This window comes from Arthrobacter sp. NPDC056886 (genome assembly GCF_042788715.1).
Taxonomy (GTDB): domain Bacteria; phylum Actinomycetota; class Actinomycetes; order Actinomycetales; family Micrococcaceae; genus Arthrobacter.
The window spans coordinates 1-57,671 of sequence record NZ_JBHUBT010000013.1 but is presented as its reverse complement, the minus strand read 5'-3'; the positions used below and the strand labels follow the sequence as shown (position 1 = coordinate 57,671).

At 67.8% G+C, this 57,671-nt stretch carries 44 protein-coding genes (1 of these 44 running past the window's edge); 24 read left to right on the top strand and 20 right to left on the bottom strand.

All coding sequences use genetic code 11. From position 1 onward, the window contains the following. Positions 1-174, top strand: partial view of a GNAT family N-acetyltransferase gene (locus ACFRJ8_RS20170; RefSeq protein ID WP_377988154.1) — the 3' portion only. Its footprint begins 342 nt before the window's first position; the window shows 174 of its 516 coding nt (coding positions 343-516); the start codon falls outside the window, past its left edge; its stop codon occupies positions 172-174. A gap of 53 nt (positions 175-227) precedes the next feature. Here the strand turns inward: ACFRJ8_RS20170 and ACFRJ8_RS20165 are convergent, their stop codons facing one another. The 3 genes from ACFRJ8_RS20165 to glnA form a co-directional block, all read right to left on the bottom strand. Beyond that, positions 228-1,775 carry a hypothetical protein gene (locus tag ACFRJ8_RS20165; protein ID WP_377988153.1) on the bottom strand — a complete coding sequence of 516 codons (1,548 nt, stop codon included), beginning with the start codon at positions 1,773-1,775 and terminating at the stop codon, positions 228-230. Positions 1,776-2,026: 251 nt separating this feature from the next. Beyond that, positions 2,027-2,155: a hypothetical protein gene (locus tag ACFRJ8_RS20160; RefSeq protein WP_377988152.1), complete on the bottom strand. Its 129-nt coding sequence runs from the start codon at positions 2,153-2,155 to the stop codon at positions 2,027-2,029. 268 nt (positions 2,156-2,423) lie between these two features. Next, complete coding sequence (gene glnA / locus ACFRJ8_RS20155) at positions 2,424-3,848, bottom strand: type I glutamate--ammonia ligase (protein ID WP_277526917.1); 1,425 nt, start codon at positions 3,846-3,848, stop codon at positions 2,424-2,426. Positions 3,849-4,132: 284 nt separating this feature from the next. Here glnA and ACFRJ8_RS20150 point away from each other — a divergent pair, with 284 nt between their 5' ends. Beyond that, positions 4,133-4,570, top strand: a complete 438-nt coding sequence (locus ACFRJ8_RS20150; RefSeq protein WP_377988151.1) for an RDD family protein — start codon at positions 4,133-4,135, stop codon at positions 4,568-4,570. A 154-nt stretch (positions 4,571-4,724) separates the two neighbouring features. Here ACFRJ8_RS20150 and ACFRJ8_RS20145 read toward each other — a convergent pair whose 3' ends face one another. From ACFRJ8_RS20145 to lipB, 4 genes are all read right to left on the bottom strand, one after another. After that, the gene (locus tag ACFRJ8_RS20145) at positions 4,725-5,135 is read right to left on the bottom strand and encodes a DUF3817 domain-containing protein (protein ID WP_377988150.1); all 411 of its coding nucleotides are present in this window, start codon (positions 5,133-5,135) and stop codon (positions 4,725-4,727) included. Between the two features lie 158 nt (positions 5,136-5,293). Further along, complete coding sequence (locus ACFRJ8_RS20140) at positions 5,294-6,055, bottom strand: DUF4191 domain-containing protein (RefSeq protein ID WP_377988149.1); 762 nt, start codon at positions 6,053-6,055, stop codon at positions 5,294-5,296. 90 nt (positions 6,056-6,145) lie between these two features. Then, entirely contained in the window at positions 6,146-7,153 is a 1,008-nt protein-coding gene (gene lipA, locus ACFRJ8_RS20135; protein WP_018772382.1) for a lipoyl synthase, read from the bottom strand. Next, a complete protein-coding gene (gene lipB, locus ACFRJ8_RS20130) occupies positions 7,150-7,818 on the bottom strand; it encodes a lipoyl(octanoyl) transferase LipB (protein WP_377988148.1) in 669 nt (222 codons plus the stop codon). Before lipB ends, lipA begins: the two co-directional genes overlap by 4 nt. Before the next feature lie 107 nt (positions 7,819-7,925). On the opposite strand from lipB, the gene ACFRJ8_RS20125 reads away from it, so the two are divergent. Further along, positions 7,926-10,124 (top strand): protein kinase, encoded by a 2,199-nt coding sequence (locus tag ACFRJ8_RS20125; RefSeq protein WP_377988147.1) that lies wholly within the window; start codon positions 7,926-7,928, stop codon positions 10,122-10,124. Here the strand turns inward: ACFRJ8_RS20125 and ACFRJ8_RS20120 are convergent. Next, positions 10,121-11,014 (bottom strand): TIGR01777 family oxidoreductase, encoded by an 894-nt coding sequence (locus ACFRJ8_RS20120; RefSeq protein WP_377988146.1) that lies wholly within the window; start codon positions 11,012-11,014, stop codon positions 10,121-10,123. The genes ACFRJ8_RS20125 and ACFRJ8_RS20120 overlap by 4 nt on opposite strands. A 73-nt stretch (positions 11,015-11,087) precedes the next feature. Between ACFRJ8_RS20120 and ACFRJ8_RS20115 the strand changes: the two genes are divergently transcribed. Next, the gene (locus ACFRJ8_RS20115) at positions 11,088-14,687 is read left to right on the top strand and encodes a S41 family peptidase (protein WP_377988145.1); all 3,600 of its coding nucleotides are present in this window, start codon (positions 11,088-11,090) and stop codon (positions 14,685-14,687) included. A 135-nt stretch (positions 14,688-14,822) separates the two neighbouring features. Here ACFRJ8_RS20115 and ACFRJ8_RS20110 read toward each other — a convergent pair whose 3' ends face one another. Then, on the bottom strand, positions 14,823-15,251 hold the full coding sequence (locus ACFRJ8_RS20110) for an OsmC family protein (protein ID WP_377988144.1): 429 nt from the start codon (positions 15,249-15,251) through the stop codon (positions 14,823-14,825). 150 nt (positions 15,252-15,401) lie between these two features. Between ACFRJ8_RS20110 and ACFRJ8_RS20105 the strand changes: the two genes are divergently transcribed. Beyond that, positions 15,402-15,785 (top strand): VOC family protein, encoded by a 384-nt coding sequence (locus ACFRJ8_RS20105; RefSeq protein WP_377988143.1) that lies wholly within the window; start codon positions 15,402-15,404, stop codon positions 15,783-15,785. A 108-nt stretch (positions 15,786-15,893) separates the two neighbouring features. On the opposite strand, the gene ACFRJ8_RS20100 is transcribed toward ACFRJ8_RS20105, so the two are convergent. The 4 genes from ACFRJ8_RS20100 to ACFRJ8_RS20085 form a co-directional block, all read right to left on the bottom strand. Beyond that, complete coding sequence (locus tag ACFRJ8_RS20100; protein ID WP_229995712.1) at positions 15,894-16,244, bottom strand: hypothetical protein; 351 nt, start codon at positions 16,242-16,244, stop codon at positions 15,894-15,896. A gap of 147 nt (positions 16,245-16,391) precedes the next feature. Beyond that, positions 16,392-18,161: a 2-oxoglutarate dehydrogenase, E2 component, dihydrolipoamide succinyltransferase gene (gene sucB, locus ACFRJ8_RS20095; RefSeq protein WP_377988142.1), complete on the bottom strand. Its 1,770-nt coding sequence runs from the start codon at positions 18,159-18,161 to the stop codon at positions 16,392-16,394. A gap of 125 nt (positions 18,162-18,286) precedes the next feature. Beyond that, a complete protein-coding gene (lpdA, locus tag ACFRJ8_RS20090; RefSeq protein WP_377988141.1) occupies positions 18,287-19,672 on the bottom strand; it encodes a dihydrolipoyl dehydrogenase in 1,386 nt (461 codons plus the stop codon). Between the two features lie 268 nt (positions 19,673-19,940). After that, complete coding sequence (locus ACFRJ8_RS20085; protein WP_377988140.1) at positions 19,941-21,467, bottom strand: leucyl aminopeptidase; 1,527 nt, start codon at positions 21,465-21,467, stop codon at positions 19,941-19,943. A 378-nt stretch (positions 21,468-21,845) separates the two neighbouring features. Here ACFRJ8_RS20085 and ACFRJ8_RS20080 point away from each other — a divergent pair, with 378 nt between their 5' ends. From ACFRJ8_RS20080 to ACFRJ8_RS20065, 4 genes are all read left to right on the top strand, one after another. Beyond that, entirely contained in the window at positions 21,846-22,784 is a 939-nt protein-coding gene (locus ACFRJ8_RS20080) for a proteasome assembly chaperone family protein (protein ID WP_377988139.1), read from the top strand. A 34-nt stretch (positions 22,785-22,818) separates the two neighbouring features. Further along, entirely contained in the window at positions 22,819-24,150 is a 1,332-nt protein-coding gene (locus tag ACFRJ8_RS20075) for a nitrate/nitrite transporter (RefSeq protein ID WP_377988138.1), read from the top strand. Between the two features lie 125 nt (positions 24,151-24,275). After that, on the top strand, positions 24,276-26,012 hold the full coding sequence (locus ACFRJ8_RS20070; protein ID WP_377988137.1) for a DUF4192 family protein: 1,737 nt from the start codon (positions 24,276-24,278) through the stop codon (positions 26,010-26,012). Between the two features lie 283 nt (positions 26,013-26,295). Beyond that, positions 26,296-27,633, top strand: a complete 1,338-nt coding sequence (locus tag ACFRJ8_RS20065; protein WP_377988136.1) for an RNA polymerase sigma factor — start codon at positions 26,296-26,298, stop codon at positions 27,631-27,633. Between the two features lie 270 nt (positions 27,634-27,903). Here ACFRJ8_RS20065 and ACFRJ8_RS20060 read toward each other — a convergent pair whose 3' ends face one another. Then, the gene (locus ACFRJ8_RS20060; protein WP_026266251.1) at positions 27,904-28,125 is read right to left on the bottom strand and encodes a hypothetical protein; all 222 of its coding nucleotides are present in this window, start codon (positions 28,123-28,125) and stop codon (positions 27,904-27,906) included. A 250-nt stretch (positions 28,126-28,375) separates the two neighbouring features. On the opposite strand from ACFRJ8_RS20060, the gene ACFRJ8_RS20055 reads away from it, so the two are divergent. Next, on the top strand, positions 28,376-30,484 hold the full coding sequence (locus ACFRJ8_RS20055; protein ID WP_277526934.1) for a type IIA DNA topoisomerase subunit B: 2,109 nt from the start codon (positions 28,376-28,378) through the stop codon (positions 30,482-30,484). 21 nt (positions 30,485-30,505) lie between these two features. On the opposite strand, the gene ACFRJ8_RS20050 is transcribed toward ACFRJ8_RS20055, so the two are convergent. After that, on the bottom strand, positions 30,506-31,495 hold the full coding sequence (locus ACFRJ8_RS20050; RefSeq protein ID WP_377988135.1) for a M56 family metallopeptidase: 990 nt from the start codon (positions 31,493-31,495) through the stop codon (positions 30,506-30,508). 6 nt (positions 31,496-31,501) lie between these two features. Continuing rightward, positions 31,502-31,888, bottom strand: a complete 387-nt coding sequence (locus tag ACFRJ8_RS20045; RefSeq protein WP_377988134.1) for a BlaI/MecI/CopY family transcriptional regulator — start codon at positions 31,886-31,888, stop codon at positions 31,502-31,504. A 321-nt stretch (positions 31,889-32,209) separates the two neighbouring features. On the opposite strand from ACFRJ8_RS20045, the gene ACFRJ8_RS20040 reads away from it, so the two are divergent. The 4 genes from ACFRJ8_RS20040 (at position 32,210) to ACFRJ8_RS20025 (ending at position 39,717) form a co-directional block, all read left to right on the top strand. Beyond that, on the top strand, positions 32,210-33,805 hold the full coding sequence (locus tag ACFRJ8_RS20040) for a cytochrome ubiquinol oxidase subunit I (RefSeq protein WP_377988133.1): 1,596 nt from the start codon (positions 32,210-32,212) through the stop codon (positions 33,803-33,805). 63 nt (positions 33,806-33,868) lie between these two features. After that, positions 33,869-34,918 (top strand): cytochrome d ubiquinol oxidase subunit II, encoded by a 1,050-nt coding sequence (cydB, locus tag ACFRJ8_RS20035; protein ID WP_377988132.1) that lies wholly within the window; start codon positions 33,869-33,871, stop codon positions 34,916-34,918. 8 nt (positions 34,919-34,926) lie between these two features. Then, positions 34,927-38,643 carry a thiol reductant ABC exporter subunit CydD gene (gene cydD / locus ACFRJ8_RS20030; protein WP_377988131.1) on the top strand — a complete coding sequence of 1,239 codons (3,717 nt, stop codon included), beginning with the start codon at positions 34,927-34,929 and terminating at the stop codon, positions 38,641-38,643. Between the two features lie 21 nt (positions 38,644-38,664). Further along, entirely contained in the window at positions 38,665-39,717 is a 1,053-nt protein-coding gene (locus ACFRJ8_RS20025) for a GNAT family N-acetyltransferase (RefSeq protein ID WP_377988130.1), read from the top strand. A gap of 192 nt (positions 39,718-39,909) precedes the next feature. Here the strand turns inward: ACFRJ8_RS20025 and ACFRJ8_RS20020 are convergent, their stop codons facing one another. Next, positions 39,910-40,428: a DinB family protein gene (locus ACFRJ8_RS20020; protein WP_377988129.1), complete on the bottom strand. Its 519-nt coding sequence runs from the start codon at positions 40,426-40,428 to the stop codon at positions 39,910-39,912. A gap of 276 nt (positions 40,429-40,704) precedes the next feature. On the opposite strand from ACFRJ8_RS20020, the gene ACFRJ8_RS20015 reads away from it, so the two are divergent. Then, entirely contained in the window at positions 40,705-42,915 is a 2,211-nt protein-coding gene (locus ACFRJ8_RS20015) for a DUF222 domain-containing protein (protein WP_377988128.1), read from the top strand. 504 nt (positions 42,916-43,419) lie between these two features. Then, on the top strand, positions 43,420-43,803 hold the full coding sequence (locus ACFRJ8_RS20010; protein ID WP_377988127.1) for a VOC family protein: 384 nt from the start codon (positions 43,420-43,422) through the stop codon (positions 43,801-43,803). A gap of 239 nt (positions 43,804-44,042) precedes the next feature. Here ACFRJ8_RS20010 and ACFRJ8_RS20005 read toward each other — a convergent pair whose 3' ends face one another. Further along, positions 44,043-46,571: a DNA topoisomerase (ATP-hydrolyzing) subunit A gene (locus tag ACFRJ8_RS20005; protein WP_377988126.1), complete on the bottom strand. Its 2,529-nt coding sequence runs from the start codon at positions 46,569-46,571 to the stop codon at positions 44,043-44,045. Positions 46,572-46,638: 67 nt separating this feature from the next. Between ACFRJ8_RS20005 and ACFRJ8_RS20000 the strand changes: the two genes are divergently transcribed. From ACFRJ8_RS20000 to ACFRJ8_RS19990, 3 genes are all read left to right on the top strand, one after another. Beyond that, positions 46,639-49,350, top strand: a complete 2,712-nt coding sequence (locus ACFRJ8_RS20000) for a GNAT family N-acetyltransferase (RefSeq protein WP_377988125.1) — start codon at positions 46,639-46,641, stop codon at positions 49,348-49,350. A gap of 119 nt (positions 49,351-49,469) precedes the next feature. Beyond that, entirely contained in the window at positions 49,470-50,213 is a 744-nt protein-coding gene (locus ACFRJ8_RS19995; RefSeq protein WP_277524512.1) for a DUF5998 family protein, read from the top strand. 1 nt (position 50,214) lies between these two features. Next, on the top strand, positions 50,215-51,510 hold the full coding sequence (locus ACFRJ8_RS19990) for an alkaline phosphatase family protein (RefSeq protein WP_377988124.1): 1,296 nt from the start codon (positions 50,215-50,217) through the stop codon (positions 51,508-51,510). Positions 51,511-51,924: 414 nt separating this feature from the next. On the opposite strand, the gene sepH is transcribed toward ACFRJ8_RS19990, so the two are convergent. Continuing rightward, positions 51,925-53,361 carry a septation protein SepH gene (sepH, locus tag ACFRJ8_RS19985; protein ID WP_377988123.1) on the bottom strand — a complete coding sequence of 479 codons (1,437 nt, stop codon included), beginning with the start codon at positions 53,359-53,361 and terminating at the stop codon, positions 51,925-51,927. A gap of 333 nt (positions 53,362-53,694) precedes the next feature. Between sepH and ACFRJ8_RS19980 the strand changes: the two genes are divergently transcribed. Beyond that, the gene (locus ACFRJ8_RS19980) at positions 53,695-53,994 is read left to right on the top strand and encodes a DUF4193 domain-containing protein (protein WP_377988122.1); all 300 of its coding nucleotides are present in this window, start codon (positions 53,695-53,697) and stop codon (positions 53,992-53,994) included. 84 nt (positions 53,995-54,078) lie between these two features. On the opposite strand, the gene ACFRJ8_RS19975 is transcribed toward ACFRJ8_RS19980, so the two are convergent. Then, the gene (locus tag ACFRJ8_RS19975; protein ID WP_377988121.1) at positions 54,079-54,564 is read right to left on the bottom strand and encodes a DUF3093 domain-containing protein; all 486 of its coding nucleotides are present in this window, start codon (positions 54,562-54,564) and stop codon (positions 54,079-54,081) included. Positions 54,565-54,729: 165 nt separating this feature from the next. Here ACFRJ8_RS19975 and dut point away from each other — a divergent pair, with 165 nt between their 5' ends. The 4 genes from dut (at position 54,730) to ACFRJ8_RS19955 (ending at position 57,542) form a co-directional block, all read left to right on the top strand. Beyond that, positions 54,730-55,248 (top strand): dUTP diphosphatase, encoded by a 519-nt coding sequence (gene dut, locus ACFRJ8_RS19970; protein WP_377988120.1) that lies wholly within the window; start codon positions 54,730-54,732, stop codon positions 55,246-55,248. A 233-nt stretch (positions 55,249-55,481) separates the two neighbouring features. Then, entirely contained in the window at positions 55,482-56,210 is a 729-nt protein-coding gene (locus ACFRJ8_RS19965; protein ID WP_377988119.1) for a DUF3710 domain-containing protein, read from the top strand. Then, on the top strand, positions 56,203-56,673 hold the full coding sequence (locus tag ACFRJ8_RS19960; protein WP_377988118.1) for a hypothetical protein: 471 nt from the start codon (positions 56,203-56,205) through the stop codon (positions 56,671-56,673). Before ACFRJ8_RS19965 ends, ACFRJ8_RS19960 begins: the two co-directional genes overlap by 8 nt. Then, entirely contained in the window at positions 56,670-57,542 is an 873-nt protein-coding gene (locus tag ACFRJ8_RS19955; RefSeq protein WP_377988117.1) for a DUF3159 domain-containing protein, read from the top strand. The genes ACFRJ8_RS19960 and ACFRJ8_RS19955 overlap by 4 nt, the downstream gene beginning before the upstream one ends. Positions 57,543-57,671: the final 129 nt, after the last annotated feature.

Below are 57,671 nucleotides of genomic sequence, written 5' to 3'. Positions count from 1 at the left end.
GAGGCCGCCAAACTGACGGCGGGCCTCCGCCGCGGCCAGGCCGGCGTCGTTCTCTCCGTCAACGAACTGAACCCCGGCGGGCTGGCCGCCTACCGCAAGGCCGGATTTGAGGACCGCGGCCGCTACGAAGGCGGCGACGCCGGCCCGCAGCGCATCATGTACCGGGCCTTCTGATCCAGGCATTTTGATCCGGGGCGTCCTGGGACCGTGCTGGTATCTCGCCCGCCCTAAGGGGCCTTGCGGGCGACAATCCGGCTCACCGAGGCACGCAGCGGCCGGATGACCCAGACCAGGCCGGCGGCGATGAGAACGCCGGCGATCCACAGGGCTAGTGGCAGCGGGTTTGCGGGGCTTGTGCTGGCCGCCTGTGCTGTGGTGGCGGCGGGCCCGGATGTGGATGAAGGAGCCGGGCTGGCGGTGGCAGCCGGTGCCGTGTCGGCAGGCGCGGCGTCCGCGGGGGCAGCTACTGCGGCCGCGCCGGCAGCGTCAGCGACCGGCGACTCGGCCCGCGAGGCAGCCTGGGGCTGGACGAAACCACCACCGGCCCGTGCAGGAACGAGGTTGGACGAAGAAACATTGCGGGTTGTTGGCTGGACTAGCTCGGCCTGACGGATGGGAGCCTGCGGGGCCGGGGTAGGAGCCTGGGCCGGGGCCGGGGCGGGTGCCTGCTTCACGGGAGCCGGGGCCTGCTCGATGGGGGCCGGTGCGGGAGCTGGCTTCACGGGTGCGGGGGCCGGTGCGGGAGCGGGCTGACCGCCGTCGTCAACCGTGTCGCCCTCGACGATGTCGTTGTATAGCGTCGATTGGGTATTCGGCGAGTGTCCGGGAGCCGTTGCAGTGACCTGCGCCCGGATCTGATGGCCCTGATCCGCGGCCACGACAGTGTAGGTCGCCCGGCTTGCCCCGGTGATCTTTTGGCCGTCCCGCTCCCACTGGTAGCTGAGGGTAATCGGCTCACCGTCTGCATACCAGCCGCCGCTGCCCTCCACATTGAGGGTGTCGCCGACCTTTGACCCGCCGGCCAACCACATTTCATCTGTGGGGTGGATGTACCCGGGGGTGACGGCAGGGGCTGTGTTGGACTTGGACACGCTGCCTTGACCCGGCTGGCCGCCGGTCACCTTGAGGGTGACCACTTTGCCCAGGTCGGCAGTCCTGATCTTGTAGGTATCGGTGGTGGCGCCCTCGATGTCCAAGCCATCGGCTTGCCACTGTAACGCCACAGCGTCGGGTGACCACGCGCCCAATTCGTTGAGCTCCAGGGTGAATCCGACCCTCGACCAGCCCGACACGTCTGGAGCTTCGCCGGTGATGATGATGGCCGGGCTGGCCGTATACACCACCGTGTTGGTGGCACTGACTATGGGGGACGGCAGGGTGGTCGCCACCGCGTCCGTCAGCCCGGCGGCGGAGCCGGTCACGCGCAGGGCCAGCGCCCGGCCGTCATCGGCCGCGGTGATTTCGTAGGTTTCGTCCCTGGCACCGGGAATGCTGACTCCGTCGCGAAGCCATTCGTACTTGAGCGTTTGAGCCCGCACCCATTCGCCGGGATACGACGTGACGGTCTGTCCCACCTTGAGGATTCCGGTGAACGTGGGGCGTTCCAATACCCGGACCATGGTGCGGCCCGCGGCACCTTCGCCGAAGTCCCGGCACTTCTGCCCGCTGGCAGAATCCCAGCAGGCATAAGTGGCCTGGGCCGGAGCTGCGAAGCCGATGGCCGACAAAATTATGGCAGCACCGGCGGCCGAAGCCGTGCGCGCAAGAGTTCCCATGAACATTTCCCCCAAAGAATGCCCTCGCCGTGTGCGGGAAGGGACCATGGCAAATGCTACAAGAGAAACACGTCGGCTCTTGTCATCCGCCGCCCATGCGGAGAAATCGGTGCCACAGGGCGCCGTCGCGATTACGGCTCCGGACAACAGAGAGTTGCCCCGGCTGCCTTATGTGAAGGTCCTGTTCAGCATCGCTGAGCCGTACATGGACTACCCGACTACCAGCCGGAATGGCGCCGGTAGGAACTGGACTAAAAGCGCCGGTGGGACCCGCCAAAGGACCGGTGACGCATCCCTACTTCCTCGGATCGTTTGTCCTCGGCCCGGTCGCGGTAGTAAAGGAAGGTCAGGAAGGCCGCCATCAGGATGATCGCAGCCACGCCTAATCCTGCGATCAACAGAACAACATCCCCGGAAACCTCGGGCGTGTCTAGGGACGCCATTGGGTTCATAGTTTTATGCAACTCCGAACCCTGTCCAGGCACAAGCGGTTTCTGATTGGGGCTTCCAAAGAACCGACTGATCCGCAAATAAGTGCCGGGCAAACGAAAACGGCCCTCCTGCCCGAATCGGGTGGGAGGGCCGTTTTTGTATCTGCGTTCTTGCGGACTGTCTGCGGACTATGCCAGATTCAGCCGTGTGATCTTACTAGACGCCGTAGTAGAGCTCGAACTCGTACGGGTTCGGGCGCAGTGAGAGCGGACGGATCTCGTTCTCGTACTTGTACTCGATCCAGGTGTCGATCAGGTCCTGGGTGAAGACGCCGCCGGCCTGCAGGAACTCGTTGTCCTCGGCCAGTGCATCCAGGGCCTCCTCGAGGGTGCCCGGAGCCTTGGGGATGTCCTTGGCTTCTTCGGCGGGGAGCTCGTAGAGGTCCTTGTCGATCGGAGCCGGGGGTTCGATCCGGTTGCGGATGCCGTCGATGCCAGCCATCAGCTGGGCGGCGAAAGCCAGGTACGGGTTGGAGGAGGGGTCCGGCGCGCGGAACTCGATGCGCTTGGCCTTCGGGTTGGAGCCCGTGATCGGGATACGGATACCGGCGGAGCGGTTGCCCTGCGAGTAGACCATGTTGACCGGAGCTTCGAAGCCCTTGACCAGGCGGCGGTAGGAGTTCACCGTCGGGTTGGTGAAGGCCAGGACTGCGGAGGAGTGCTTCAGCAGGCCGCCGATGTACCAGCGGGCGGTGTCGGACAGGCCGGCGTAGCCCTTCTCGTCGTAGAACAGCGGCTCGCCACCGGTCCACAGCGACTGGTGGCAGTGCATGCCCGAGCCGTTGTCACCGAAGACCGGCTTCGGCATGAAGGTCACGGACTTGCCCCAGGCGTCGGCGGTGTTCTTGATGACGTACTTGAACTTCTGCAGGTCATCAGCCGCGTGGGTCAGGGTGGTGAACTTGTAGTTGATCTCAGCCTGGCCGGCGGAGCCGACTTCGTGGTGGCTGCGCTCGACCTCAAGGCCGGCCTCGTCCAGGGCAACACACATGGCGTCGCGCAGGTCGGCCTGCTTGTCGGTGGGGGAGACAGGGAAGTAACCGCCCTTGATGGGGGTCTTGTAGCCGAGGTTTCCGCCCTCTTCCTCACGGCCGGTGTTCCAGTGCGCTTCCTCGGAGTCGATCTTGTAGAAGCTGCCCTGGGGCGAGGACTGGTACTGGACGTTGTCGAAGACGAAGAACTCGGCCTCGGGGGCGAAGAACGCGGTGTCGGCGATGCCGGTGGAAGCCAAGTAGGCCTCTGCCTTCTCGGCCACGCCGCGGGGATCGCGGTGGTACGGGTCACCGGTACGCGGGTTCACGATCGAGAAGTTCAGCGCAAGGGTCTTCTCCATGCGGAACGTGTCGATGAACGCCGTCGTGACGTCCGGGATGAGCTGCATGTCAGACTCGGCGATGCCCTGGAAGCCGCGGATCGAAGATCCGTCGAACAGCTGGCCGTTGACGAAGAAGTCGGCGTCAACGCTCTTGGCGGGCACGTTGAAGTGCTGCTGAACGCCAGGGAGATCGGTGAAGCGGATATCGACGAATTTGATGTCTTCGTCCTTGATGAACTTGAGGACTTCGTCCGCAGTCTTGAACATCTATGCTCCTTACGCATATGAAAAATCTGGCCGTCAGGCACATTGGTCCAGCGCAGTCCAACAAGCGGGGAAGCAAAAAAGTTCCCCCGCTTCGCAGTCGCTAGCAACTGTTACCACCCTAAGGACATGGGATTTCCCCGCAGTGTCCGCATTGTTTCAGGGAGGTTACAGAATGCCCTGACACGTAAACGCTAGCCGCCGGTCCACACTGTGGCCTATACGGTCCACAGTGTGACACCCTACCGCCCACACTGTGGACATGCCAGAGCCGATAAGATTGGAGGGTGGTTGATCGCAAAGACATCGGTTCATGGCTCACCGGTCCGGATACATCCGGCATCTCCAGGTACCCGGGGGAGCGGCTGGGACTGCCCGACGCCGGGCCGGGATCGATCGCCCGCGCCGGCCGGCGCATCCTGGCCATCTGCATTGACTGGGGCATCGCGCTGTTGATCAGTAATTTCGCCTTCGCCGGCGATTCCTGGGCCACCCTCGCCGTGTTCGCCATCGAGCAGATCCTGCTCATCGGCACCCTCGGCTATAGCATCGGCCACCGGATCGTCGGAATCCACGTGGTCCGGCTGGGCGGAGGCCCGGCGGGCCCGCTCGCGGCCCTGGTGCGCACCCTGCTGCTGTGCCTGGTCATCCCTGCCGTCATCTTCGACCCGGACCAGCGCGGCCTCCACGACAAGGCCATGAATACCGTGCTCGTCCGGATGTAGCTTTCGCTGAGGGCCCGACGTCGATCCCCCAGTCGGAGGAGGGCCACGGCCGACCGTACTGGCCAGGCCTGGTCAGCGCCAGTCTGACCCCAGCCTGCTCCCCGTCAGACCCCGACTGACTCTGCCTGACCCCGTCAGACCCCGGTAGATACCGTCAGACCCCGGTAGATACCGTGTCGTCGTCGCGGTCCGAAGCTCCTGTCACTTCGCTCTGTTGGCTTCCCGGTTCGCTTCCCTGCGGGGCAGCGCCGGCGGCATTGAGGTGACCGCGGCGTCCGGCCCAGCGTTCAAACCAGACGGTCGCGAAGGGGAAGACGGCGGACAGGCCTGAGAGCAATGCAACCCGGAACGGCCAGCGAAGCTTCGCCCACAAGCTCAACGCCGCGATCGCATAGCCGATGAAGAACGCCCCGTGGATCGGACCGGCAATCTCTACGCCGAGTTCCGTCGTCTTGGTCACCCATTTGAGCACCATGCCGAACAGCAACGCAGCCCAGCTGAACGCTTCGGCGATTGCCAGTCCCCGGAAGACACGGATCATCATGGCGGTCGGTGGGAATGTCATGCGGTTCTCCTGGTTCCTGGCATCCATCGGTAGATGTCCGGTGGTAATGGAAACGCCCCGGCTGGCGGCCTGGAGTGGCCGTGAACCGGGGCGTTTCTGAGTTACTGGTTGCTGCGTTCCCTGGTTGCTGCGCTACCGGGTGGCGCTGCGGGCGGGGCCTAGCGTCCTCGGGCCGCCTTGCGGTCCGGACGGGCCTTGTAGGGATCGATGCCCTTCGGGATGGGCAGGCGGCCGCCGAGCGAGGAAATGCGCTTGGACACGGCACTGACCTCGGTCTTGGTCAGTTCGCCTTTGAGCTTGTTCATCTTCCTGGCGATCTGGCTGAGCGGCACCTGGCCCTCGCCGCGGCCGCTCTCGATCACGTGGATGGTGACGTTGGGGAGGATGCGGGCGAGACGCTTGCGCTCGGCGTCGACCAGCGGCTTGACCCGGTTGCTGGGGCCTTCGCTGACGAGCACGACGCCGGGACGGCCGATGGCGCGGAAGACGGCGTCCTGCGTGCGCGGGTTCACGGCGACGGGCTGGTCCTCGGTGATCCAGCCGCGCTTGAGCGTGCCCAGTGCGGCACCTGAAGCGCCTGGCTGGTCCTCGATCTGCGCGAACGCTGCACGCTCGGCGCGGCGGGACAGGATCAGCGTGGCCGCTAGGGCACCGAGTGCGATGCCGATGATGAGACCGGTGATCCAGTTTTCGAGCAGGAACCCGACCAGGAGGCTGACTGCGACAACACCCAAGAAGGCCAGCAACATCAGCCACGGAACCATGGGATCGTGGCGGCGCGTCATCTGGAAGACTTCGCCGATCTGCTTCAGCCGGCTCGGCTTCTTGGCCTTTGCTGCCTTGGGCTTGCGGGAGAAAAGTCCGCGCTTCGGAGCATCGGAAGCCGGGCTGGAGTTGCTGGGATCAGGGGAATTCGCCATAGTGCCTTAATTCTACGTGATGGACAGCCAAGGGCCGGCACCAGATGACTCCGGTGCCGGCCCTTGGCTGGAAGGGTGTTAGAACGGGATTCAGGAATGCGCTGCGAGCAGCGAGCTGGCTTCCTGGCGGGTGCTGCCCGAGCTTTCGATGTGCGCGAGCTCGGCCGGGATTTCCCAGCCCTTCTTGCGCATCGCAGTTGCCCAGAGCCGGCCGGCGCGGTACGAGGAACGCACCAGGGGCCCGCTCATGACGCCGAGGAAGCCGATCTCGTCCGCTTCGTTCTGCAGGTCCACGAATTCCTGCGGCTTGACCCAGCGGTCCACCGGCAGGTGGCGCTCGGACGGGCGGAGGTACTGGGTAATAGTGATCAGGTCGCAGCCGGCCTCGTGCAGGTCCCGCAGAGCCTCGGAGATTTCCTCGCGGGTCTCGCCCATGCCCAGGATCAGGTTGGACTTGGTCACCATGCCGAGCTTGCGGCCCTGGGTGATGACATCCAGGGAGCGGTCGTAGCGGAACGCCGGGCGGATCCGCTTGAAGATCCGGGGCACGGTTTCCACGTTGTGGGCGAAGACCTCGGGCTTGGAGTCGCAGATCGCCTCGATGTGCTCGGGCTTGCCGGAGAAATCGGGGATCAGCAGTTCGACGCCGGTGCCCGGGTTCAGCTCGTGGATCTTGCGGACCGTCTCGGCGTACAGCCAGACGCCCTCGTCAGCGAGGTCGTCGCGGGCCACACCGGTCACGGTGGCGTAGCGCAGCTGCATGGCCTGGACCGAGCGGGCCACCTTGGTGGGCTCGAACATGTCCACGGGCGAGGGCTTGCCGGTGTCGATCTGGCAGAAATCGCAGCGCCGGGTGCATTCGGAGCCGCCGATCAGGAAGGTCGCTTCCTTGTCTTCCCAGCATTCGAAGATGTTCGGGCAGCCGGCCTCTTCACACACCGTGTGGAGGCCTTCCTTCTTGACGAGGTTTTTGAGCTGGACGAACTCGGGGCCCATCTGGACCTTGGCCTTGATCCATTCCGGCTTACGTTCCACCGGTGTGGCCGCGTTTCGCTGCTCAATGCGCAGCATCTTCCGGCCTTCTGGTGCCAGTGTCACAGTAGAGCTCCTTCTGGGGTTGCAACTAGGGCTTGTTCATTGTTGCGCAGTTCTTCGGTGATCCGCGACACGAGGTCCGCCGGGGTGACGTCCCTGCCAAGTTCTTGGGCGATAGTGGTGACGCCTGCGTCACTGATGCCGCAGGCAATGATCTGGCCGTAGGGAGCGAGATCGTTGTTGCAGTTGATCGCGAAGCCGTGCATGGTGACGCCCTCGTTGACGCGGATGCCGATGGCTGCGATTTTGCGGTCCGGGCCCTTCGCATCCTGCTCGATCCAGACGCCCGCGCGTCCCTTGATCCGGACGGCGTCGATGCCGTAGTCGGCCAGGACGGCAATGATGACGGCCTCGAGGCGCTCCACGTAGTCGCGGATGCCTGCTTTGTTCTTGAGCTTGATGATGGGGTAGCCCACCAGCTGGCCGGGGCCGTGCCACGTGAGCTTGCCGCCGCGGTCCACGGCCACAACGGGAGTTCCGTCAAAGGGCCGTTCGTGGTCTTCGGTGCGCTTGCCGGCGGTATAGACCGCGGAGTGTTCGAGCAGCAGTACGGTGCTGGGCGCGGTGCCCGCGAGGACTTTTTCATGCAATTCGCGCTGGATGTCCCAGCCGCGCGTGTAATCGATGAAGTCCGGGGCGAGACCCAGCTGTTTGAACTCAAGAGTCATGGCATCAAGCTTAGACCCAGCCGCACCTGGCGCCCGTTTGTGTGCTTAAGCTCTCATGCCTGTGGATAACTTCTGCACGATTCCGCGCGATCGGCTATTTCTTGGGTATGGAAGATCTCCCTGCCGTGGGCGGCGCGGCCCCCGAGGTTCCCGGTTACGACGTCGGACGCCTGCTGGGGCGCGGGGGCACCGCCGCCGTGTGGCTGGTGACCGACAGGTCAACTGGCCGGGAATTCGCTCTCAAGTGCTTCGACAACCGGGGAGAGGCAGGGGAAAACGACGGCGGAACCGCGGACCGGGAAGCTGAAGAAGCCATGCGCCGGGAAGTTCGGATCCTCTCGGCGCTGGACCACGACCACCTGCTCCGGGCCCACACCGTGCAGCGCCTCCGCGGGCCGGGGGCCGGCCCGGACGACAAGGACGCCCTGGGCGTGGTGCTGGACTATGCGCCAGGGGGATCGGTGGCGGACCTGGTCACGGGCCGTGGCCGGCTTGGTGCAGGGGAGACCGTGACGGTTCTGACGCCCATTGCCCAGGCACTTCAGTACCTGCATTCGCATGGCTTCACTCACGGCGATGTCTCGCCGGGCAATGTGTTGTTCACGGCGCACGGGAAACCGTTGCTGGCCGATGTGGGCGTAGCCCGGATGGTGGGCGACGCCGGGGCAGCCCACGCCCCCGGGACCGAGGGCTTTTCCGATCCGGCGCCGGTGGATGCCGTCAGGGCGGGCCTCCAGCCGGAGCGCGACGTTTATTCATTGGCGGCCCTGGGCTGGTATTGCCTGACGGGCCGGGCCCCGGTCTCAGGTGCCGGGCGGCCGCCGCTGCCGCTCCTGGTACCGGAGGTCCCGGCGGCGCTGGCCGCCGCGCTGGAGTCCGGACTCGACGAAGACCGGCGGCAACGGCCCTCGGCCGCCGAAATGGCCGCCGCGATCTACCGCAGCACGGCGGCGGAGCCGGTGGACCTATCTGTCACGGCCCACCCAAGCGTGGCACCGCACTTGCTGACCCGCCGCACGGTGCCCCGCAGCGCCCGGGAGCGGCGGGCCGAGCGGCTCCGCGCCTGGTTGCGCCGACCCTTCGCGGGCCGCGCGCCCCTGCCGGGACGTGCAGCCTATACGGCACCCGCCGCCGTCCCTGGCCCGTTCAACGGTGCGGCCTCGGACACCGGCGCAGACTCCTTCATGGACTCAGGTTCTTCCGTCCGTAACGGCGCTTTCGCCGGCGAGGGACGTTTGCCGGATACAGCCCCTCCGTCGGGGGCCGCCGTGCCCGGGACGGTCCTCGCGGCGCCGGCAGGGGCGCATGCAAGGACTTCCCCCGTCTCGACGGCGAGGCACGCCGCCTCCGGGCCCACTGCGAGGCACGCCGCTGCCGGGCACAGCGCTGGGTCCGCGGCCGGGCACAGCCCTGGGCCCACCGCCGGGCGCAGCACGGGATCCGTCGCCGAGCGCAGCACCGAACACAACACGGCGCCACACGTCGGAGACGAAGCCCGTCGAGAGACTGTGCTTGTCATCCGCCCGCGGGCCCGGCCACGCATCCGGCAGGGTGACGTGTTCGACGCCGGGCGCCGTCGGGGCCGCCGGAAGCTGTGGGCCGGCGCGGCAGTGGCGGTGATGCTGGCGGCCGGTCTCTGCGCTGCCTGGCTGCGTCCGGGAGGGGGCATCGCGGAACTGTTTGCCGCATCGACGCCGCCCGCATCGGCGCTCCCCGCATCGACGGCGCCCTCATCGACGCTCCCCGCGGCAGCCCCGGGCGCCGCCGACGCCGGCACGGATGGCTCCTCCCGCGGCGGGGGGCCTAGCTATGTGGGGCCTGGCGATCGGGGGACGGGCAGCGGGACAGCCGGCACGGCTGGCCCGCCCGCTGCCAGCATCCCAGGCCAACTCCGCGAGCTCCTGGAGTCGGAAGACCCCGGCCAGGCGGTCCGGGGACTTGCCGCGCTCCGCTCGCTGGCCTTCAGCTCCGGGAATCTGCGTCTGCTGCAGGAAGTGAATGTCCCGGCATCGGCCGCGGCGGACGCGGATGCCAGGATCGGCGCCCGGCTGGCGGCGGCTGGACATGTCCTGTCCGGGTTCGAGACCACGCTGGCGCGGGTGCAGACGGTGGCGGACGGCGCCCCGGACCGGACGGTGGTGGCCGTCAGTGCCGTGTCCTCGCCGTATCAGGAACGCGATGGTGCCGGTCAGGTGGTGGCTGAGGCCCCAGCCGGGAAGGAGATCAGGCTGCGGCTTGTCCTGGCGAGCATTGACGGGCGGTGGCGGATTGCGCAGGTCCTCGGCGAGGATCCTGCGTCAGGTTAGCCGCGTCCGGCCACCCACGCCGCCGCGTCGCGGAGCGACGGGTGGTGCCAGGCGAAGCTGTTGTCCGCCAGCACTGCCGGCTCCAGCCGCTGGCTGGCGAGCAGCAGTTCTTCGGCCAGCTGGCCCATCACCAGCCGCAGCACCGGGGCGGGTACCCGCAACACCGCCGGCCGGTGCAGCGCCCCGGCCAGCTGCGCGATCAGGGAGTTCACGTCCGCGGTTTCAGGAGCGCAGACGTTGACCGGCCCGGACACGGGCGCCGAGAGAAGGAATGAAAAGGCGCCAGCCACATCCGGCAAGGTGATCCAGGGCCAGTACTGGCGGCCGTTGCCGAGCGGGCCGCCGACGCCCAGGCGCAAGAGCGGCAGCAACCGGCCAAGCGCGCCGCCGGTGCGGCTCAGGACGACGCCCGTGCGGGGCGTGACCACGCGGACCCCGGCCGGTGCCTCCTGCGCCGCGGCCTCCCAGTCGACGCAGATCCGGGCCAGGGTGCCGTTGCCGGCCGGCGCGTTCTCCCGAAGCACCACCGCGCCGGCGTTGCCGTAGTAGCCGGAGGCCGACTGGCTCAGGAACACCGCAGGCGGCGTCTCCTGCCGGGTCATCGCCGACGTGAGGGTCCGTGTCGCCCCCAGCCGGGAGCTGCGGAGTTCGTTGACACGCGCCCGGGTCCAGGGCCGGTCGCCGATTCCGGCGCCGGAGAGGTTGACCACCGCGTCCGCGCCCTTCAGGGCGGCGTCGTCGATCCGGCCGGCGGCCGGGTCCCACTGGAACTCAGCCGCGGAGACGGGGGCCCGCCTGACCAGGGCCACGACGTCGTGCCCCTCGCTGCGCAGTGCGCTCGAAAGGGCAGTTCCGATCAGCCCGGAGGCCCCGGCAATAAGGATTCGCATGATCCATCTCACCATGCCCGGCACGGCCGCGAAACTCCCGGGCCGACAGGGCCGTTGTGGCTATGATCGAACGATGACCCCCTCGAGTTACTTCCGTTTCCCGCATGTCCACGGCGATCTGGTCACCTTCGTGGCCGAGGACGATGTGTGGATTGCACCCGTGGGCGGAGGCCGTGCCTGGCGCGTATCCTCCCTGCAGTTGCCGGCCCGCAACCCCCGCTTCACGCCCGACGGTAAGCGCCTGGTCTGGACCGTGGTCCAGGGGACGGCCCCGGAGGTCGTCACAGCAAACGTCGACGGCGGCGGCTACCGCCAGCTGAGCTACTTCGGCCACAGCTCCACCCGGGTCAAGGGCTTCACGCCCGACGGCGACGTCCTGGTCACCAGCGCGTTCCGCCAGTCAGACAGCCGGCACACCCATGCCTACAGCCTCCCCGTGACCGGCGGCTGGGCGCAGGAACTCCCGTTCGGCCCGGTCGAGTCGGTGGCCTTCGGCCCCGTCGTCGGGGATGAACGCCCCGTGGTGCTCGCCAGCGTCCTCTCGCGTGAGCCCGCATGGTGGAAGCGGTACCGCGGCGGCGCCGCCGGCAAGCTGTGGATCGACGCCGACGGAAACGGTGAATTCGACCGGCTCGCCCCCACGCTGGACGGAAACCTCACGGACCCCCTCTGGGTCAACGGACGGATCGCGTTCCTGTCCGACCACGAAGGCTACGGCAACCTCTACTCCGTGCTGCCGAACGGCAGCGACCTGCGACGCCACACGGACCACGAGGACTTCTACGTCCGCCACGCCGCCACCGACGGGGACCGCATCGTCTTCGAATCGGCCGGGGAGCTCTGGCTGCTGCCCAGCCTCGACGCTGAGGCCGTCAAACTCGACATTTCGCTGGGGTCCGCCTCGCAGGCCCGCCGCGCCGCGCCGCTGAAGCCCTCCCGGCACCTCGGGGACGTCGTCCCGGACCGCACGGGCGCGTCCAGCGCCGTCGAATCCCACGGAACCGTCCACTGGCTGCGGCACAAGGACGGCCCGTCCCGCGTCCTCGAAGCCACCCCTGGCGTCCGGGCACGGCTGGCCCGGCCTTTCGGTGAGGGCCGGATCGCCTATGTCGCCGACCACGACGGCGTGGAGGCCCTGTACCTGAAAACCATCGCGGCGCCCCTGGCCGGCGCGTCCGTGGCAGCCGCGCAGGGGCAGCCCGCTGTGAAGGCAGCTGGGGAGTCCGCTCCCCAGTCCGGCCCGCAGTCCACAGCTGCGTCCGAAGACGCCGGCATGCCGCTGCCGAAGCCGGTGTCCGCAGCCGCGCTGACCGGCTCCGGACCAACCCCCGCCGCGGCGAGCAGTACCGTGTCCAGCCCGGTCACAGCAGTCCCGGCCCTGGCCGCTGCTGACGCCTCCGTCTCCGGCCCCGAGGACCGGCCGGCCGATGCGGGGGCCGCCACGGCGGCGGCGCCTGCATCCAGCGAGGTCACCCGGATCGACTTCCCCAAGCCGAGCCGCGCCAGCGCCATCGAAGCCAGCCCCGACGGGCACTGGCTCGCAGTCGGCACGTCCTTCGGTGACATCTACCTTGCCGACACCCGCACGGGCACGATTTCCCAGCTGAGCAGCATCGGCGAGGGCAGCATTGATGGATTCACGTGGTCCCCGGACTCCGCGTGGCTCGGCTGGTCCGAGCCGGTCACGTCCTTCGGGTCCCGCAGCCGGCTCCGGATCACCAGGATCGACGGCGGCAAGGACGCGGCGATCATCGATGTCACCGACGGCCGGTTCCGCGACCAATCCCCGTCGTTCACCCCGGATGGCAAATTCCTCGCCTTCCTCTCCAACCGCAGCTTCGATCCGGTCTACGATGGCCACTCCTTCGATCTGTCCTTCCCGAGCCCGATCAAGCCCTACCTCGTCGCACTCGCCGCAGACACCCCGTCGCCGTTCGGCCCGAGCGTCGATCTCGACGCCGACGCCGGTGCCGCAGACGCAGTATCAAGCGCGGCCGTAGGCGCCGCGGGCGGGACGCAGTCCGCCGCCAAGCCCGTGACGTCAGTTCGGGTCGACGCCGACGGACTGGCCCACCGCGTCATCTCCGTTCCCGTGCCGCAAGGCAACTACTCCTCACTGGCCGCCGCTGCCGGGGCCCTGCTCTGGCTTGACAGCGAACTCGCCGGCACCACCGGCGAAGGCCGGGCCAGCCTCGAGGACAAGGGCGCCGCGCCGAGCCTGGTCCGCTACGACCTGGCCAAGCGCCGCACGTCCACGATTGTTGAGGCGCTGGACAGCTATCGGCTCTCCGGCAACGGAGAAAAGATCGTGTTCATCCAGGACAAGCAGATCCGCGTTGCGCCCGCCGGCGCCAAGGCCGACGAGGACTCCGGCCAGCTGGTCAAGGTGGACCTTGGCCGCATCCGGGTGCAGCTGGACCCGCTCAGCGTGTGGGGCCAGGCCTTCGATGAGGCATGGCGGCTGCAGCGCGACTTCTTCTGGACCGAGGACATGGCCGGCCAGGACTGGGAATCCATCCACGCCCGCTACCGTCCGGTGGTGGAACGCCTCGGCTCCCACGATGACCTTGTCGACCTGCTGTGGGAGCTGCACGGCGAGCTGGGCACCTCCCACGCCTACGTCCGCCCGGTGGCCGTCACGGAGAACGGCAGCAGCCCCCAGGGTCGCCTCGGCGCGGATCTGGAGTTCACGGGCGAGGGCTGGGAAATCACCCGCATCCTGGCGGGGGAGTCCTCCGATCCGCTGGCCACCTCGCCGCTGACCCGGCCCGGCGCCGACGCCAAGCCAGGCGACGTCCTGCTGGCGATCGACGGCGTCGAACTGACCCAAACGCGGACTCCGGCTGTGCAGCTCGTCGGTGCGGCCGGCCGCGCGGTGGAACTCACCTTGCGCAACGGCGCCGGCCACGGCGCGGCTGCAGGAGCACAGCGCCGCGTGGCGGTGATCCCGGTCAAGGACGAGGAGCGCCTGCGCTACCAGGAATGGGTCGCCGGCAACCGGCGGACCGTCCGTGAAGCCTCGAACGGGACGTTCGGCTACCTGCATATCCCGGACATGATGGCCAACGGCTGGGCCCAGCTGCACCGCGACCTCGACACCGAAACCGCCCTGGACGGACTAATTGTGGATGTCCGGCGTAACCGCGGCGGCCACACATCCCAGCTCGTGGCCGAGCTCATCGGGCGCAAAGTCACCGGCTGGAGCATGCCGCGCGGGGAAAAGCCGCGGACGTACCCGCACCACGCTCCCCGCGGACCGGTCATCATCCTCACGGACGAGTTCGCCGGCTCCGACGGTGACATCATCACGCAGGTCTCCAAGCTGCGGGGGATCGGGCCCGTCATCGGCACCCGCACCTGGGGCGGCGTCGTCGGAATCGACAACCGCTTCGCGCTGGCCGACGGCACCGGCGTCACCCAGCCGCGCTACGCCACCTGGTTCGCCGGTGGCGTCGGCTGGGGCGTGGAGAACTTCGGCGTTACCCCGGATATCGAGGTGACCTTCCCGCCGCACGCCTACGCCGCCGGCACCGACCCGCAGCTGGAGTACGGAATCGGGGCGTTGAAGGAAATGATCCAGGAACTGCCCACAGACCGTCCGCCGCTGCGCGAGGGCTACCGCAGGGTCCGGCCCGCAGCACTGCCTGCACGCCAGCAGGCCGGCCAGGCCTAGGGTTCCGCCCGACCGCGAGGACGCTGATCGAAGGACCAAAACGAAGGCCCCCGCCCTTCCTGGAGATTCCAGGAGGGCGGGGGCCTTTGCTGTACTGCGTGCCCTTAACTGCGGGGTCTTGAACCGCAGGCGGAGCTAGGAGGCCAGAGTGGCGTCCAGGGTGATCTCGATGCCGGTCAGGGCGGCGGAGACGGGGCACCCGGTCTTGGCTTCCTCGGCCACTCGCTTGAAGTCGTCTGCGGAAATGCCGGGGACCCGCGCGGTGACGGTGAGGTGGCTGCCGGTGATCCCGGTGCCGGGCTGGAACGTCACGTCCGCCTTGGTGTTGATCTCCTCGGCCGTGAAGCCGGCCTGGGCCAGGCCGTTGCTGAATGCCATCGAGAAGCAGGCAGAGTGCGCTGCCGCGATGAGCTCCTCGGGGCTGGTCTTGCCTTCGGCGGCCTCGGCGCGCGCCTTCCAGGTGACGTCGAAATTGCCCAGCCCGGAGCTGTCCAGGGTGGTGTTGCCGGCGCCTGTCATCAGGTCGCCATTCCATACTGTGTGTGCGGTGCGTGTTGTTGCCATGTCCACTCCTCGACGTCGTTATGAATCAGGGACCCGGCGATATGCCGGAGCCTGCCGTGATCAATCCTAGGGATTCTGCGCAGCCTCCGCACGGGGGTTCCGCTGTCAGAGGATTGTGACCCCTGGCAGGTTCGTTCGTACAGTGTCGTCATGGAAATTACCGAAGATGCGCAGGCGCCTGCGGCGCCGTCGGCGCGCATCGCCACGATTATGGTCAACGCCGTCGACGCCGACCGCCTGGCGCAGTTCTGGGCGGCACTGCTGGGCACGGCGGTCTCGTCCCGCTTCGAACAGTTCGTATGGCTCCGGCCCGCCGGCCCCGGAGCCCCGCAGTTGGCCTTCCAGCAGGTCGCGGAGCCCACGGAGGGCCGGCGGCGCCTGCACCTGGACATCCACGGGTCCGACCCTGCGGCCCTGCGCGCCCACGCCGAGTCGCTCGGTGCCCGGTTCGTGGAGGGCCATGACATTGGCGACTTCCATTGGGATGTCATGCAGGATCCCGAGGGCAACGAATTCTGCATCGCCGGCGACTGACAGGCCGACAGCGCCCTCTTAACGACAGCGCTCTCTTAACGACAGTGGCGCCGTACCCCGGCCGGGGTACGGCGCCGCCGCTCGTCAGAAGGTGCTGTTCGTCAGAAACTACTGCCAGAGGGTCGCGATCGCCACGTTGAGCAGTGCCAGGCCGCCGACGCTGTTCGCGAGGCCCTTGCTGATCGGCTCGCCCTTCTTGTACTTGCGGCGGCCAATGAAGGCCAGGACGCCGACGATCAGGGCGATGACGAGCTTGATGCCGAGCTTGACGTAGTTGGCATTCATGTCCAGGGCGGGGATCAGTCCCATCATGATGATGCCCGTGATCAGCTGCAGCATCGCGCCGTCGAACTGGCGGGGGTGGACGGTGGGCTTCTTCATCTGGCCGATCCAGATGCCGACGATCATGGCGGCGCCGATGATGTGCAGGAAGACCATGACGTTATAGACGATGTTCATGGCATCAGTGTAGCGAGAGACTTCTACGCGCCGTAGTAGGACCCGCCGGGCCAGGGACGGAACGGCAAACGGCGACGGCGGCACGGGCCCTCCGGTGGTTTCCCACCGGCGCCCGCACCGCCGTCGCCGTCGGTGTGCTTTTAGACCCTAGAGCCCGAGGTCGGCTTCGAAGGCGCCTTCCTCAAGGCGTGCCTTCAGCGTCTGCAGGAAGCGTCCCGCGTCGGCGCCGTCCACCAGGCGGTGGTCGTACGTCAGGGAGAGGTACATCATCGAACGGATGGCCAGCGAGTCATCGCCGTTCTCGTCGGCGACCACGACAGCCCGCTTGACGATCGCGCCGGTGCCGAGGATGGCAACCTGCGGCTGGTTGATGATCGGGGTGTCGAACAGGGCGCCCACGGAACCGATGTTGGTGATGCTGAAGGTTCCGCCGGAGAGCTCGTCCGGGCCGATCTTGCCGTTGCGGGTACGGTCGGCGACGTCGGCGATCTTACCGGCCAGGCCGGCCAGGTTCAGGTTGCCGGCGTCGGAGATGACCGGAACCAGCAGGCCCTTGTCCGTGTCCACCGCAATCGCCAGGTGCTCGGCGTTGTGGTAGGTGATCTCCTGCTTGTCCTCGTCGTAGGAGGCGTTGACCTTCGGGTGCTGCTTCAGGGCCTCGGCAACAGCCTTGGCGATGAAGGGCAGGAAGGTCAGCTTGGAGCCGTTCTGGGCCTGGAAGGAGTTCTTGGCCTTGGCGCGCAGCTTGGCCACCTTGGTCATGTCGACCTCGTGGACCTGCGTCAGCTGGGTGGAGATGTCCAGCGACTCGCGCATGCGGCGAGCGATGACCTGGCGGATGCGCGGAGCCTTCTGCACGGTGCCGCGCAGCGAGGACGCCGCACCTGATACTGGCGCAGCTGCAGGCGCAGTTGCCGGTGCCGCGGCGGGAGCGGCCGGCGCGGCCTTTGCCTCGGCAGCTGCCAGCACATCCTGCTTGCGGATGCGGCCGCCGACGCCCGTGCCTGTCAGGGCAGCAATGTCGACACCCTGCTGGTTGGCCAGCTTGCGGACCAGGGGAGTGACGTAGCCGGACTCTGCCGGTGCGGCAGCTTCCGTCTTCTCCGGTGCGGCGGGGGCGGCAGGCGCAGCCGGGGCAGCGGGGGCTTCTTGCTTCGGTGCTTCCGGGGCCGGGGCCGGGGCTGCGGGAGCTGCTGCCGGCGCGGGGGCTGCCGGAGCTTCCTGCTTCGGGGCTTCCGGTGCCGCGGCGGGTGCCGGTGCGGCGGGTGCTGCGGCGCCGGAACCGATGACGGCCAGGACGGAGCCGACCTCGGCGGTCTCGTCCTCGTTGACGCGGATCTCCAGGAGGGTTCCGGCTACGGGGGACGGGATTTCGGTGTCAACCTTGTCGGTGGAGACCTCGAGCAGCGGCTCGTCGACCTCTACGGTGTCGCCGATGCTCTTCAGCCAGCGGGTGACGGTGCCTTCGGTGACGCTCTCGCCGAGGGCAGGCAACGTGACGTCGTGTCCTTCCCCGGCGGGAGCAGAAGCAGGAGCTGCAGCCGGTGCCTCTTCAGCCGGGGCTGCGGGAGCCTCGGCTGCGGGCGCCGGTGCCTCTTCGGCGGGAGCCTCGGCCTCGGCAGCCGGGGCCTCTTCGGCGGGGGCGGCGGCCGGGGCCTCTGCGGCGGCCGGGGCGGCATCGCCCGAGCCGATGCGGACCAGCGGGGCGCCAACTTCAGCGGTCTCGTCTTCGGCGACGAGGATTTCCTCGATCACGCCGGCGATTGGAGAGGGGATCTCGGTGTCTACTTTGTCGGTGGAGACTTCGAGCAGCGGCTCGTCCACCTCTACCCGGTCACCGACCTGCTTGAGCCAGCGGGTGACGGTTCCTTCGGTGACGCTCTCACCGAGGGCGGGCAAGTTAACGGATTCAGACATGTCGTCCCCGTTCTCCTTATTGATCTTAGTGCGGATGATTGCTGCCTTGTTCGAGCTTAGTGCACCCGGCATTTCCAGCCGGGTGCACCAAGCACAGCGTTCTTGCGGTGGTGCGGGCGGAGCTGCTAGCCGTGGAGGGGCTTGCCCGCCAGGGCCAGGTGCGCCTCGCCCAGGGATTCGTTCTGGGTGGGGTGGGCGTGGACCAGCTGGGCCACGTCCTCCGGATAGGCTTCCCAGTTCACGATCAGCGCGGCTTCACCGATCTGCTCGCCCATGCGGGCGCCGATCATGTGAACGCCCACCACGGGGCCGTCCTTCTGGCGGACCAGCTTGACCAGGCCGGACGTGCCCAGGATGGAGCTCTTGCCGTTGCCGGCCAGGTTGTATTCCTGGGTCTGGATCTGGTCCTCGCCGAACTTCTCCTTGGCGGCCTTCTCGCTGTAGCCGACGGTGGCGATTTCGGGATCGGAGTAGGTGACCTTGGGGATGTTGATGTCCTCGACGATGACCGGCTTCAGGCCGGCGATCTCCTCGGCGACGAAGATGCCCTGCTGGTAGCCGCGGTGCGCGAGCTGTACGCCGGGGACGATGTCACCGACGGCGAAGATGTTGCCGACGCCGGTGTGGAGGCGCTCGTTGGTGATGACGAAGCCGCGGTCGATGGTGATTCCGGCCTCTTCGTAGCCGAGGTTTGCCGTGACGGGGCCGCGGCCGACAGCTACGAGCAGCAGGTCGGCTTCGAAGGTCTTGCCGTCCACGAGGGTGACCTTGACCCCGTCGTCGTTCTGCTCGACGCCCTGGAAGAAGACACCGGTGGAGAACTTGATGCCGCGCTTCTTGAAGGCGCGCTCAAAAGCCTTGACGATCGTGGCGTCCTCATTCGGAACCAGCGACGGCAGGCCCTCGACGATCGTGACGTCGACGCCGAAGGACTTCCAGACCGAAGCGAACTCGACGCCGATCACGCCGCCGCCCAGGATGATCGCGCTCTTGGGGATGTAATCCATGGTGAGGGCTTCGTCGGAGGTGATGACCTTGCCGCCGATTTCCAGGCCCGGCAGCGTGCGGGAGTAGGAGCCGGTCGCGAGGACAATGTTCTTGCCCTTGTACGCGGTGCCGTTCACGACGACGGTGTCGGTGCCCTGAAGCTTGCCTTCACCCTCAATGACGGTGATGCCCTTCTTGCCCTTGATCAGACCCTGCAGGCCCTTGAACTTACCGGCAATGATGCCGTCCTTGTAAGCGTTGACGGCGTTGATGTCGATGCTGTCAAGAGTCACGTTGACGCCGTACTTGGCCGAGTCCCGGGCGTGGTCGGCCAGCTCTGCCGAGTGCAGCAGGGCCTTGGTGGGGATACAGCCGTTGTGGAGGCACGTGCCGCCGAGCTTGCCCTTTTCGATGAGGCCGACGGTGAGGCCAAGCTGGACAGCACGCAGTGCGGTGGCGTAGCCGCCGCTGCCGCCGCCGAGTACCAGGATGTCGAATTCTTGCGCAGTTGCCTGATCGGCCACTAAAACGCTCCCTCGCGTGAACGATGACACGAGAGTACGCATCATCTGGTCTTGGAACCTGCCTGCTGTGATTGTGCCAGCCGGCCGGTTCCCTTTCATTTGTGACTACTACATTTGGGGTCTGCTTCTGGGAAACAAGGTTTACCTTAGCGAACCACTAATACATGCTCCACCTTGCCATGGCGTTTGTGGAGCGCTTGTGTCCAGTGTCACGCGGCTTTGTGGCCGGGGAGGCATCGCCGCCCCGGCCACAAAGCCGCAATGCTGGCTAGACGGACTTGGCGAGGATGTCCTCGACGTAGGCCACCAGGGTCCGGACGGTGCAGCCCGTGCCCTGTTTGTGGTTGTAGCCGTATGGGCTGCCGTTGTTAAACGACGGGCCGGCGATGTCGATGTGTGCCCACGGGATCTGTTCGCCGTCCTTGCCCTTGCCCACGAATTCGCGCAGGAAGACGGCAGCGGTCATCATGCCGCCGTGGCGTTCGCCGATGTTGGCAATGTCCGCGACCTGCGAGTCGAGGCTGCTCCGGAGCTCTTCCGGCAACGGCATGGGCCAGACGAGCTCGCCCGCGCGGTCGGCCGCGGTCTTGATGGCGCCGGTGAGTGAGTCGGAGCCCATCACCCCGGCGGTGCGGTCGCCCAGGGCGATCAGCTGGGCGCCGGTCAGTGTTGCGACGTCGATGATGGCGTCCGGGAATTCCTGGCTGGCGGCAACGATACCGTCGGCCATGACCAGGCGGCCCTCGGCGTCGGTGTTGAGGACCTCGACGGTCTTGCCGCCGAACATCGTCAGGACGTCGGCAGGGCGCTGGGCAGCGCCGGAGGGCATGTTCTCGGCGATGCAGAGCCACGCGGTCGCCCTGACAGGCAGCCCGAGGCCCGCCAGGGCCAGGACGGTGTTGAGGACGACGGCGGCGCCCGCCATGTCGGATTTCATGTCGCCCATGCCCAGGGCCGGCTTGATGGAGATGCCGCCGGTGTCAAAGGTGATGCCCTTGCCCACGAGGGCGATCTTGGCCGTGGCCTTGGCCGGGGCGTACTCGACCTTCACGAGGCGGGGCTGCCGGGTGGAGCCCTTGCCGACGCCGAGGATGCCGCCGAAGCCCTCCTTCTCGAGGCGCTTCTCGTCCCAGACGGTCACCTTGACGGGCAGGCCCTTGGCCAGCTCCTTGGCGGCGTCGGCGAAGGACTCGGGGTAGAGGTGGCTCGGCGGCTGGTTCACCAGGGTGCGGGTCGCGTTGACGGCCGTGCCGAGCAGGGACGCCCGCTGCAGGACCGGCTGGAGCGCCTTGTCCGTGGCGAAGTCGGTGCGGATGACGACGTTCTTCACCGGATCCTTGAGCCCGTCCTTGGACGTCCGGAACTCGGTGTAGGAATAGGCGCCCATCGCGGCGCCCTCGGCGACCGCCGCGACCTCGGCCAGGGTCGTCGTCGGAAGTGCCAAGGTGACTGTGGTGACGCCGGCCAGCTGGCGGACGGCCGAGCCGGCCGCGCGGCGCAGCGCCTCCTCGGACAGCGGCTGCTTCGAGGAAAGCTTGCCGACGCCGGCGAGCAGCAGGACGGTGGCCCCAACCTCGGGCAGGCCGGGCAGTCGGTGGGCCTGGTCTGCCGCGCCGGTGATGCCAAGAACGCTCAGTGATTCCGCCAGGGCCTCCGCGGCCTTGGCCGTCAGCGGATTGTCGAGCAAGACGGGGCCGTCGGGGCCCTGTCCGACGCCGATGACGAGGGCATCGCTGGGGGACTTCCTCAAATCCCCTGCGACTGCACTAAGTTTGACTTCACTATTCTTGACCACGAGGACAGTCCTCAATTCTCTGTGATGGTTCTCGGTGATATTCGGCAGGAACTGCATGTTTGGCGCCCTGCCACGGATCCCGGGGGCGCCGTCGGTCTGGGACGCAACCCGGTGTCTGCAAAACAAGCCCTAGGGCCATGTCCGATCGTAGTCTCTCGGCAGTGCGGAAATTGAATCGAATGAGAGCTGGAGCACACCCCAGGCAGGAATTAGCCCGGGCGCCGAGGCGTTGTATTGATAGCGGCGCTGCCGTGCGGTGAGTGCCTCATGGGACTGGCCGGCAGGATCTGCCTTGTTGCGCGGGTTCCGCTTGGCACCGTCCCGACGACAGACCGCACCCCGCTCCTCCCACCGCCGCCATCGTGAAAGGAACACGCCGTGATTGAACGGATTTCCGGCTCTTTGCTGGATCCCCAGTCGCTCTACATCCGTGATGACGCGCTGTTCTCCAGCCCCGAACTGCGCGGACTCAACCTCGTCATGGGGTTCACCGGCTTCGCCGACGCCGGCCACGTGGTCCGGCAGATCACCGCTGAACTGCTGGACACGCTCGATGCCCAGATGATCGCCGAGTTCGACGCCGACCAGCTGATCGACTACCGCTCCCGCCGCCCGCAGATCAGCTTTGTCGAGGACCACCTGCAGGATTACCAGGCACCGAGCCTGGCCCTCTATCGGCTGGTCGACGGGCTGGGCAGCCCGTTCCTGCTCCTTGCCGGGTTCGAGCCGGACCTGCAATGGGAGCGCTTCGCGCGCGCCGTCGTCGGCCTCGTCGAGGAGCTTGACGTCAACCTGGTCACCTGGATCCATTCGATCCCGATGCCCGTGCCCCACACCCGGCCGGTCGGCGTGACCGTGCACGGCAACCGGCCGGAGCTGATCGAGGGTATCTCGGTGTGGAAGCCGACAGTGGAAGTCCCGGCTGCGGTGGGACACATCCTGGAGCTGCGGCTGACGGAGGCCGGCCGGAACATCGCCGGCTATGTGATCCATGTGCCGCACTATCTGGCCGAAGCCGAGTACCCGACGGCCGCCGTGGCCGGGCTGGAGTACCTGGGCGCGGCAACGTCGCTCATGCTGCCCACCGACCGCCTGCGCGAGGCGGGACGCGAGGTGGGCCGGCAGATTGCCGAGCAGATCGAGGCCTCCGAGGAGGTCCAACAGGTGGTTTCGCGGCTGGAGACCCGGTACGACGAAAAGGCCGAGGGGACGGTCCGGAGGTCGCTGCTGGCAGATGAGAACGACCAACTCCCCAACGCCGATGCCCTTGGTGCTGCCGTCGAGGCGTATCTGGCCCGTAAAGAACCCGGCGAATAAATACTATTTATCATGAACCGGGCATAATGGGGGAGTGACCTCTCCCCGCGCCTGGCTGATCTGGATCATCGGGATCTTTGCCTATCTCGTGGCGGTCAGCCAGCGCACCTCCTTCGGGGTGGTGGGCCTGGAGGCAACGGAACGCTTCCACGCCACCGCGGCCGAGATCTCGTTTTTCACTGTGCTGCAGCTGCTGGTCTATGCGGCGCTGCAGATTCCCGTAGGCATCCTCGTGGACCGGTTCGGCTCCCGCGCGATGCTGGCCGGCGGCGGTGTCCTGATGGGACTCGGCCAGCTTCAGCTGGCGTTTGCCGACAACATCCCCGGCGGAGTCTTGGGGCGTGTCCTCGTTGGCGCCGGTGACGCCATGACCTTTATCTCCGTGATCCGGCTTATCCCGCTCTGGTTCGCGCCAGGGCGTGTGCCGCTGCTGACCCAGCTGACCGGCATGTCTGGGCAGCTGGGTCAGCTGTTCAGCGTGGTGCCGTTTGCGATGATCCTGCACTCCGCGGGGTGGACCCCTGCATTCCTGACACTCGCCGCGATGTCGGGTCTCGCCGTCGTGCTGGTCCTGCTCCTGCTTCAGGACCTTCCGCCCGGGCACCCGCCTCCCTCGCAATCCCAGGGGCTGCGCGCTACCGGCATCTCGCTGGCGCACGCCTGGCGGCAGCCCGGCACCCGGCTTGGGCTCTGGAGCCACTTCACGGTCCAGTTCAGCGGCACGGTTTTTGCCATGACGTGGGGCTACCCGTTCCTGATCTCCGCCCAGGGGCTGGACCGGGGCACCGTCTCGGCGCTCATGGCGCTGTACGTGGCCGCCGCCATTGCCGCCGGACCCCTGATGGGCAGATTTGTTGCCCGGCATCCGCTGCGGCGCTCCACCATGGTGCTGCTGATTTCCGGGTGCACCGCCGCCGCCTGGGCAGCGGTGCTGCTGCTGCCGGGACGCTCGCCGCTCTGGCTCCTGGCTGTCCTCGTGGTGACCCTGGCCGTCGGCGGCCCCGGCTCCATGATTGGCTTCGACTTCGCCCGGACCTTCAACCCGGCGCACCGGCTGGGCACCGCCACCGGAATTGTCAACGTGGGCGGCTTCATTGCCGCCCTGGTGTCCATCTACCTGATTGGGCTGGTGCTTGACCTCCTGCACGCCAGCGGGTTCTCCCAGGGGGAGCTCTACGGCCTGGATTCGTTCCGGGTGGCCCTCAGCGTGCAGTTCCTGCTGCTTGCCGGGGGAGCCTGCGGCATCATGGTGACCCGGCGGAAAGTCCGGCGCCAGATGGCGGCCCAAGGGGTCATGGTTCCGCCGCTGCTCAAGGCCCTCGCCGCGCAGCGCAGGCTGGTCGCGGAGCGCCGCCGCACGCCCTGATCTCGTGTCCGGCAGGTTCCGGCGGTCCGAGCCGCTCTGACGGTCCGCACGTTGTCCGCACGCGGTTATCCACATAGCGCAGTCTGGTGCTGCCGCGGGGACGCGGCCGCCGCGAAGCTGGGCTCATGACAGCTCCCGATCACTTGAGAATTACTGGCCCCGAAGACATCCTGGGCTTCATTCCGCACTCCCTCGGCTACTGGCCGGAAAACAGCCTCGTTGCCATGACCCTGCAAGGCAAACGGCTCGGAGCCACCCTGCGGGTCGACCTCCCCGTGCCCGGCCCCTCCGGCCCCACCGGCGCCGGACGCGGGGGCCGCGGGGCCGGTGGGGCAGCGAGCGGCGGCGGTGGCTCCGGGGCCGGCGGCCGCGGGAACGGAAGGACAGTCCCCAAGCGCGGCTCCGGCCGGAGGGATCCGCTGGCCGGCTTCGCACGCAATGTCGCGGCCTACTTACAGGCGGACGACGCGGCCGATGGTTCACTGCTGGCCTTTTTCACCGACGCCGGTACGGACAGTTCCGGCGGCGGCCATGCCTGGGCGGCCCTGCTCAAGGAACTCGAGCTCGCCCTCGAGGCAGCCGGATTGCCCGTGAGGGATGCCTGGATGATCGGTGCTGAGTTCTGGCGCAACGCGTACTGCGATGATCCGGAGTGCTGCGGGACGCCCGGTCGGCCGATCGAGCAGATCAGGAACAGCAGGCTCAACGCCGAGATGGTTTACCGCGGCAGCAGCGTCGGCGCCGTCCCCGGTGCGCAAGGGGCCAGACCGGCCCCGCAGACGGTGGACCCCGCGGTGCGCGCGGCCGAGCGCGGCTGGGCGGAGCAATTCTCCCCGCGACGGCGGGACCGGGCACAATTTGACCAGGTCCTCGATGTCTGGACGATGGCCATGCAGGCCGCCACTGGCTTGGAGCATCCGCCTGGCCTCGCCCCGGGCCGCCCGGTTCCTCGGGCCACCGCGCCCGACGCCGGGATCCACCCCGCCGGGGTGCCCGACGCCGGGACCCACCCCGTGGCGGCCCCCGACGCGGGGACCCACCACGCCGGGGCGGCCGATGCCGGCACCCACGCCGCCGGGGGCCTGGGTCCCAGTAAAACCGACCTCAGTAGCTCCGCTTCCAAGTCCCCGGCCCTGCCACTTCACCTCTCACCCGAACTGGCAGGCTACCTCCGGGCTAGTCTGTGCATCCCGTCATGGCGGGACGCTGTGCTGGTCATGGCGGCAGCCGGACGGACTGCGGCCGAATTCGGGGCTGAGGACTTCGGCATGTTCGACACGGAGGCGGGATCCGGCGCCTTGACAGGCTCCATGTCTGGCTCAGGTCTCGGACCGACGCCTCGTCCACCGTCAGGGCCAATCGCCGGGAGCACAGCCGGCGGCACAGCTGGCCGTACAGCGGATGGCTCTTCCGGTCGCCTGCCCGCGCACATGTCCGATCCGGCTTCTCGTTCCACGTCAGTGAGGGGAACGCCGCTGTCGGAGGCGCCAGCCGTCGGCGGGCCCGCTGCCGGCGCCGCTCCCGTTGCCGAAGCGGTCCCCGGTTACGGGGAAGTCCTGCTCGGACTGGCGCCATCGGTCCCGGATTGGGCCCTGCTGGTCGGGCTCGAGCGGGTTCTGGAGCGGCTCGGCGCTCTGGGTGACGGCGAGCCAACCGCGGCCGCCGTGACGGCACGGGGCTGGATCGAATGGTGCCGCGGCCGCGGCTCCTACGCCGACGCCCTGTACCGGCAGGCACTGCAGGAGCACCCGGGGTACAGGCTCGCGGAACTGCTGGCAGAGCTTGGCCGGCGGGGCACCCTTTGCGGCTGGGCTGCCAGACGCGAGGCCGCTTGGCAGAAATTTTCGCCTGACGCGGCATGAGTAACTGACGCGGCGCGGAAGCCGCGGCAATATGGTGGTCCCGGCGTCCCGGAAGGCACTCACGGTAAAAACCGTGAGACAATGATTGCCGAGACCCGGTTGGGTCCGTGTATCAAGTGCCCTAAATGTTCCTTGGAAACAGGGAACATTAAGGCCATCCCAGCAGTTCTACTAAGTGGCTCTGCTGGTCGTGGTTGCACCTGATGTTGAACACGGACTTGACAGGGTCATAGTGGTGTTGCCCGTATGGTGATTCCGCAGACCGCAGCTAGAAAGGTTTTCAGTGACCCCGTCTTCCGCGAAGAAGGAACCCGCCGACCAGGCCGAATTGTCCCCTGAGGAGAAGAAGGCGGCGACCAACGCCAAGCGCGCCGCCACGCGCGCAGCCAACAAGGCTGTCAAGGACGCCGCTTCCGCAGAGGGTGGCGACACCGCAACCGGAGTCGCCAAGCCTGAGCCCAAGAAGCGCGGGCCTAAGCCCGGCGCCAAAGCCGCGGCAGAAGCCGCCGGCAACTCAGCCAGTACGTCCGACGACGACGTCGACGCCGAAGAGGATCTCGACGACATCGCGCCCGACGCCGCCGAGCTCGGCGACGAAGTAGAAGGCGAAGAAGTCGCCGGCAAGGCCGCAGCCACCACCGGCACCGGCTTCGTGTATTCCGACGCAGACGACGACGACGCCCCCGTGCAGCAGGTCATGTCCGCCGGAGCTACCGCGGACCCGGTCAAGGACTACCTGAAGCAGATCGGCAAGGTCGCCCTGCTGAACGCCGAGCAGGAAGTGGACCTGGCCCTCCGGATTGAGGCAGGACTCTTCGCCGAGGAGAAGATCGCCGCCGACGACGGCACCATGGATCCGAAGCTCAAGCGTGAACTCGAGTTCGTCATCCACGACGGCAAGCGTGCCAAGAACCACCTGCTGGAGGCCAACCTCCGCCTCGTCGTCTCGCTGGCCAAGCGCTACACCGGCCGCGGCATGCTGTTCCTGGACCTGATCCAGGAAGGCAACCTGGGCCTGATCCGTGCGGTCGAGAAGTTCGACTACACCAAGGGCTTCAAGTTCTCCACCTACGCCACCTGGTGGATCCGCCAGGCGATCACCCGGGCCATGGCCGACCAGGCCCGTACTATCCGCATCCCGGTGCACATGGTGGAAGTCATCAACAAGCTGGCCCGCGTCCAGCGCCAGATGCTGCAGGACCTCGGCCGCGAACCCACGCCGGAGGAGCTGGCCCTCGAGCTGGACATGACCCCGGAAAAGGTCGTGGAGGTCCAGAAGTATGGCCGCGAGCCCATCTCGCTGCACACCCCGCTTGGTGAGGACGGCGACTCCGAGTTCGGCGACCTCATCGAGGACTCCGAAGCCGTGGTTCCCGCAGATGCCGTGAGCTTCACCCTGTTGCAGGAACAGCTGCACTCGGTGCTGGACACGTTGTCCGAGCGTGAAGCCGGCGTGGTCGCAATGCGCTTCGGCCTCACCGACGGTCAGCCGAAGACTTTAGACGAAATCGGCAAGGTCTACGGCGTGACGCGCGAGCGCATCCGGCAGATCGAATCCAAGACCATGTCCAAGCTGCGGCACCCGTCGCGCTCACAGGTCCTGCGCGACTACCTGGACTAAGCGCCGACTGGCCACAGGCCAGGCGAAGTTCGCAGCAACGCGGGGTCACCTCCCGCCCGTCCTCATCGGAGGAACGGGCCGGACGTGGCCCCGCGTTGCTGTTACTGCCGCCAATTTGCTCCTGGTGCCACCACGTTGCTTCGCGCGGGTAGCCCACGGAAGCTCATCCCTCAACGAATCAGGGCCCCTCCGGTATGGAGGGGCCCTGATTCAGTGGTCTCAAGTCGCCCGGTACCCTGTAGGGCGCCGAAGCGAAACCGGTGTTGCGGTCTAGTCGACCGGAACCGGGGCCTTCTGGTGAAGGCGGTCAGTCTCGTCGTGCCAGTCTGAGCTGAGCGGCTTGAGTGTCGGCTCTACGGCGCGTGCGTGGTGGCCGCAGAAAAGAAGCTCACCGCCGGAGGCACCGAGAACAACTCGGACATATGCCTGTGCTCCGCAACGATCGCACCGGTCTGCGGCGGTCAGTGTGCGGTCCGCAACTGCTGTTGTCATGTTCGGCCTCCTTAGTAGATCGGTATACCCATATAACCAGCATTCGTGGCCAAACCATGGAACGGATGGCCAACTTTCGCTGTACGCGTATCACGTCTCAATAACGGCGCCTGGCCGGGGAGTCCCTGCGGGGAGTGGCAAACCGTCGATGGCCCGGAGTCCGACTAACCTAGGAAGAGCGTCAATTTCTGTGACTACCCGCCTGCTCCCGCACCAGGGCGGTCCCGATCCTGTAAGGAGTTCACGACCCGTGGCACCCAGTTCTGATTACACCGCCCGGCACCTCTCCGTGCTGGAGGGCCTCGAGGCCGTCCGTAAGCGCCCGGGCATGTACATCGGCTCCACGGACTCCCGCGGACTCATGCACTGCCTCTGGGAAATCATCGACAACTCCGTCGACGAGGCCCTCGCCGGCTTTGGGCACGACATCAAGATCATCCTGCATGCGGACAATTCGGTGGAGATCCACGATGACGGCCGCGGCGTCCCGGTGGACGTCGAACCGAAAACCGGGCTGACCGGCGTCGAGGTGGTTTTCACCAAACTGCACGCCGGCGGAAAATTTGGCGGCGGCTCCTACACCGCTTCCGGCGGCCTGCACGGCGTCGGCGCCTCCGTGGTCAACGCGCTTTCGGCCCGCCTCGACGTCGAAGTCGACCGCGGCGGCAAGACCTACAAGATGTCCTTCCGCCGGGGGGAGCCTGGCCGGTTCAAGGATCCGGGCACCAAGCCGGACCCCGCGACGCTCTTCGAACCCTTCATCGACGGCTCCGTGCTGGACGTCGTGGGGAAGGCCAAGCGTGGCGTGACCGGAACCCGGATCCGCTACTGGGCGGACCGGCAGATCTTCACGCCCGATGCCAAATTCTCCTACGATGACCTCGCCGCACGTGCCCGCCAGACCTCCTTCCTCGTCCCCGGACTGAAGCTCACGGTCCGGGATGAACGCCGGGTTGCGGGCACGCCAGGGGAATCGGGCCCGCATGAGGAGATCTTCCACCACGACGGCGGCATCTCCGAGTTTGTCGACTTCCTCGCCGCCGACCCTGCCGTGACCGACATCTGGCGCCTCCACGGTGCCGGGAAATTCAAGGAAACCGTCCCCGTCCTCGACGAAAAGGGCCACAGCCAGCTCGCGGAGGTCGAGCGCGACTGCGAGGTCGACGTCGCGCTGCGCTGGGGCATCGGCTACGACAGCACAGTCCGTACCTTCGTCAACATCATTTCCACGCCCAAGGGCGGCACCCACCAGTCCGGCTTCGAGCAGGCCCTGCTCAAGACGTTCCGCAAGGCCGTGGAGACCAATGCCCGCAAGCTCAAGGCCGGCAACGACAAGATCGAAAAAGACGACATCTTCGCCGGCCTGACCGCAGTCCTGACCGTCCGGCTGGCCGAACCGCAGTTCGAGGGCCAGACCAAGGAAATCCTGGGCACGTCGGCAGTCCGGGCCATCGTGGCCAAGGTGGTGGAGCAGGAGATCAGCGCCAAGCTGACGTCCGCAAACCGCAACGACAAGGCGCAGTCCGCGCTGCTGCTGGAAAAGATCGTCAGCGAGATGAAGTCCCGTATCTCGGCACGGGTCCACAAGGAAACCCAGCGCCGGAAGAATGCGCTGGAAACCTCCTCCATGCCCACCAAGCTCGCCGACTGCCGCACGGACGACGTCGGACGCTCCGAGCTGTTCATCGTCGAAGGTGACTCCGCACTCGGCACCGCCAAGCTGGCGCGGTCCTCCGACTTCCAAGCGCTGCTGCCGATCCGCGGCAAAATCCTCAACGTCCAGAAGGCCTCGGTGGGGGACATGCTCTCCAACGCCGAGTGCGCGGCCCTGATCCAGGTGGTGGGGGCCGGCTCCGGCCGGACGTTCGACATCAGCGCCGCCCGGTACGGCAAAGTGATCCTGATGACCGACGCCGACGTCGACGGCGCCCACATCCGGACCCTGCTCCTGACGCTGTTCTTCCGCTACATGCGCCCGATGATCGACGAGGGTCGCGTCTTCGCCGCCGTCCCGCCGCTGCACCGGGTGGAGGTGGTCAACGCCGGCCAGAAGGCCAACGAGATGATCTACACCTACTCCGAGGCCGAGCTCCACGTCCTGCTGGCGCGGCTCGCCAAAGAGGGCAAGCGCTACAAGGAGCCGATCCAGCGGTACAAGGGTCTGGGCGAGATGGATGCCGAGCAGCTGGCCGAAACCACCATGGACCCGCGGCACCGGACCCTTCGCAAGGTCGGGATCGAGAACGCCAAGCAGGCCGAAGAGACTTTCGACCTCCTCATGGGCTCGGACGTGGCTCCGCGAAAGGACTTCATCATCGCGGGCGCCGCAAACCTGGACCGGGAGCGCATCGACGCCTGACGCTCCGCCGGCGGGCCGGCCCTAGCCGAGCAGGCCGGGGACCAGTAACAGGGCCGTCGGCACGGCCAGCAGCAGCGCACAGCAAGCCAGGACGGCGGCGCGCAGCGGTTCGGATAGCGGCGGCCGGGGCGAGAGCAGGCGGCTGACGCGGGACGCCGTCGTCCCTGCCGAGCCCGCGCCCCCGGTAGCGCCGGGCTGGCCGGGGTCGACGTCGGACAGGCCGGGCTCGACGAACGCCAGGCGTGCCGCCGGGGTGGCCGGGGAGCCGCTGGCCACTATGGCAATCGCCTTGATCAGGGTCGCCTTGCTCTCCGTCTTGAGCGCGACGTCGTCGGCCAGCATTTCGATCAAGGAGTTGACCGCCTCCTGCGCCAGCCGGGTGGTGGGGAGCCACGGCAGGGCCTGGCGCCACGCGGCGAAGGCCCACAGCAGGAGGTGGTGGCGCTGGCTCAGGTGCGCGTTCTCGTGAATCAGCACGGCGCGCAGCTCGTCGGGCTCCAGGGCGGCCATGAGCCCGTCGGAGAGAACCGTGACGGACCGTGCGCCGCCGGGCAGGCAGTACGCCACGGGCGAGTCCACGTTCAGGACCATGGTCCGTGGGCCGTCGGAGGAAGGTGAGGCCAGGAGGTCCAGCAGTTCGCGGTGGCGCCGGCGCTGGCGCTGGATCTTGTAATAGGTCAGCAGCAGGGTGAAAACGAGGTGCGCCGTCAGCAGGGCGGCGGTCGAGAGCGCAAAGATGTGCCAAAAGCCCAGCTCAGTGGTGGGGGCATTGTTGAAGACCATCCCCGCCAGGGCCCGCAGGCCGGAGACCAGGTTATCCCCGACCGGCTCGAGCCCGTAGACCAGCATGGCGCCGATCATGGACAGTCCGCCGGCCAGGGCGATCGCCTGCCACAGCAGCATTGCCGTGAAGGGGGAGCGGGCCGGCCACTGGGCACGGGAGAGGAGGATAGGCACCGGCCACGCCAATGCTATCGCCAGGACCGCCAGAAAATATGAGGTCCAGAACATCGGGCGCTAGCTGCGGCCCAAAAGCTTGCGCAGGGTTTCTGCTTCGTTGTCTGTGACCGAACCAATGAACCGGGCCAGCACGGCCTCGCGGTCCGGAGCAGAGCCGAGGACCTCGTGCATGAGCTCAGCAGTGTGGTCCGCGCGGCTCGAGACGGCCTGGTAGCGGTGCGGACGGGTGCCGCGTTCGCGTTCCACAAGGCCCTTGCGCTCAAGGCGCGAGAGTACGGTCAGCACCGTGGTGACGGCGAGGTCCTTGCCCACATGCCCGGCGGTGCCGTCCTGGGGGTTGGTGCTCTGCGCGAGGAGGTCCCGCAACGTGTTGGCCGTCGCAGCTTCTTGGCCTGCCCAGAGCAGATCCATCACTGCCCGTTCCAGTTCACCGAGACTTGCCATTGCGTACATCCTTCTATGACTGCCGCGCCGGCGTGGTGCTGGGAAAATGCTGGTGCCTGCCGGTGCGGTGTATGTGAACACTTCAGTTACAAATTTACCGCGTTTTGCGCATTCTTTCTACATGAAGTAGAACACGGCCCTTCGGCGTGTCGGGCGGCCGCCGCGGGGCCCCAAGGCGGGGGGCCGTTCGGCCATTGCAGGCCGTGACGTGCCGTGGGAGCCTGAGTTACAGGGAAGCGCCGATGTGTTCTACACTCTGTAGAAGACACATTTCTACGCCACGTAGAAGTTGCTCGGACCTAGCCAAAAGTAGGAACTGCCTTGGACGCCTTGGAAATCGCACGCTGGCAATTCGGTATCACCACGGTCTATCACTTCATGATGGTGCCGCTCACGATCGGCCTCGGGCTGGTGGTGGCTGTGATCCAGACGTTCTGGTACCGCACCGGCAAGCCGGAATATCTGCGCATGACCAAGTTCTGGGGCAAGCTCTTCCTGATCAACTTCATCATGGGCGTCGCCACCGGAATCGTGCAGGAGTTCCAGTTCGGCATGGCCTGGAGCGAGTACAGCCGCTTCGTGGGCGACGTGTTCGGTGCCCCACTGGCCATGGAGGCGCTCCTTGCCTTCTTCGTCGAGTCAACATTCCTGGGCCTGTGGATCTTCGGCTGGAAACAACTCAAACCCGGCGTCCACCTGGCCTGCCTCTGGGTCGCCGTGATCGGCTCCGTGTTCTCGGCCTACTTCATCATCGTGGCCAATAGCTGGATGCAGCACCCTGTCGGCGTCGAAATGGTCAACGGCCGGCCCGTCATGACCGACGCGTGGGCCGTCTTCACCAACAACACGGCCCTCGTCGCCGTCCCGCACACCCTCTTCGGTGCCCTCGCCGTCGCCGGGGGCTTCCTCCTCGGCATCGCTTGGTACCACCTGTGGCGCCGCCGCCACGACGGCATCGACACGATCGGGGACGACGGCAAGGTAATTCCCGGCGAAGCCGCCGGCATCCTCGGCCGGGACCGCAGCGACCACACCGTCTGGATCCGCTCCCTGCGGATCGGCGCCGTCGTCGCCATGATTTCCTTCGCGGGTACCGCCGTCACCGGGGACCTGCAGGGCAAGCTCATGTTCGAGCAGCAGCCCATGAAGATGGCCGCCGCCGAGGCAGCCTGCCACGACGGCACCGGATTCTCGGTTCTCAGCGTCGGCAACGTCGGCTCCAAAAACTGCGACGACATCGTGGCCGTGATCGAGGTCCCCGGCATCCTGTCCTTCCTGGCCAAGGGCGACTTCACCACGGAGGTCAAGGGCGTCAACAGCCTGCTGGGCGAGTACGAGGCCAAGTACGGCACCACATTGCCGGACAACCCCATCTACGGGGACCGCGCCGGCCAGCAAATCCAGTACGTGCCCGTCATGGAAGTCACCTACTGGGGCTTCCGGATGATGATCGGCTTCGGCGGCGTGGCCGCCCTCGCCGCCCTCCTGGCGCTGTGGGCCACGCGCAAGGGAACCGTGCCGGCCTCCCGCGGACTCATGCGTCTGGCGGTGTTCGGCATTCTCGCACCGTTCGGTGCCAACGCCGCGGGCTGGATCTTTACGGAGATGGGCCGCCAGCCGTTCGTCGTCGCCCCCAACCCGGACCCCAGCGGAGTCGATCAGGTCTTCATGTTCACCGCAGCCGCCGTCTCACCGGGGGTCTCGGCCGGCGAGATCCTGACCTCCCTCGTGGTCCTGACCAGCATCTATGCCGTGCTCCTGGTGGTGGAGGTCAAGCTCCTAGTCAAATACATCCGCGGCGGCGTGGCCTCGGCCATGCCGGAACTAGTGCACGCCCCCGCCGACGAGAACGAAGACAAAACCCCGCGAGGCGGTCCGGGCAAACCCGACGACGACGTCCTGGCCTTCGCCTACTAGGCGCCGGCCCCGCAACCCACCCACCCAGCAACCCCACACGGAAAAGCGCAGAGGATTCTCAGCATGGAACTGCTACCCACCATCTGGTTCGTCGCCATCGCGGTGCTGTGGACGGGCTATCTCTTTCTCGAGGGCTTCGACCTTGGCGTCGGGATGCTGTTTAAGGTATTCGCCCGGGACAACACGGAGCGCCGCGTCCTGATCAACACGATCGGCCCGGTCTGGGACGGCAACGAGGTCTGGCTCCTGACCGCCGGCGGCGCCACGTTCGCTGCTTTCCCGCTGTGGTACGCGTCGCTCTTCTCCGCACTGTACCTGCCGCTGCTGCTGGTCCTCGTGGCGCTCATCTTCCGAGCCGTCGCCTTCGAATACCGCGGCAAGGTGGACAACCCCCGGTGGCGCGCCCGCTGGGACTGGGCCATCTCGGCAGGGTCGTTCGTCGCGGCCTTCGGCGTCGGCGCGGCACTGGCCCTGACCACCACGGGACTGCCGCTGGACGCCAACGGTGACCGCGAGGGCGGCCCGTTCGCCTGGTTCAGCGGCTACGCCCTGCTCGGCGGGTTCGCCGTCGTCGGGTTCTCCCTCCTGCACGGGCTCGGGTTCCTGGCGCTGAAGACCGACGGCGAAGTCCGCCACCGGGCGCGGGCCTGGTTCGTCCGGTTACTGCCCGTGCTGCTGCTGCCCATGGCCGGCTGGGCGGTGAGCCTCCAGCTGCTCAGCGGCGAGGCCTGGACCATCGCCGCCGTCGTCGCGGCCGTCATTGCGGCAGTCCTGTCATGGAATTTTGCCCGCAAGGGTGCCGAGGGCCGTGCCTTCATGTCGCTGGGGGTGTTCCTCCTGCTCGGCAGCGCCTCCATCTTCGGTGCCGCCTTCCCCGTGGTGCTGCCGTCCACCCTGGATCCCGCGTTCAACCTGACAATCTCCAACGCCTCGTCCTCGGACTACACCCTGGGCCTGATGAGCATTGTGGCCTGCATCGGGCTGCCGCTGGTCCTGGCGTACCAGGCATGGACGTACTGGGTGTTCCGGCGCCGGGTGAGCGCGGCGCACATCCCGGAGGCGCACAGCTTCCTTCCCGCAATCGCCGCCAAAGCCCTGGCACCGAAGGACTAACTTTCCTGATGAGACCGTTCCCCTCTGGCCCTGCGACCCGTTCCGCGCTCTACCTGCTGGGCCTGCTGGCCGCCCTGAAGGCGCTGTCCCTGGTGCTGATGGCTCAGGCTGTGGCATCCATGCTCGCCGGACTCGCGGCGCATGACCCCGCGTGGGCAGACCAGCTGGTTCTGGGCGTCGCCGGGGCCGTGCTGCGGTCACTGACCGTGTGGGCCCAGACAGTGGCCTCGCGCCGGGCGGCGCTTGGGGTGAAGGAGGAGCTGCGTACTCAGCTCCTGGAGCAGGCGCTGAGGAACGGAACGCGCGCGTCCGGTCCCGCCGATGGCGGCCTCGCCGTCCTGGCGACCCGGGGGCTGGATGCCCTGGACAACTACTACACCCAGTACCTGCCCGCTCTGGTGAACTGTGCGGCCATTCCGCTGCTGCTGGGGGCCCGCATCCTCTTCGCCGACTGGATCAGCGCGGTGGTGATCGTGCTGACGGTGCCGCTGGTGCCGCTGTTCATGGTCCTGATCGGGCGGTACACAGAGGATCGCGTCAGGGAAGCCCAGTCCGCATTGGCACGGCTCTCCGGCCACATGATCGAGCTCGCCAAGGGCCTGCCCGTCCTCGTCGGCCTGGGCCGGGCCGCCGCCCAGCGCCAGGCACTGGAAGACATGTCTGAGGAATACCGTTCCCGGACCATGGGGACTTTGCGCACAGCCTTCCTCTCCGCCCTGGCCCTGGAACTCATCTCAACCATTTCAGTGGCGGTGGTTGCCGTGTTCATCGGCGTCCGCCTGGTTCACGGAGACATGGCGCTTGAGGCAGGGCTGCTTGCGCTCATCCTGGCTCCCGACTGCTACCTGCCGCTCCGGGAGCTTGGCACCGCACACCACGCCAGCGACGACGGCCGGGCAGCGCTCGCCGAAACCAATGCGGTCCTCGCGGACCCGGGCGCCACGCCGCTGACCCCGACGCCGGCCGCCGGACCCGCTGCTGGCCCGCCTGAGGTCACCGTGGACGGGCTGACCGTTCGGTTCGGCGGTCGCGCAGACGCCGCCGTCGGTCCACTGAGCTTCACCGCCGCTGCCGGCCGGATCACGGCACTCGACGGGGCCAGCGGTGCCGGCAAGAGCACCGTGCTCGGAGTCCTCGCGGGGACCATCGGGACTGGCACGGGAACCGTCGTGTCCGGACGCCTTGGAGGATTCACGACGGCGGAAGTCGCGTGGGTGCCACAGCACCCCGTCATGGTGGCCTCCACGGTGCTGGACGAGATCCGCCTGTATCTCGGCTTTCCCACGTACCGGCCCGATGGCGGTGCGGACGGTGCTCCGGCTTATGGGCCCGACGCTGCGGCCGGCGCTCCGGCCTATATGTCGGCAAGCGCTGAAATCGATGCGGCATCGCAACGCTGCCTTGCGGCGGTTGGCGCGGAGCACCTGGCCGCCAAGCACCCGGCCGAGCTGAGCCCGGGGGAGCTACGGCGGGTGGCGCTGGCCCGGGGGTTGGCGCGGATCGAAGCCGGTGCCAGCGTACTGCTCCTGGATGAACCCACCGCCCATCTGGACCGGGCATCGGCCACACTCGTCAATCGGGCCCTCGCCGGGCTCCGCGGACAGGCCACCGTGCTGCTCGTCGCGCACGACCGGCAGACCCGTGAGCTTGCCGACACGCTCGTCGCGTTGGCCCCGCACGGCGGCGGGAACCACGGCATTGAACTTCCCGCCCGCGCTACGCCTTGGCCGGCATCTGCCCGCGTTGATGCGGACGTCCAGGGTGCGGCAATCCGGCAGCCTTCCGTGGCGGGTGCCGCAACGCCGAGTCCGGACGTGATGCCGAGTCCGAGCGTGACCCCCATCCCGACGCCGGGCCGCCCGGAGGCCGGCGCCGCGCCTGCCGTGATCTTCGGCTCGGCCGGCTCAGTGGGCTCAGCCGGCACGGCCGGCTCAGTCACCTCCCAGTTGCGTCGCCTGTTGGCCCCGGTAAGGGGCCGGTTTGCCGCCGCCGGAGCCGTAGGCACTTTGGCGGCGCTGTTCGCCGTCGCCCTCGCCGGGCTGTCCGGCTGGCTGATCATCCGCGCCAGCGAGCAGCCGCCCATCCTGTATCTGCTCACCGCGATTGTCGGCGTGCGGTTCTTCGGCGTCGGCCGGGCGTGCCTGCGGTACTCCGAACGGCTGCTGCTGCATGATGCCGTGTTTGCCGCACTGACCCGGCTGCGGGGCCGGCTGTGGGAGTCGCTGAGCCGGCGGGCACTGTCCCTGCGCCGGCTCCTGCAGGGCGGCAACGTCCTGGGCACGGTGGTGGACGACGTCGACACCCTCCGCGAGCTCCTGCCCCGCGTCGTGCTGCCGCCCGTCACTGCCGTAGCTGTCGCCGTGGCCGCAGTGGGCGGGATCGGGCTGCTGCTCCCCGCGGCGCTGCCCGCCGTGGCCGTGGCAGCGCTGCTGAGCATCGTGGTTGCCCCCGCGCTGGCGTTGGCCGCGGACCGCATGTCAGCCGGCACGGAACAAAGACTCCGCTCCGGCGTGCTCCGTCACGTGGCCGCCGCCCTGGACGCCCGCGCAGAACTGCACGCCAACGGCGTGAGTGCCCCCGTGCTGGGCGCGATAGGCCGGGCAGACCGGGCCGCGACTGCAGCCTCACGGCGCTCGGCGTGGGCGGAAGGGCTTGGCCAGGCCTTGACCGTCCTGGCCTGCGCCGGAGCCGCCCTGGCCAGCGCATTGTTGGCCGCCCCGCTCGCTCTTAGCGGCGCGGTCGAACCGGCGACGGTCGCCGTCGTTGTCCTTGTCCAGCTTGCCCTGGTGGACCCGTACGCGGCGATCACCACGGCCGTGCGGCAGTACCCGGCGCTGCGCGCCGTCATGCGGCGGATCGGCGAGGCAGGCGTCCTGGAGCCGCGGGCCGATGGTGAATCGCAGGGCGACGGCGCCGCTGCCGGCGGCCTGGTGCCCGTGGCCTCGCGGCCCGGCGGTGGGCCCGGGATCGAACTGGTGGACCTCGCTGTTGCCTGGCCGGGCGGCGGCAATGTCTTTACCGGACTCACGGCCGAGGCCGGGCCGGGGCGCTGGCTGGCCGTCACTGGTGTCTCCGGCTCCGGCAAGTCGACCCTGCTGGCCGCGATCCTGGGGTTCCTGCCGGCGGCCAGCGGCCACCTGTATCTGAGCGGCCGCGCCGCCTGGTGCCCGCAGGAGGCACACCTGTTCGACTCGACCATCCGCGGCAACCTTCTCCTGGCCCGGCCGGAGCCGGAACCCGTGCCGGAACCCGCCAGCACGGACGCCGCCGCGACTGGGTCCGGGGATGCAGCGCGGACCGGGGATGCCGCCTCGGGCGGACAGCCTGGTGTGGCCGGAGGCGACGAGCAGATGCGCGCCGCACTCAACGCCGTCGGACTCGGTGCGCTGCTGGCCCGGCTTGAGGACGGGCTGGACACGCGGATCGGACCGGGCGGGGCGTTCCTCAGCGGTGGGGAGCGTACGCGCCTGGCCGTTGCGCGCACGCTCATGACCGGGGCCGATGTCATCTTGCTCGATGAACCGACGGCGCACCTCGATGCGGAATCAGGCAGGCTTATGCTCGCCGAACTGCGGGACGGTCTGCGCGACCGGACGGTTGTCCTTGTCACCCACAACCCGAACGATATTGACGCCGCTGACACCAGACTTGACCTGGACGCCGCGGCTGCCGTTGCTGCCGCGGGCGAGGGCCCGGCGCCGGCGGCCGTGCTGGCGCGGGGGTAGCCCGCCTATTAGCCTGTTGCCATGAACCAAAACGGCGAACTGCTGCCCAGGCCTGCACTCGATCCCCGGCTGTCCTGGCGGGCGGCGGAGCACAGAGTCCTCGATGCGTGGGCCGGTCTGATCGCCCGGACCGCCGCCGTGGAGCAGCCCGTCTGGTTTGAGCGCCGGGCGGATCTGGAACAGATCATGGAGTCGAAGAACAACCCGGTGGGGGCAAACACCATAATCGGCTTCGACGCCGAGGGCGTTGCCCGGGCGTACGGCCGGATCACCAAGAACCGCGATGGTGACAAGGCCAACGGCTCCGGCTGCGTTGACCCTGAGTGGCAGGGGAGCGGGGTCGGTACCGGGCTGCTGGGCTGGATGGAACAGCGGACCAGGAACCGCTTCGCAGAGGACGCACTGGCGGCGGGGAATACCGACGAGGCCGGCGACGCACGGACCGCGGTCCCGCGCCCGCGGCTGCGGCTCTACACGGAGCAGCAGCATCAACACCAGGCCGCCTTGTTCGCTGATTCGGGCTTTCGCATTGTCCGCTATTACAACGAGATGCACCGGCCGCTGAACCAGGCTGCGCCCGAGGCCGGCCTGGACCCCGGACTGGAGCTCGTGACGTTTGGACCGGCGCTGCATGAGCCGGTGCGGCTGGCGCACAATGCGGCATTTCGGGACCACTGGGGCAGCGAACCCCGCGACGAGGAGGCGTGGGGCTTCGTGGTGAACGACCCGCAGGCCCGGCCGGACTTGAGCGGCGTCGTACTGGACCGTTCCACCGGGACGGTGGCCGGCTATCAGCTGGCCACCCACGACGCCAACGCCGCCCTGAGCCGGGGGTTCCGCGAGGGATACACGGAGCTCCTCGGAGTCAGGAGGGAATTCCGGGGCCGGGGCATCGCGCAAGTGCTCCTGGCCGATGCCATGCGCCGTTTCGCCGCCGCGGGCATGGACGTGGCCTCCCTGGACGTCGATTCGGAGAACCCGACCGGAGCCCTCGCGCTCTACATCAAGATGGGCTACGCGGCGGTCAACCGGAGCATGGCGTGGGACAAGGATCTCCAACCGGCAGCGCAGTAGACGGCTTCGACAGCCTTACTCAGCGGACCCGCAGACTTGCCGTCTGGGTGCTGGCATGCCAACCGTCGGCGTGCCAGCCGTCTGGTGCGAACCGTCTCGGCGCCAGCCATCCGGGTGCTAGCCGTCTGGGCGGAAGCCATCTAGGCGCTATCCGTCGGCGTGCCAGCCGTCTGGGTGCCAGCTGTCTAGGTGCTAGCCGTCCACATCGTGGAGGTGATGGACGACGTCGTGCAGGAAGTACTGGGCGAACGTCAGGACGGTGAACACGGAGCCGTTGCTCCGGGTCCCTTTGCGACCCCAATCCTCCTCCGGGACCCGGGCGAAGGACGCGGCGATCTGCTCGCCCTCTGCGGTTAGCTCGACGGCGACCTCGGCCGGGTCGGCATTGGCATAGTCCTTCTCGATTGCCGTTTTGTCCTGGTCCCAGTCATCGAAGCGGGCATCGTCTTCGGTCAGCATGAGCGACAGGCGGTGATCGAACAGCGTGAAGACGTCCCGGACGTGACAGCCGTACTCGAGGACGGACCAGGTGACCTCATCGGGGCGTTCCGTCGCGTCCGGACGCCGCAGGGCTGCCCGCCATCGCGGGAGCATGCTGGTGACCATCCCCGGCGCCGTGGCTGGGGTCGCAGCGGAGGCATCGAAACCGCACTCGGGGCAGGGCCGTGACAGGACCCAGGTCCAGTCCTTGGTATCCGGAATGATAGGCATTCCAGCAGTGTAAGGGCATTTGTTCTGCCGGGCATCCCGACTCGTTGCGGCAGTCGGGGTGGGGCGCAGCTGCAGGCTTCTGGGCCGGCGGTGGCACGAAGCGCGCACCGGCTGGACTCCTCGAACAGGCTCCGATGAGGTCGAGTCCACGTGGCGGCGTTCACTGCAGCTGTGTTGCGGCGGACCTTCCTGGCGACAAACCTGAGGTCGGGGCGATATTGCTGTCGTTGCCAGGTGCTCACTATTAATGTCGGACCCATTCAGTAGATTCAAGTCATGGAAGCCGTCAGGGATTTCATTGCTTGCGAGGACACGGACCGGGGACCCGCCCCGGTCCAGCAATCCGGCGTGGACGGGGTTGAAGGCGTTGCCGGCGTTGCCGGCGTGGACGCTGCGCTGGCTGTGCTGCAGGCGGTGAGCGCGGCGGCGGTGGAGGACGCGGGATCGTGGGGACTCCAGGCCGCGTCGGACTTCGCCGGACGGATGGAGGAATTCTCGCGCACCGTGGAGTATCTGCAGCTGGTCGGCGCCGCGGCCGTGGACCGGACCCGGAAACAGTCCGCTAGCACGGGCGCGGCTGCCGCGGGGGCGGTCACCTCGTGGACCACGGGCTGGCGTGAGAGCCCCGACGGCTGGCAGACCGGTGGATCCGGAGCCGCCGAGCCTGCCGGCACCAGCGCGGCAGGCGCGTCCGGGCTGACTTGTGTGAACGGGCCCGGGACGGGGGACGGTGCGTCCGGGTCGACGGCGGCCGCGGCTGACGCGTCCTCCGGGCCGGCGTCGGTCCTGGATGACGGGTACCGGAACACCGCGGCGTTCCTGCGGGCGCGGCTGCGGATCAGCGCGGCGGAGGCACGGCGCCGGCTCTCCCTCGCCGAGTCCCTGCTGCCCCGGCAGGGACTCGCCGGCCGGCCGGTGCCGCCCGTGCACCCGGAGCTCGCCGCCGCGGTCGCGGCCGGCGAGGTCGCCTCCCGGGCCGCGACGGTCATCGCCGTCGCCCTCGAGCGGGTCCGGCCGCTGTGCGTCCCGGATGCCGCGGCCCGGATGGAGCACGCCCTGACCCGCACGGCCGCGGAGAACGACGCCGACTTCCTCGTCCGCGTCACCCGCAGCTTGGTAGACGCGCTGGACCAGGACGGCGCCGAGCCGTCCGAGGAGCTGCTCCGCCAGCTCCAGGGCGCCTTCATCCGCCGCCGCCGGCACGGCCTGCACCACCTCGAGATCTACGCGACCACCGAACAGTTCGAACACCTCCTCACCGTCATGAACACCGCCGCCAACCCCCGCACGGGCAGCAGCGGAACCTCGCCGGTGGGGAGCGGCCACGGGTCCGCTGCGATGGATGCCGGCGGGGGGCCTGCTGCCGGAGCCAGTGCCGCCGGTGTCGGCTGGGCCGCAGACACAGCTTTCGGGGTTGGGTGGACCGCAGACGCGGCCTCCGGGGAGGGGGCTGCCGCCGGAGCCACTGCCCCCGGCGACGGCTGGGCCGCCGACACGGCGTTCGGGGTCGGGTGGACCGCAGACACAGCAGAGGGTGATGGTTCGGTCACTGCCGCGGCCCACACTGAGGGTTCGGTCAGTGAAGCCGCCGCCCGGGTCTCGGCCTGCGTGTCCGGTGCTGCCGGCGGCGGCCCGGTGCGCGCGGCCTCGCCGGCCGCGGACATCGATCCGGCGGGCGCGGGCGCGCCGGCCACGGTCCCCGCCCCGGAGGACCAGCCCGGCCCCGGCGGTGGGCCCGCCACGGCGGAGGACCCGGCGCTGCCGGTGCTGGATCTCCGCTCCCGGCCGCAGAAGCTGCTCGACGGCCTCGTGGGCGCGTGCAAGGCCGCCCTCGCCGCCGGAACCCTGCCGGCCGCCGGCGGGCTGCGCCCGCAGGTCATGGCCACCATCGACTACCGCGACCTGCTCACCCGGCTCCAGGACAGCGCCGGCGCCGCGCCGGAGAGCGGCCCCGCAGGCCTCCGGCAGTCGCCGGGCCCGGCGGCCACCGGGTCGTTGCTGTTCACCGGGCCCGTCACCGCCTCCACCATCCGGAAGATCGCCTGCGACGCGGACATCATCCCGGTCCTCCTCGGCGGCGAGGGACGGGTCCTGGACATCGGCCGGGCCTCCCGGGTCTTTCCGCCGCACATCCGCAAGGCCCTCACCGCCCGTGACCGGGGCTGCGCCTTCCCCGGCTGCACCATCCCCGCGCCCTGGTGCGAGGCCCACCACATCGACTACTGGTCCCGCGGCGGCACCACCGGAACGGAGAACGGAACCCTGCTCTGCTCCCATCACCACCACGTGATCCACAAGGAACACTGGAGAATCCGGCTCAAATCCGGGATCCCCTGGTTCATCCCGCCACCCCACCTCGACCCCCGCCAACACCCCAGACGCAACCACTACTTCCGCCCCACAGATCCGGTGGCCGCCGCGAGACAGGCCGCCGCGAGACAAGACGGCAGCGTGACAGGGTGCCGCGAGACAAGGGGCTGTAAGTAGGAGATGACGGCAGCGGGACAGGTGCCGCCGGACAGATTTCCTCAAGAAAAGGCGTCGGAAGAAGGGCGAAGGAAATGGGGGGGGGGCAGCGTGACAGGGTACAGCGGGCAGGCTGCCGTAAGACAACGTGGCGCAGAGCATGGGGTCAACGTGACAGGGTGCTGCGGGACAAGGCACGGCGAATCACGCGGTGACGGTGACGGCGACGGCTGAACGGGCCCGGGACCGTCCGGCTATGGAACCGCCGCAACCACCTTCCGACCTGACGGCCTCATGACAGCCGCGTGAGTGCAGCTCGGGCGGCGACGACTGCGGCCTCGCCGCACCCCAACCTGGCTTCACAACGGCCACACGACTGCGGCCTAGTCAGTGCCCGTCGCACCCCGGACAAACGGCCCGCATCGCCGGCGGCGGTTGGGAAACGCTGCTTCAGTTTCTCAGGTACGTGGGGCATGTGGAGGAGTAACATTCCTTGCGGGGGGCGGGCCTGGAAAGGTAATAGCCATGCTCAAGGACAATCGAGTCGCAGCAGTGCTTCCGGCAGTGGACATCACCCGGGCACGGGATTTCTACCGCGACAAGCTCGGGCTCGAACCCGAGAACGCGGATGCCGATGACAACCTGCAGTACAAGTGCGGCAGCGGAACAGGGTTCTTGCTATACAAAACGCCAAATGCCGGCACGGCCAAGAACACGCAGATCGGCTGGGAAGTCGACGACCTGCCGGCCGCCGTTGCGGAGCTCCGCGCCAAGGGAATCGTCTTCGAGGAATACGACTTCCCAGGACTAAAAACCGAGGACGGCATTGCCGCTTTTCCGGATGGGAGCTCGGCGGCGTGGTTCTTGGACACCGAAGGCAACATCCTGAGCATTAACAGAATGGGCTAGGTGTTGCCCACCGGGCTCGGGCAGGAGCTCGCGGGGACTTAAGCTGCGGAAACGGTTCCGGCACGCCACGACCGGAAACGGACCTAGAGGCCCAGTCCCAAAGTGATTCCCAGTCGCCACACCAGCACCTAGAGCCCGAACACAAAGCCCGGCCGGATCGCGAAAGCCCTTCCGGCCGGGCTTTGTGCGTCCCGGGGCTTCAACCCGGGGCTTCAACCCGGGCTTTGTGCGTCCCGGGCCTACGGGTCGGTGCCGGCTTCCGGTTCCTCTGACCACGCCATGCTGGGGCCGATCGCGTCGATCGCCTGGGACAGCGGGATTCCGGAGCCGTCGCGGCGGCCATGCTCGCCGGGGAGTGAGCGCGCCACGCCGGCCAGGGAGGAAGCCTTGGCCGGACCGTGGCCGGCCCAGCCGAGGAGCAGTGTGTCCTCGCCCTTGAGGAAGCGGTGGGCCCGCACCCCGGCAGTGGCCCGGCCCTTGATCGGGTATTCGGCCAGCGCGGTGACCTTCGCAGCCCCGGGGGCCGTGCCCGGCAGGGCGCCGTCCGTCCCTGCGATGGTCACGACGACGGCGGCGGTGTCAGCGGGGCTGGCGGTCCCGAAGAACATCACCCGGTCCCCGGCGGCCAGCTTGATCCCGGCCATGCCGCCTGCGGTCCGGCCCTGCGGGCGGACGGCGGAGGCACTGAACCGCAGCAGCTGGGCCTGGCGCGTGATGAAGACGAGGTCGTCGTCGTCGGACGCGGCCGGTGCAACGCCAACCACGGTGTCCTTGTCCTTGAGCGCGATCACTTCCCAGTCCTCGCGGTTCAGCGGATAGTCCGGCTGCACCCGCTTGACCACGCCCTGCGCGGTTCCTATTGCGAGGACCTGGTCCAGCGGCGCGAAGGCCACCAGCGACTCGCCCTTCAGCAGCGTGATGAAATCCTTGGCCGCAACGCCGCCGGCCATATTCGGCGTGCCCGAGGTCGGCGGCAGCACAGGCATGTCCATGACCTGCAGGCGCAGCATGCGGCCCTGCGAGGTCACGGCTGCGATCTCGCCGCGGGCGGTGGTCTTGACCACCGAGGAGAAGACATCATGCCGGGTTCGCGGTCCAGCCTCGGCCAGGCTGTCCTGGTTGGCGGTGCGGGCGATCTGCCCGGACACGGTGAGGATGGCCCAGCAAGGATCGTCCGCGATCTCGAGGGCAAGCGGTGCGGCTTTGCCCTTGGCGCCGTTGGCTGCGCCCATTGCGGCTGCCACCGTGGGGGAGACGGCCTCCGATTCCAGCAGCACGGTCCGGCGCGGTGTGCCGTACTTCTCCGCGATCTCGCCGAGTTCGTCCGACACGAGGGCGCGGAGCAGCACGGGGGAGCCCAGGATGGCCTCGAGTTCCGCGATCTCCCGCCGGAGCTCCTCCTGCTCCTTCTCCAGCTCGACCCGGGAATATTTGGTCAGCTGCCGGAGACGCAGCTCCAGGATGTAGTTGGCCTGGATCTCGGTGAGATCGTAGATCGACATCAGCCGGGTCCGGGCCGCGGCAACCTCGTCGGAGGACCGGATGATCTGGATGACCTCGTCGATGTCCACGATCGCGACCAGCAGGCCCTCGACCAGGTGCAGGCGGTCCTTCTTCTTGCCCAGCCGGAAGGCCGTGCGGCGCCGGACGACATTGATCCGGTGGTCCACGTAGACCGTGAGCAGCTGGAGCAGCCCGAGTGTCTGCGGCTGGCCGTCGACGAGGGTGACGTTGTTGATGCCGAAGGAGTCTTCCATCGGGGTGAAGCGGTAAAGCTGCTGGAGCACGGCAGTGGGATTGAAGCCGTTCTTGAGCTCGATGACCAGACGCAGGCCGTGCTTGCGGTCCGTGAGGTCCACGACGTCGCTGATGCCGGTGAGCTTCTTGCCGTTGACGGCGTCCTTGATTTTCTCGATCACCTTCTCCGGCCCCACCATGTATGGCAGTTCCGTGACCACAAGGCCGGTGCGGCGGGCCGATAGCTGCTCGATGTCCACCTTCGCCCGGGTCTTGAAGGAGCCGCGGCCGGTGGCATAGGCGTCGCGGATGCCGTCCAGGCCCACGATCCGGCCGCCGGTAGGCAGGTCCGGGCCGGGGACGAAGCGCATAATGTCGTCAAGCGTGGCGTCCGGGTTATCGATCAGGTGCCGGGCGGCGGCGATGACTTCCACGAGGTTGTGCGGGGCCATGTTGGTGGCCATGCCGACGGCGATACCCGTGGCGCCGTTGACCAGCAGGTTCGGGAACGCGGCCGGCAGCACCTCCGGCTGGGTCAGCTGGTTGTCGTAGTTGGGAACGAAGTCGACGACGTCCTCGTCGAGGTGGTCCGTGAGGGTCAGGGCCGCGGCGGCCAGCCGGGCTTCCGTATAGCGGGGGGCGGCGGGGCCGTCGTCGAGCGAGCCGAAGTTACCGTGCCCGTCGATCAGCGGCAGCCGCAGGGAGAAGTCCTGGGCCATGCGCACCATGGCGTCGTAGATTGCGGCGTCCCCGTGCGGGTGCAGCTTGCCCATGACCTCACCCACCACGCGGGCGCTCTTGACGTGGCCGCGGTCCGGGCGCAGCCCCATGTCGGACATCATGTAGAGAATGCGCCGCTGTACGGGCTTCAACCCGTCGCGGGCATCCGGGAGGGCACGCGAGTAGATCACCGAATAGGCGTACTCGAGGAACGAGCCTTCCATCTCGGACGTGACATCGATATCGACGATGTTCTCGGTGAAATCCTGATTGGCTTCCCCTGCCGGGGGCGTGGTTTGGCGGCGTGCCATAAGGCTGGTGGATCCTTCTGAGGGGTGCTGAACGGGTTCTACGTAAGTTTATGACTAGGCTAAGCCTATGGTGGATCAGCCGGCGGACGGCGTATATCCGGAATATTGGGAAGCCGATGTTGTCCTGCGCGACGGCGGCACAGCGCATGTGCGCCCCATCCACCCCTCCGATGCAGATGCGGTCCAGGCCTTCCACGTGGGCCAGTCCCAGAAGTCCATCTACATGCGCTTCTTCGCCTTCAAATCCAAGCTTTCCAGCAAGGAACTCAAACGCTTCACCGAGGTGGACTTCAAGGACCGGGTGGCCCTCGTGATCACAATCGGCGGCGAAATCCTGGGCATCGGCCGCTATGACCGGCTCGATGACCCTGCGGAGGCCGAAGTCGCCTTCAACATCGCCGACGCCCACCAGGGCCGCGGCATCGGCTCGATCCTACTCGAACACCTCGCCGCCGCCGCCCGCGAAAACGGGATCCGCAAATTCAGCGCCGAAGTGCTCCCGGAGAACCGCAAGATGCTCATGGTCTTCTCCGATGCCGGCTATGACGTCAAACGGCACTTCGACGACGGCGTGATCAGCCTTGAGTTCAACATCGACCCCACCGACAAGTCCCGCGCCGTGATGGAATCCCGGGAGCACCGCGCCGAGGCCCGCAGTATCCAGGAACTGCTCGCCCCGTCCTCCGTGGCCGTGATCGGAGCCAGCCGCAAATGGGGCACCGTGGGCTACCAACTCCTCGAGCACGTCATCGAAGGCGGGTTCAGCGGTCCGGTCTATGCAATCAACCCCGAGGCCCTGGAACTCGCCGGCATGCTCTCCTTCGCCCGGCTCGCCGAGGTCCCCGGCCCGGTCACCCTCGCCATCATCTCGGTCCCGTACGACGAGGTCCCTAAGGTGGTCGAGGAATGCGCCGCCGCCGGCGTCAAGGGGATCGTGGTAGCCACCGCCGGGTACGCGGACGACGGCGAACGCGGCCTTGCGCGCCAGCGCGAGCTGGTGCGGCAGGCCCGCGCCAACGGGATGCGCGTGATCGGCCCGGCGTCGCTTGGCATCGTGAACACCAACCCGGCCGTGTCCCTCAACGCCTCTATGGCGCCGGCCTTGGCCCGCCGCGGCGGCCTGGGGCTGTTCAGCCAGTCCGCCGCGATCGGCGTCTCCCTCTACGCCGCCTCCAGCCGCCGACGCGTGGGCATCTCGACCTTCCTCTCCGCCGGCAACCGGGCGGACGTCTCCGGCAACGACATGATGCAGTACTGGGAGGACGACGCCGACACCACGGCGGTGGGCCTGTACCTGGAATCGATCGGCAATCCGCGCAAGTTCTCCCGGCTGGCCCGCCGCCTGGCCCGGACCAAGCCCGTGATCGTGGCCAAGTCCGATGCCATGGGCCTGAACCTCCCGCCCGGGCACGCCGTCCGCACCACCCAGGCGCCCCCGGAGGCGCTGGACGCCATGATGCGCCAGGCCGGCGTGATCCGGGTCGAGACTATCGAAGAGCTCATGGACGTGGCCCAGATCGTGTCGAGCCAGCCGCTGCCCAAGGGCGCCGGGATCGCCGTTTTCAGCAACTCGCGCGCCCTCGGCAAGGTGGTCGCGGACAGTGCCGCCCGCCAGGGGCTCGGGGTGGAGCGGATCGTTGCCGACGTCGACCTCGAATCCGGCATGTCCCGGGCGCTGCCAGCCCTGCGGCGGAGCCTGCAGGAAACCCTCACCCCGGACACTGTGCATGCGGCGGTGGTGGCGCTGCTTCCTGCGCGCGGTCTCACCGTCGAAAAGATCGCCGGCGTGCTGGCCGAATGTTCCGCTGCGGCCGGCAAGCCGGTGGTTGCTGCCTTTAGCGGAATACTTGACCCCTCCATTTACGTGGAAGGCATGGTCGGTGCGGAACCGGAACAGCCACATCAACCCAGGCTTGCTCCACCTGTTCCCTGCTACTCCAACCCGGGGGCGGCGGTGGCGGCCCTGGCCGCCGTCGTGCGTTACGCCCAGTGGCTGGACCGGGATCAGGGCCTGTTCGTGGAACCCGAAGGTTGCCACCCGGAGGCTGCCCGGGCGGACCTGGAGCTGCTGCTGGGCAATGTGGGCGGCGAGCAGCTGGTCCGACTGGACCAGGGCACGGCCGCGCGGCTGCTGGGCCACTACGGCATCCGGCTGGTTCCGTCCGTCGGGTTCGAGACGGCGGAAGAGGCCGTGGCAGCGGCGGAGCAGCTCGGCTGGCCCGTCGCTCTGAAGACCACCGATCCCGCGCTGCGGCACCGGCTGGACCTGGGAGGTGTGCGGCTGCACATCCAGGACGCTGATTCGCTGCGGCGCAACGTACTGGAGATGCGCAAGTCGCTGGAGCGGTACGGCTCCCCGTCCCTCGAAGTGCAGACAATGGTGCCCGTGGGGCAGGCGTGCACATTCCGTGCCATTGAAGATCCTCTGCTGGGGCCCGTGATCTCCTTCGGCCTGGCCGGCGACGCCGTGAACTTGCTCGATGACTGGGCCCACCGCGTGCCGCCGCTCTCCGGCTCCGACGTCCAGGACTTCATCCGGGCGCCCCGGGCGTCGCGGAAACTCTTCGGGTATCAGGGCCTGCCCGCCGTAGACGTCGCGACCCTGGAAGACCTCGCCGCCCGCCTCACCAGGCTGAAGGACAACCATCCGGAGATCGCGCTGGTGCACTTCAATCCCGTCCTCGCCGGGCCCGACGGCGCCTCGATCCTTGCCGCCGACGTCAGGATCGCGAACGCCGCCCAGCGGACAGACAGTGCGCGCCGGGCGATGCGCAGCTAGGCCCCCGCTTGCCGGTGCGGCCCCGCCGGGGGCGCCGGCCCCGCCGGCCGGCCCAGCCGACGTCGGCGTCCGTGGCCGGCAGTTAGCAAGTCCCCTGCCGATCTGTGAAAATGGAGACTATGAGCTCCCAGCCTCCGACACCCAAGCCCCTGGCGACCGCCCCCGCACGCCAGACCGCGCACCACCACGGCCTCCATGACCACAGTGCGCAGGGCCAGAGCTTGGAAGGGTCCCTCCAGCAGGCCGGATTCTACCCCCGGCTCGTGGCTGACGTCGTCGCCGATGCCCTGGACGGCCGCGACTGCGTGGCCCACCTGGTTCATCTCGAGACCCACTTTGACCGTGCCGAGGTCCGCCGCCACATCACTGTCCTGGTGTTGACCGATGACATGCTGGTCATCACCCATGTCGATGACCAGCAGCTCGACGACGCCGGTGAGCAGACCGTCGCCCAGGTGTCCACCGAGTCCGTCCCGGTGACCCAGATCCGCTCGGTGGTCCTGAGCTATGTCTATGCCCAGCCGCAGGACTACAAGCCCTCTGACCCTGTCCGGGAGCTGACGCTGTCCATCGCGTGGTCCGGCGGCCAGCGCCTCGACATGGGGCCGGCCAGCTGCGGGGATCCGCAGTGCGAGGCCGATCACGGCTACAGCGGCACCATCGCCCAGGAAGACATCGTCCTGCGGATCAGCGCCGAAGCGGACGGCCTGCAGGCCGTGCAGGACGCCAAGCTGTTCGCCCGGGCCTTGCGTGCCGTGAACACCGGCTCCGCGGCCCCGGTCCCGCACAACGGTCCCGGCCTGCCGCCCCGACCGCGGATGGGTGTGTTTGGAAACCGCCTCAGCCGCGGCCACCAACGCTGACATGGCTCGCGTCCGTCAGCCAGAACCCGCCCAAGATCAGCTGCCAGATCCGGTGCTAAGACCCTCCCCGGCCGCCACCGGTGTTGCCTTGCCCGTCCCACTGGCCTCCGGCGCCGGCCCATCCCCGCTCCCGGCTGCCCCGGCGTTCGGACAGCGGTCCATCGCCGAGGTAATGACCAGCGCAGCGGCAAGCCTGGGCGTCCCCGGATTCGAGAACAAACTGAATCTTCCGGCCGCCAAACGCGTGTGCGTGGTGCTGGCCGACGGACTGGGCCGGAACCTGTTGAAGCAGAAGATCGCCCACACCCCGTTCCTGCGGACGATCCTGCAGGCCGGCCAGGGCCAGGTGCCCGTCTCGCTGGACTCGGCGTTCCCGTCCACCACCGCGGCCTCTCTCGCCAGCTTTGGCACCGGACTGTCGGCGGGCCAGCACGGCATGGTGGGCTACGACGTCCTGGACCCGGATCAGGACCGGGTGGTGAACATGCTGAGCAACTGGGACGCCGGCGTGGACCCGCGGACGTGGCAGCCGTTCCCCACAGTGTTCGAAAGAGCCGCGGAGTACGTCGATGTCACCACCGTCAGCCTCCCGCAGTTCAGCACCTCGGCTATGACCGAGGCAGCGCTCCGCGGGGGCCGTTTCATCACCGGAACCACCTCGCATGCCCGGACCGAAGCGGCCGCCGAGGCCATGGCCAGCGCCGGGCCGTCGCTGATGTACTTCTACGTCAACGAGCTCGACAAGGCCGGGCACCGCCACGGCTGCCAGTCACCCCAATGGGAGCACCAGCTCGAAGAACTCGATGCCACGGTTCGGCGGCTCGGCGCCACGCTGCCCGCCGGGACCACTGTGCTGCTGACGGCGGACCACGGCATGGTGGATGTGCCCGAGTCGCAGCGGATCGATTACTCCGCGGAGCCGGCACTCCTCGCGGGTGTCCGGCACACCGCCGGTGAGCCGCGGATGGTCCATCTGTACCTCGAGGATGGAAGGGACGACGCCGCCCGCGCCCGCCTGCTGGCAAACTGGCGGTCCCGTTTCGGGGACAGAATATGGGCTTTCACTCGTGAGGAAGCGATCGTAGGCGGGCTGTTCGGTGATGTGCGGCCCGAGGCCGCCTTGCGAATCGGTGACATCATGATCGCGGCCCGGGACTCGCTGGCGCTCTACGATACGCGCAGAGTCCGGCCTACTGCCCTGGAGGTGGTGGGGCAACACGGGTCCCTGACGAAAGCCGAGCGGGAAGTCCCGCTGCTCTACTTCCAGGCTGACGGTAGGAGAGCGCCCCGCCGCTGACGTACCGGGCCTGAAATCATGCCGTAAATTCGAGGCTGAAGCCCTGGACCGACTCGCTGCTGACGCCCACGCGCGTACATTCAAGGCTGATCCTGGCGCCATACGCCTGGGCGTACATTCGAGGCTGATCCTGGCGCCAAACGCTGAGACGATCCGCGCCTGACGCCCGGGGCGCAAATTCCGGCCGAGACTGGCGCCTGCATGCCTGGAACGATCCGCGCCTGACGCCTGGGGCGTATATTCGGGCCGAGACTTGCTCCTGTGTGCCTGAGACGATTCGCGGCTGACGCCTGGGGCGTAAATTCGGGCCGAGACTGGCTCCTGTATGCCTGAACGCTCCGCGGCTGGATGACCGTTTTCCCGGCTGTTCTCCGCCGTTCCCGGGTGTGCGTACTGGCGCTCCTGCGATTGCTCTTACTGGTCGTTGCGGGTTCCGAAGACGATTTCGTCCCAGCTTGGAACGCTTGACCGCTTCGGTTTGGTGGGCTGGCGCTCTGGCTGCTCGGAGCCTGCGTCGTTCCGGCTGGCACCGTGTGACTCGCGGTGCTGCCGCCGGGACGATCCGCCGCCGATCAATTCATCCAAGCCCGGGCTGGCGGTGGGGGATTTGCCCGCCGGGCGCAGTTGCGAGGCCGCGATGGTGACTTCCCGAGTCTCGGTACTGACGCCGTCGTGCAGTTTCAGCGCATCGTCCTCCTCCGGGAGGCGCGGTGCGAGGGTCAGCCGGGAAAGCATTGACGGCCTGCCGTCGCGGCGTCGCGTGAAGGCATCGGTTTCCGGGGCTGCGGCCTCCAGGGCCGGAACCTCCCGGTGCCCTGTCTCTGATGTGCCGGAGTCGGATTCGGCGGGGTCGGCTTCGGCAGAGTCGGGATCGTCAGTGTCCGGATCCGCAGCGGCTTCGGCGAGGGACTCCGGTTCCGCCGCTTGTGGAACCTCGGGCACCTCTGCCGGACGGGGGTGGGCCGCGGGAACGCCGGTGGTCAGGAGCGTGGCCAGGGCGTCGTCCGCGTCCTCGTCCACGCCGATCCGCTGTCCGCGGCGGGACCGCAGCATGTCCAGCAGCCCGTCGGCGTCCTGTTCCTGGTGGATCCGGTCCTGCTGAAGCAGCATCTGGTGGATAATGCTGTGCTGGCCGGTCGCCGTGCGGGCCCCGGCCTCGGCGTCGGTTTCGAAGTCGAAGGGCCGGTCGGAGACGGCCGTAAGGCGCCGCGTCGGCACGGGGCCTTCCAGCGGCTCAAGTTCGCTCAGCTGCTGGGCCCAGCGGTTGGCGTTCTGCAGGGACTTCCGGGCGGGGTGGAACGTCCACATGGCCGGCGGCTCCTCGCCGATCCCGGCGGGGCCGCCGGGCTTGGGCTCGAAGCGGGCCACCACGTTCCAGCTGCCGTCGGGACGTCGCCAGGAATCCCACTCCAGTGTTGAGGGTTCGACGCCGTAAGCCCTGAGGCGGTGTTCCACCATGTCGCTGAGGGACGCCGGGTTTTCACCGAACACGGACCGGTAGACGTCCTGGCCCGGGGCGGGGGAGGCTACCTCCACCTTGCGTGCCTGCTGGGCGATGTACTCGCGTTCGGCCAGGACGGGGCCCTCATAGCGCTGGACTTTCTCCAGCGGAATTCCGGACAGCTCCGCCACTTCGGCGGCGGTGGCCCCGTTGCGAATCCTGGTCTGGATGTCGCGCGGAGACATGGCAATAGGGGGCGCGGCCGCGCTGGACGCGGTCTTCGCCGACATCCGGCTGGCTGCCACCCTCAGTGCTTCATCGATCGGCAGCTGGAACATCTCGCCGCCGGTGCCACTCAACAGGAGATGCTCTCCGTCGTCGTGGACGCCTACAAGCCGTAGATCCTGCATACAAATCCTCCACCCTGGCATTACTAACAATCGAAACTCTGCCACCAGCGGGACACAATTCGGGTTAGGACGGCTGGCGCGCCGTGATTTTCCGCGAATTTCCGCGACATTCCGCCGAATTTGGCCGGTCTGCGAAAGAGATCGTGGAGAGGAGACCGGCGGCCTCTGGCATTCGGGAGGCGCTTAAGCAAAAATGACCCGACACCGGGCACAAAAACCGCATGTCCGGCGTTGTCAACGGTGAACCGCTCCCGGAGCCCAGGGTTACCATCCCGGCGGGCCATCCTGGAACGGCGAATCAACCGAACGAATGCGGAGTGTGAGCAACAAATAATGGCGACTGATTACGATGCGCCGCGCAAGACTGAAGAGGACCTCAGCGAGGATTCGATTGAGGCTCTGAAGACGCGGCGTACGGAGAAGCCTTCCGCCGTGGTGGATGAAGATGAGTCCGACCTTGCCGAAGGCTACGAACTCCCCGGCGCTGACCTGTCCGGGGAGGAACTGCTGGTCCGGGTCCTGCCCGCCCAGGCAGACGAATTCACCTGTGCCTCCTGCTTCCTCGTCCGCCACCGTTCGCAGATTGCCCGCGAAAGAGACGGTCTTAAGTACTGCAAGGATTGCGAGGGCTAGGCAGGCGGCGGCCCTGACTATGAAACCCGGCGGTTTGGAGGCGGAGAGGAAACAGGCCGGAACCGGGAACCCGACGGCGAGGAACTACGAGTTGAGCGCGGCGATCAGTTGCTCCGGGTGTCGGGTGGACGTGAGCCAGTACGGGGTACGATCCGAGGGGTCCTCGATCTCGATCCGGACCACCGGGTCCACCCAGCCGCGGATACACAAGAACGCCAGCCCGTTGAGCCGCGTGCCCCGTTCCGCCGTCGCCTCCTTGCCGCGAAACGCCGTGACCTTGCCCAGGAACCCGCGTTCAATCGTGGCCCTGCCCACCTTCAGGGTGGTCCTGGTGACAGTGATGGACGGCGTGGACAGCACCAGCAGCACGGAGATGACTGCGAAGATCACGATCGCCGCGGTAATGCCGGCCCAGATGCTGATGGGCGCCAACATGAGGATCCCTGCGCTGGAGAACAACGCCGACACCAGCCAGATCCAGAAGTTCGGCCAGAGCTTCTCGGCATAAAGGACAGTGGAGTCGCTCGGGGCGCTCTTCGGGGCAGGCGCAGCTGCGCTGGATTCGGGCATAAGCACAGCTTTTCATCTTTCCCTGGCTATTTCATCTCGGCTCCGGTCCGGCTTCAGCGCCGCGCTAAGCCCGCCGCAATCCCGCTGCAATCCCGCGGGCGGCGGGCGCGGGCAGGCCGGTGGCGGCTAGGACGAAGTTCCGTGCGGGCGTTAGAGTGAGGGACTGTGACTGAAGAAAAAACCGCCGTCGCCAGTGCCGCATTGACGGCCAGCGACGCAGCCTACGGAACGCCCACCTTGACGGTACAGCTGAAAATGCTCGACGACGGGCTTGAACCGCCGTCGTACGCGCACCCTGGCGACGCCGGCGCCGACCTTCGCGCCCGCGAGGACGTGGTCCTCGCACCGGGGGAGCGCCGCCTCGTTCCCACCGGCGTCTCGATTGCGCTCCCGGATGGCTTCGTTGCGCTGATCCACCCCAGGTCCGGCCTCGCCACCAAGCACGGACTGACGGTTGTGAACGCTCCGGGCACGGTGGACGCTGGCTACCGCGGAGAAATCGCGGTGACACTGCTCAATACGGACCGGGACGAGGCGATCGAGCTCCGTCGCGGCGATAGAATTGCACAAATGGTCATTCAGCGTGTGGAGTATGCCAGGTTCCTCCCGGTCGAGGAGCTCGACGGCTCGGTTCGCGGCGGTGGCGGCTTCGGCTCCACCGGCGGTTTCGGCGGACCGGCCTGATCGCAGGCCCGGCCTGGCCACGCGAGCATTTCGGGATTTTGCAGGGCCGCACGGGCACTGAAGCAACGCAGACATTGAAGCAATACGGGCACGGAAGCAACACAGGCGCTGAGGCAACATCAGCGGTGCAGGGAACAATGAGCAGGCGGCCGCAGGGTAGCGGGCGGCCACGCGGACAGGCGCCAGGATGGCGCCGGGCGGCGGCACAGGATCACAACTGAAGGAGACACCCCATGGTTTTTGGGCGCGGCAAGAAAGCCAAGCAGGAGCAGCCGATGGAGCCGGACGAGGCCACGGATGCTGCTATTGACGCCGCCGCGACGCCGGCCGGGAACGCAGCCAAGAGCGGCCGGGCCGCGACTGGCCCCTTCGACGTCTCGGAAATCGACGACCAGGACGGGTATGTGGACCTCGGCGCGCTGCTGATCGCACCCCGCGAGGGACTCCAGCTCCGCCTTGAAGTTGAAGAGGCGAGCCAGCGCGTCGTCGCCGTCACCATGGACCTGGAGGGCTCGAGCCTGCAGCTGCAGGCCTTCGCCGCACCCCGTTCCGAGGGTCTGTGGGATGAAATCCGTGAGCAGATCGGCCAGTCGGTCGGCAGCCAGGGCGGCCAGGTCGAGGAGGTCGAGGGCAGCTTCGGCACCGAGCTCGTGGCAAAGCTCCCCGCCGGCGGTGGGGACGGCAGCCAGGGGTACCGCGTGGCCCGCTTCATCGGCGTCGACGGCCCGCGCTGGTTCCTCCGCGGCGTCTTCGGCGGCGAAGCGGCACTGGACCGCGACGCCGCGGCCCGGCTGGAAGGGCTTTTCCGGCAGATCGTCGTGGTCCGCGGCGAGAACCCGATGCCGCCGCGTGATCTGCTGCAGCTGCGCCTGCCCAAGGACACCACACCCGCCCCGTCGCCGCAGGCGGCCCCCGAATTCGAACAGCCCGAACGCGGACCGGAGATAACCCAGATTGGCTGATGCCGCCGGCAGGAAAGCCGCCGCCGCTATGTCGGTCCGGGACCTGCCGGACCGCGGGCGGGTGCTGTGCCACGGCTTCATCGAGTCCGTCACATACGTGCCCACCACCCAGGTGGCGTCCTTCATCGCGATCTTGATTGATCACGATACCCCCGCTCCCATCACCCGCCTCCTGCCCTTTGGTGCCCAGGGCGGCAAGAGCCAGGGCGGCAAAGCTGCCGGAACGGCCAACAGCCTGGCCGCCAACGGCGTGGCCACGCACAAGGTGAGTCCCAGCGCGCAGCGCCAGCGGCCCGCCGGTCCCAAGGAGCGGCTGCGCGTCGTGTGGCTGGGCCGGCGCCGGATCCCCGGCGTCGACGCCGGAACGGAGCTCAGGCTCGAGGGCATGGTCACCATGCGCGACGGGCTACCCACGATCTTCAATCCCCGCTACGAAATACTCTCCCGCCAGGAGGAGCAATGACCTTGCCCGAACACCCCGAGCGGGCCCGCCCGGAGCGGGCACAACAGGACCAGACACAACAGGACCGGTCACAACAGGACCGGACCCAGCAGGAAATTGGCCAACAGGAACCGCGGGAAACCGCGGGCGGTAACCGGGACATGTCCCCACCTGTTACTCCGCAGCCCTCCCAGCCCACTGTCTCCCAGCCAGGCGTCTCCCAGCTTGCCGAGGACTATGCGGCCAAGGCCGGTCTGCACCGGTCGAGCAATGGCAACATCGACGTGCTCAAGAGCGCCGGCGGCATCCAGGGCATCGCCGAGAGCATCCTGCCGGGCCTCGTCTTCCTGATTGCCTTCACCATCGACAGGGAAAACCTGACCCTGGCCGTCATCGCCGCCCTGACGGTGGCCGCCGTCTTCACCGTGGCACGGCTGGTGCAGCGCAAACCGCTGACGCAGGCGCTGGCCGGCTTCATCGGCGTCGGACTCTCCGCCTGGCTTGCCACCTCGACCGGCAAGGCAGAGAACTTCTACGTGCTGGGGTTCTTCACCAACCTCGGCTACATCCTGGCCATGTCCATCTCCGTGGCCGTGCGCTGGCCGATCGCCGGACTGCTCTTCGGCTTCATCCGCAACGAGGGCCTGGAATGGCGCAAGGACCCGAAGCGGGTCAGGGCCTACAGCATCGGCACCTGGGTGATCGTTGCCGTGCTGGTCCTGCGGCTTGTGGTGCAGGTGCCGCTGTACTTCATGGGGGAGCAGGGCCTGGCCGCCCTTGCCACCACCCGGCTCCTCATGGGCGCCCCGCTCTACATCCTGGGCATCTGGATTGCCTGGCTGCTCACCCGGCCGGTCCCGGTGCCCGCCGGCGCCAAAGAGCCCAGCTGACCCGATGCTCTATCAGATATGGCCGTTCCCAGCCCGCGGGATCATGCGGTGATCGCAACACCTGATCATTGAAGGGTGTCGATTGCCGTGGTGAAATTCTCGAGTCGTTTGGTGGCTGAGGTTGTTCAG

Bases quoted from the DNA above. Each gene is read 5' to 3' on its own strand.
- glnA (WP_277526917.1), bottom strand. From the start codon at position 3,848: ATGTTCAAGACTGCGGACGAAGTCCTCAAGTTCATCAAGGACGAAGAC.
- ACFRJ8_RS20110 (WP_377988144.1), bottom strand. From the start codon at position 15,251: ATGGCAACAACACGCACCGCACACACAGTATGGAATGGCGACCTGATG.
- cydB (WP_377988132.1), top strand. From the start codon at position 33,869: ATGGAACTGCTACCCACCATCTGGTTCGTCGCCATCGCGGTGCTGTGG.
- ACFRJ8_RS20015 (WP_377988128.1), top strand. From the start codon at position 40,705: ATGGAAGCCGTCAGGGATTTCATTGCTTGCGAGGACACGGACCGGGGA.
- ACFRJ8_RS19955 (WP_377988117.1), top strand. From the start codon at position 56,670: ATGACCTTGCCCGAACACCCCGAGCGGGCCCGCCCGGAGCGGGCACAA.
- ACFRJ8_RS20165 (WP_377988153.1), bottom strand. From the start codon at position 1,775: ATGGGAACTCTTGCGCGCACGGCTTCGGCCGCCGGTGCTGCCATAATT.
- ACFRJ8_RS20100 (WP_229995712.1), bottom strand. From the start codon at position 16,244: ATGAACATCGTCTATAACGTCATGGTCTTCCTGCACATCATCGGCGCC.
- ACFRJ8_RS20060 (WP_026266251.1), bottom strand. From the start codon at position 28,125: ATGACAACAGCAGTTGCGGACCGCACACTGACCGCCGCAGACCGGTGC.
- ACFRJ8_RS20115 (WP_377988145.1), top strand. From the start codon at position 11,088: ATGACCCCCTCGAGTTACTTCCGTTTCCCGCATGTCCACGGCGATCTG.
- ACFRJ8_RS20010 (WP_377988127.1), top strand. From the start codon at position 43,420: ATGCTCAAGGACAATCGAGTCGCAGCAGTGCTTCCGGCAGTGGACATC.
- ACFRJ8_RS20070 (WP_377988137.1), top strand. From the start codon at position 24,276: ATGACAGCTCCCGATCACTTGAGAATTACTGGCCCCGAAGACATCCTG.
- ACFRJ8_RS20005 (WP_377988126.1), bottom strand. From the start codon at position 46,571: ATGGCACGCCGCCAAACCACGCCCCCGGCAGGGGAAGCCAATCAGGAT.
- ACFRJ8_RS19965 (WP_377988119.1), top strand. From the start codon at position 55,482: ATGGTTTTTGGGCGCGGCAAGAAAGCCAAGCAGGAGCAGCCGATGGAG.
- ACFRJ8_RS19980 (WP_377988122.1), top strand. From the start codon at position 53,695: ATGGCGACTGATTACGATGCGCCGCGCAAGACTGAAGAGGACCTCAGC.
- ACFRJ8_RS20145 (WP_377988150.1), bottom strand. From the start codon at position 5,135: ATGACATTCCCACCGACCGCCATGATGATCCGTGTCTTCCGGGGACTG.
- ACFRJ8_RS19975 (WP_377988121.1), bottom strand. From the start codon at position 54,564: ATGCCCGAATCCAGCGCAGCTGCGCCTGCCCCGAAGAGCGCCCCGAGC.
- ACFRJ8_RS20025 (WP_377988130.1), top strand. From the start codon at position 38,665: ATGAACCAAAACGGCGAACTGCTGCCCAGGCCTGCACTCGATCCCCGG.
- ACFRJ8_RS20045 (WP_377988134.1), bottom strand. From the start codon at position 31,888: ATGGCAAGTCTCGGTGAACTGGAACGGGCAGTGATGGATCTGCTCTGG.
- ACFRJ8_RS20050 (WP_377988135.1), bottom strand. From the start codon at position 31,495: ATGTTCTGGACCTCATATTTTCTGGCGGTCCTGGCGATAGCATTGGCG.
- ACFRJ8_RS20020 (WP_377988129.1), bottom strand. From the start codon at position 40,428: ATGCCTATCATTCCGGATACCAAGGACTGGACCTGGGTCCTGTCACGG.
- sepH (WP_377988123.1), bottom strand. From the start codon at position 53,361: ATGCAGGATCTACGGCTTGTAGGCGTCCACGACGACGGAGAGCATCTC.
- lipB (WP_377988148.1), bottom strand. From the start codon at position 7,818: ATGACTCTTGAGTTCAAACAGCTGGGTCTCGCCCCGGACTTCATCGAT.
- ACFRJ8_RS19995 (WP_277524512.1), top strand. From the start codon at position 49,470: ATGAGCTCCCAGCCTCCGACACCCAAGCCCCTGGCGACCGCCCCCGCA.
- ACFRJ8_RS20105 (WP_377988143.1), top strand. From the start codon at position 15,402: ATGGAAATTACCGAAGATGCGCAGGCGCCTGCGGCGCCGTCGGCGCGC.
- ACFRJ8_RS20140 (WP_377988149.1), bottom strand. From the start codon at position 6,055: ATGGCGAATTCCCCTGATCCCAGCAACTCCAGCCCGGCTTCCGATGCT.
- ACFRJ8_RS20000 (WP_377988125.1), top strand. From the start codon at position 46,639: ATGGTGGATCAGCCGGCGGACGGCGTATATCCGGAATATTGGGAAGCC.
- ACFRJ8_RS20120 (WP_377988146.1), bottom strand. From the start codon at position 11,014: ATGCGAATCCTTATTGCCGGGGCCTCCGGGCTGATCGGAACTGCCCTT.
- sucB (WP_377988142.1), bottom strand. From the start codon at position 18,161: ATGTCTGAATCCGTTAACTTGCCCGCCCTCGGTGAGAGCGTCACCGAA.
- ACFRJ8_RS19990 (WP_377988124.1), top strand. From the start codon at position 50,215: ATGGCTCGCGTCCGTCAGCCAGAACCCGCCCAAGATCAGCTGCCAGAT.
- cydD (WP_377988131.1), top strand. From the start codon at position 34,927: ATGAGACCGTTCCCCTCTGGCCCTGCGACCCGTTCCGCGCTCTACCTG.
- ACFRJ8_RS20125 (WP_377988147.1), top strand. From the start codon at position 7,926: ATGGAAGATCTCCCTGCCGTGGGCGGCGCGGCCCCCGAGGTTCCCGGT.